At 60.5% G+C, this 55,930-nt stretch carries 56 protein-coding genes and 1 tRNA gene (2 of these 57 cut by a window edge); 28 read left to right on the forward strand and 29 right to left on the reverse strand.

Going from position 1 to position 55,930, the window contains the following annotated elements; translation table 11 throughout:
• A protein-coding gene (locus N2601_RS14540) for a M23 family metallopeptidase (RefSeq protein ID WP_104824469.1) crosses the window boundary here: on the forward strand, positions 1–720 show its 3' end. The gene continues 1,230 nt to the left of window position 1, outside the view; only the last 720 of its 1,950 coding nucleotides appear in the window; its start codon lies beyond the left edge, outside the window; it ends in the stop codon at positions 718–720.
• A gap of 164 nt (positions 721–884) precedes the next feature.
• Here N2601_RS14540 and clpB read toward each other — a convergent pair whose 3' ends face one another.
• Complete coding sequence (gene clpB, locus N2601_RS14545) at positions 885–3,485, reverse strand: ATP-dependent chaperone ClpB (protein ID WP_260303170.1); 2,601 nt, start codon at positions 3,483–3,485, stop codon at positions 885–887.
• Positions 3,486–3,769: 284 nt separating this feature from the next.
• On the opposite strand from clpB, the gene N2601_RS14550 reads away from it, so the two are divergent.
• Positions 3,770–4,270 carry a GNAT family N-acetyltransferase gene (locus tag N2601_RS14550; protein ID WP_104824471.1) on the forward strand — a complete coding sequence of 167 codons (501 nt, stop codon included), beginning with the start codon at positions 3,770–3,772 and terminating at the stop codon, positions 4,268–4,270.
• 166 nt (positions 4,271–4,436) lie between these two features.
• Here N2601_RS14550 and N2601_RS14555 read toward each other — a convergent pair whose 3' ends face one another.
• The 5 genes from N2601_RS14555 to N2601_RS14575 form a co-directional block, all read right to left on the reverse strand.
• Positions 4,437–5,120, reverse strand: coding sequence for a DUF4167 domain-containing protein (locus N2601_RS14555; protein WP_104824472.1), 684 nt, complete (start codon positions 5,118–5,120; stop codon positions 4,437–4,439).
• 346 nt (positions 5,121–5,466) lie between these two features.
• Positions 5,467–6,342 (reverse strand): peptide chain release factor N(5)-glutamine methyltransferase, encoded by an 876-nt coding sequence (gene prmC, locus N2601_RS14560; protein WP_104824473.1) that lies wholly within the window; start codon positions 6,340–6,342, stop codon positions 5,467–5,469.
• Entirely contained in the window at positions 6,339–7,418 is a 1,080-nt protein-coding gene (gene prfA / locus N2601_RS14565; RefSeq protein WP_104824474.1) for a peptide chain release factor 1, read from the reverse strand. Before prfA ends, prmC begins: the two co-directional genes overlap by 4 nt.
• 32 nt (positions 7,419–7,450) lie before the next feature.
• Positions 7,451–9,718: a phosphoenolpyruvate--protein phosphotransferase gene (gene ptsP, locus N2601_RS14570; protein WP_104824475.1), complete on the reverse strand. Its 2,268-nt coding sequence runs from the start codon at positions 9,716–9,718 to the stop codon at positions 7,451–7,453.
• A gap of 98 nt (positions 9,719–9,816) precedes the next feature.
• Positions 9,817–11,091: an aspartate kinase gene (locus tag N2601_RS14575; RefSeq protein WP_104824476.1), complete on the reverse strand. Its 1,275-nt coding sequence runs from the start codon at positions 11,089–11,091 to the stop codon at positions 9,817–9,819.
• Between the two features lie 335 nt (positions 11,092–11,426).
• On the opposite strand from N2601_RS14575, the gene N2601_RS14580 reads away from it, so the two are divergent.
• The 4 genes from N2601_RS14580 (at position 11,427) to ubiG (ending at position 14,837) form a co-directional block, all read left to right on the forward strand.
• Positions 11,427–12,044: a TetR/AcrR family transcriptional regulator gene (locus N2601_RS14580; protein ID WP_104824477.1), complete on the forward strand. Its 618-nt coding sequence runs from the start codon at positions 11,427–11,429 to the stop codon at positions 12,042–12,044.
• 82 nt (positions 12,045–12,126) lie between these two features.
• Complete coding sequence (locus N2601_RS14585) at positions 12,127–13,371, forward strand: YbfB/YjiJ family MFS transporter (RefSeq protein WP_104824478.1); 1,245 nt, start codon at positions 12,127–12,129, stop codon at positions 13,369–13,371.
• A gap of 87 nt (positions 13,372–13,458) precedes the next feature.
• Positions 13,459–13,956 (forward strand): cytochrome b, encoded by a 498-nt coding sequence (locus tag N2601_RS14590; RefSeq protein WP_104824479.1) that lies wholly within the window; start codon positions 13,459–13,461, stop codon positions 13,954–13,956.
• 134 nt (positions 13,957–14,090) lie between these two features.
• Positions 14,091–14,837: a bifunctional 2-polyprenyl-6-hydroxyphenol methylase/3-demethylubiquinol 3-O-methyltransferase UbiG gene (ubiG, locus tag N2601_RS14595; RefSeq protein WP_104824480.1), complete on the forward strand. Its 747-nt coding sequence runs from the start codon at positions 14,091–14,093 to the stop codon at positions 14,835–14,837.
• Between the two features lie 34 nt (positions 14,838–14,871).
• Here ubiG and N2601_RS14600 read toward each other — a convergent pair whose 3' ends face one another.
• Genes N2601_RS14600 through N2601_RS14620 form a run of 5 tightly spaced genes read right to left on the reverse strand, consistent with a single transcriptional unit; the run spans position 14,872 to position 17,827 of the window.
• Positions 14,872–15,456 (reverse strand): DUF3291 domain-containing protein, encoded by a 585-nt coding sequence (locus tag N2601_RS14600; RefSeq protein WP_104824481.1) that lies wholly within the window; start codon positions 15,454–15,456, stop codon positions 14,872–14,874.
• A complete protein-coding gene (locus tag N2601_RS14605) occupies positions 15,456–15,884 on the reverse strand; it encodes a DUF1178 family protein (RefSeq protein WP_104824482.1) in 429 nt (142 codons plus the stop codon). The genes N2601_RS14600 and N2601_RS14605 overlap by 1 nt, the downstream gene beginning before the upstream one ends.
• Positions 15,881–16,738, reverse strand: coding sequence for a carbon-nitrogen hydrolase family protein (locus tag N2601_RS14610; RefSeq protein ID WP_104824483.1), 858 nt, complete (start codon positions 16,736–16,738; stop codon positions 15,881–15,883). The genes N2601_RS14605 and N2601_RS14610 overlap by 4 nt, the downstream gene beginning before the upstream one ends.
• 23 nt (positions 16,739–16,761) lie before the next feature.
• Entirely contained in the window at positions 16,762–17,019 is a 258-nt protein-coding gene (gene grxC / locus N2601_RS14615) for a glutaredoxin 3 (RefSeq protein WP_104824484.1), read from the reverse strand.
• Positions 17,020–17,050: 31 nt separating this feature from the next.
• Positions 17,051–17,827 carry a ComF family protein gene (locus N2601_RS14620; RefSeq protein WP_104824485.1) on the reverse strand — a complete coding sequence of 259 codons (777 nt, stop codon included), beginning with the start codon at positions 17,825–17,827 and terminating at the stop codon, positions 17,051–17,053.
• Between the two features lie 96 nt (positions 17,828–17,923).
• On the opposite strand from N2601_RS14620, the gene N2601_RS14625 reads away from it, so the two are divergent.
• Complete coding sequence (locus tag N2601_RS14625; protein WP_104824486.1) at positions 17,924–18,808, forward strand: class I SAM-dependent methyltransferase; 885 nt, start codon at positions 17,924–17,926, stop codon at positions 18,806–18,808.
• A 37-nt stretch (positions 18,809–18,845) separates the two neighbouring features.
• On the opposite strand, the gene N2601_RS14630 is transcribed toward N2601_RS14625, so the two are convergent.
• The 6 genes from N2601_RS14630 to N2601_RS14655 form a co-directional block, all read right to left on the reverse strand.
• A complete protein-coding gene (locus N2601_RS14630) occupies positions 18,846–19,022 on the reverse strand; it encodes a Flp family type IVb pilin (protein ID WP_104824487.1) in 177 nt (58 codons plus the stop codon).
• A gap of 77 nt (positions 19,023–19,099) precedes the next feature.
• The gene (locus N2601_RS14635; protein WP_028754944.1) at positions 19,100–19,414 is read right to left on the reverse strand and encodes a hypothetical protein; all 315 of its coding nucleotides are present in this window, start codon (positions 19,412–19,414) and stop codon (positions 19,100–19,102) included.
• Between the two features lie 396 nt (positions 19,415–19,810).
• Positions 19,811–20,224 (reverse strand): 8-oxo-dGTP diphosphatase MutT, encoded by a 414-nt coding sequence (gene mutT / locus N2601_RS14640; protein WP_260303171.1) that lies wholly within the window; start codon positions 20,222–20,224, stop codon positions 19,811–19,813.
• Positions 20,221–21,030 (reverse strand): GNAT family N-acetyltransferase, encoded by an 810-nt coding sequence (locus tag N2601_RS14645; RefSeq protein ID WP_104824489.1) that lies wholly within the window; start codon positions 21,028–21,030, stop codon positions 20,221–20,223. Before N2601_RS14645 ends, mutT begins: the two co-directional genes overlap by 4 nt.
• Complete coding sequence (argJ, locus tag N2601_RS14650) at positions 21,011–22,252, reverse strand: bifunctional glutamate N-acetyltransferase/amino-acid acetyltransferase ArgJ (RefSeq protein ID WP_104824490.1); 1,242 nt, start codon at positions 22,250–22,252, stop codon at positions 21,011–21,013. Before argJ ends, N2601_RS14645 begins: the two co-directional genes overlap by 20 nt.
• 163 nt (positions 22,253–22,415) lie before the next feature.
• Positions 22,416–23,318 (reverse strand): peptidylprolyl isomerase, encoded by a 903-nt coding sequence (locus N2601_RS14655; protein WP_104824491.1) that lies wholly within the window; start codon positions 23,316–23,318, stop codon positions 22,416–22,418.
• A 244-nt stretch (positions 23,319–23,562) separates the two neighbouring features.
• Here N2601_RS14655 and secA point away from each other — a divergent pair, with 244 nt between their 5' ends.
• Positions 23,563–26,283, forward strand: a complete 2,721-nt coding sequence (gene secA, locus N2601_RS14660) for a preprotein translocase subunit SecA (protein WP_104824492.1) — start codon at positions 23,563–23,565, stop codon at positions 26,281–26,283.
• An 86-nt stretch (positions 26,284–26,369) separates the two neighbouring features.
• Here secA and N2601_RS14665 read toward each other — a convergent pair whose 3' ends face one another.
• Positions 26,370–27,263, reverse strand: a complete 894-nt coding sequence (locus N2601_RS14665) for a LysR family transcriptional regulator (protein ID WP_104824493.1) — start codon at positions 27,261–27,263, stop codon at positions 26,370–26,372.
• Positions 27,264–27,387: 124 nt separating this feature from the next.
• Between N2601_RS14665 and N2601_RS14670 the strand changes: the two genes are divergently transcribed.
• The 3 genes from N2601_RS14670 (at position 27,388) to N2601_RS14680 (ending at position 30,471) form a co-directional block, all read left to right on the forward strand.
• Positions 27,388–27,597, forward strand: coding sequence for a 4-oxalocrotonate tautomerase (locus N2601_RS14670; protein ID WP_104824494.1), 210 nt, complete (start codon positions 27,388–27,390; stop codon positions 27,595–27,597).
• Between the two features lie 184 nt (positions 27,598–27,781).
• Positions 27,782–29,197, forward strand: a complete 1,416-nt coding sequence (locus N2601_RS14675) for a lipopolysaccharide biosynthesis protein (protein WP_260303172.1) — start codon at positions 27,782–27,784, stop codon at positions 29,195–29,197.
• 2 nt (positions 29,198–29,199) lie between these two features.
• Positions 29,200–30,471 (forward strand): GNAT family N-acetyltransferase, encoded by a 1,272-nt coding sequence (locus N2601_RS14680; RefSeq protein ID WP_104824496.1) that lies wholly within the window; start codon positions 29,200–29,202, stop codon positions 30,469–30,471.
• Between the two features lie 29 nt (positions 30,472–30,500).
• On the opposite strand, the gene N2601_RS14685 is transcribed toward N2601_RS14680, so the two are convergent.
• Complete coding sequence (locus tag N2601_RS14685) at positions 30,501–32,147, reverse strand: AMP-binding protein (RefSeq protein WP_104824497.1); 1,647 nt, start codon at positions 32,145–32,147, stop codon at positions 30,501–30,503.
• A gap of 105 nt (positions 32,148–32,252) precedes the next feature.
• A complete protein-coding gene (gene lepB, locus N2601_RS14690) occupies positions 32,253–33,116 on the reverse strand; it encodes a signal peptidase I (protein WP_260303173.1) in 864 nt (287 codons plus the stop codon).
• A 321-nt stretch (positions 33,117–33,437) separates the two neighbouring features.
• Between lepB and N2601_RS14695 the strand changes: the two genes are divergently transcribed.
• Positions 33,438–34,418, forward strand: coding sequence for an aldo/keto reductase (locus N2601_RS14695; protein ID WP_104824499.1), 981 nt, complete (start codon positions 33,438–33,440; stop codon positions 34,416–34,418).
• Between the two features lie 77 nt (positions 34,419–34,495).
• Here N2601_RS14695 and N2601_RS14700 read toward each other — a convergent pair whose 3' ends face one another.
• A complete protein-coding gene (locus N2601_RS14700; protein WP_104824500.1) occupies positions 34,496–36,169 on the reverse strand; it encodes an arylsulfatase in 1,674 nt (557 codons plus the stop codon).
• 334 nt (positions 36,170–36,503) lie between these two features.
• Between N2601_RS14700 and N2601_RS14705 the strand changes: the two genes are divergently transcribed.
• Positions 36,504–37,298 (forward strand): class I SAM-dependent methyltransferase, encoded by a 795-nt coding sequence (locus N2601_RS14705; RefSeq protein ID WP_104824501.1) that lies wholly within the window; start codon positions 36,504–36,506, stop codon positions 37,296–37,298.
• Positions 37,299–37,312: 14 nt separating this feature from the next.
• Here the strand turns inward: N2601_RS14705 and N2601_RS14710 are convergent, their stop codons facing one another.
• Positions 37,313–37,882, reverse strand: coding sequence for a TetR/AcrR family transcriptional regulator (locus tag N2601_RS14710; RefSeq protein WP_104824502.1), 570 nt, complete (start codon positions 37,880–37,882; stop codon positions 37,313–37,315).
• A gap of 235 nt (positions 37,883–38,117) precedes the next feature.
• Between N2601_RS14710 and N2601_RS14715 the strand changes: the two genes are divergently transcribed.
• Both N2601_RS14715 and N2601_RS14720 read left to right on the forward strand, forming a co-directional pair.
• Entirely contained in the window at positions 38,118–39,416 is a 1,299-nt protein-coding gene (locus N2601_RS14715) for an MFS transporter (RefSeq protein ID WP_104824503.1), read from the forward strand.
• Positions 39,417–39,576: 160 nt separating this feature from the next.
• Positions 39,577–39,661, forward strand: a tRNA-Leu gene (locus tag N2601_RS14720).
• A gap of 64 nt (positions 39,662–39,725) precedes the next feature.
• Here the strand turns inward: N2601_RS14720 and N2601_RS14725 are convergent.
• Complete coding sequence (locus N2601_RS14725) at positions 39,726–40,169, reverse strand: YbjQ family protein (protein ID WP_245463902.1); 444 nt, start codon at positions 40,167–40,169, stop codon at positions 39,726–39,728.
• Positions 40,170–40,398: 229 nt separating this feature from the next.
• Here N2601_RS14725 and N2601_RS14730 point away from each other — a divergent pair, with 229 nt between their 5' ends.
• Positions 40,399–40,992 (forward strand): YqaA family protein, encoded by a 594-nt coding sequence (locus N2601_RS14730; protein ID WP_104824505.1) that lies wholly within the window; start codon positions 40,399–40,401, stop codon positions 40,990–40,992.
• Positions 40,993–41,007: 15 nt separating this feature from the next.
• Positions 41,008–41,517, forward strand: coding sequence for a disulfide bond formation protein B (locus tag N2601_RS14735; protein WP_104824506.1), 510 nt, complete (start codon positions 41,008–41,010; stop codon positions 41,515–41,517).
• 103 nt (positions 41,518–41,620) lie between these two features.
• On the opposite strand, the gene N2601_RS14740 is transcribed toward N2601_RS14735, so the two are convergent.
• A complete protein-coding gene (locus tag N2601_RS14740) occupies positions 41,621–42,178 on the reverse strand; it encodes an HNH endonuclease (protein ID WP_104824507.1) in 558 nt (185 codons plus the stop codon).
• A 111-nt stretch (positions 42,179–42,289) separates the two neighbouring features.
• The gene (locus tag N2601_RS14745) at positions 42,290–42,934 is read right to left on the reverse strand and encodes a DNA-3-methyladenine glycosylase family protein (protein WP_104824508.1); all 645 of its coding nucleotides are present in this window, start codon (positions 42,932–42,934) and stop codon (positions 42,290–42,292) included.
• A 43-nt stretch (positions 42,935–42,977) separates the two neighbouring features.
• Between N2601_RS14745 and gluQRS the strand changes: the two genes are divergently transcribed.
• Positions 42,978–43,859, forward strand: a complete 882-nt coding sequence (gluQRS, locus tag N2601_RS14750) for a tRNA glutamyl-Q(34) synthetase GluQRS (protein WP_104824509.1) — start codon at positions 42,978–42,980, stop codon at positions 43,857–43,859.
• Here gluQRS and N2601_RS14755 read toward each other — a convergent pair.
• Complete coding sequence (locus N2601_RS14755) at positions 43,824–44,756, reverse strand: YihY/virulence factor BrkB family protein (RefSeq protein ID WP_104824510.1); 933 nt, start codon at positions 44,754–44,756, stop codon at positions 43,824–43,826. The genes gluQRS and N2601_RS14755 overlap by 36 nt on opposite strands.
• 98 nt (positions 44,757–44,854) lie before the next feature.
• Between N2601_RS14755 and N2601_RS14760 the strand changes: the two genes are divergently transcribed.
• From N2601_RS14760 to N2601_RS14770, 3 genes are read left to right on the forward strand one after another with little or no spacing between them, the layout of a single operon-like run.
• The gene (locus tag N2601_RS14760) at positions 44,855–45,688 is read left to right on the forward strand and encodes an SDR family oxidoreductase (protein ID WP_104824511.1); all 834 of its coding nucleotides are present in this window, start codon (positions 44,855–44,857) and stop codon (positions 45,686–45,688) included.
• A 19-nt stretch (positions 45,689–45,707) separates the two neighbouring features.
• Entirely contained in the window at positions 45,708–45,911 is a 204-nt protein-coding gene (locus tag N2601_RS14765) for a twin transmembrane helix small protein (protein WP_104824512.1), read from the forward strand.
• 13 nt (positions 45,912–45,924) lie between these two features.
• Complete coding sequence (locus tag N2601_RS14770) at positions 45,925–46,503, forward strand: cob(I)yrinic acid a,c-diamide adenosyltransferase (RefSeq protein ID WP_104824513.1); 579 nt, start codon at positions 45,925–45,927, stop codon at positions 46,501–46,503.
• Between the two features lie 64 nt (positions 46,504–46,567).
• Here the strand turns inward: N2601_RS14770 and N2601_RS14775 are convergent, their stop codons facing one another.
• Complete coding sequence (locus N2601_RS14775; RefSeq protein WP_260303174.1) at positions 46,568–46,702, reverse strand: hypothetical protein; 135 nt, start codon at positions 46,700–46,702, stop codon at positions 46,568–46,570.
• On the opposite strand from N2601_RS14775, the gene N2601_RS14780 reads away from it, so the two are divergent.
• The 3 genes from N2601_RS14780 to N2601_RS14790 all read left to right on the forward strand — a co-directional run bounded on the left by N2601_RS14780 (position 46,701) and on the right by N2601_RS14790 (position 49,497).
• Complete coding sequence (locus N2601_RS14780) at positions 46,701–47,450, forward strand: electron transfer flavoprotein subunit beta/FixA family protein (protein WP_104824514.1); 750 nt, start codon at positions 46,701–46,703, stop codon at positions 47,448–47,450. The two genes, N2601_RS14775 and N2601_RS14780, sit on opposite strands and share 2 nt — an antisense overlap.
• Before the next feature lie 78 nt (positions 47,451–47,528).
• Positions 47,529–48,470, forward strand: coding sequence for an electron transfer flavoprotein subunit alpha/FixB family protein (locus tag N2601_RS14785; RefSeq protein ID WP_104824515.1), 942 nt, complete (start codon positions 47,529–47,531; stop codon positions 48,468–48,470).
• A gap of 148 nt (positions 48,471–48,618) precedes the next feature.
• Complete coding sequence (locus N2601_RS14790) at positions 48,619–49,497, forward strand: 3-hydroxybutyryl-CoA dehydrogenase (protein WP_104824516.1); 879 nt, start codon at positions 48,619–48,621, stop codon at positions 49,495–49,497.
• A 175-nt stretch (positions 49,498–49,672) separates the two neighbouring features.
• On the opposite strand, the gene N2601_RS14795 is transcribed toward N2601_RS14790, so the two are convergent.
• Complete coding sequence (locus tag N2601_RS14795; protein ID WP_260303175.1) at positions 49,673–51,526, reverse strand: tetratricopeptide repeat protein; 1,854 nt, start codon at positions 51,524–51,526, stop codon at positions 49,673–49,675.
• A gap of 120 nt (positions 51,527–51,646) precedes the next feature.
• Positions 51,647–52,312, reverse strand: a complete 666-nt coding sequence (gene tlpA / locus N2601_RS14800; RefSeq protein ID WP_104824518.1) for a thiol:disulfide interchange protein TlpA — start codon at positions 52,310–52,312, stop codon at positions 51,647–51,649.
• Between the two features lie 23 nt (positions 52,313–52,335).
• Between tlpA and argH the strand changes: the two genes are divergently transcribed.
• From argH to N2601_RS14820, 4 genes are all read left to right on the forward strand, one after another.
• Positions 52,336–53,736, forward strand: coding sequence for an argininosuccinate lyase (gene argH / locus N2601_RS14805; RefSeq protein WP_104824519.1), 1,401 nt, complete (start codon positions 52,336–52,338; stop codon positions 53,734–53,736).
• Between the two features lie 100 nt (positions 53,737–53,836).
• Entirely contained in the window at positions 53,837–54,031 is a 195-nt protein-coding gene (gene lptM / locus N2601_RS14810; protein ID WP_028754825.1) for an LPS translocon maturation chaperone LptM, read from the forward strand.
• A 13-nt stretch (positions 54,032–54,044) separates the two neighbouring features.
• Entirely contained in the window at positions 54,045–55,316 is a 1,272-nt protein-coding gene (gene lysA / locus N2601_RS14815; protein ID WP_104824520.1) for a diaminopimelate decarboxylase, read from the forward strand.
• A gap of 250 nt (positions 55,317–55,566) precedes the next feature.
• Positions 55,567–55,930, forward strand: the start of a protein-coding gene (locus N2601_RS14820; RefSeq protein WP_260303176.1) for a TIGR02302 family protein. 2,402 nt of this gene lie beyond the right edge of the window; 364 of the gene's 2,766 nt are visible here — the first part of the coding sequence; the start codon lies at positions 55,567–55,569; its stop codon lies off the right edge, out of view.

Here is a 55,930-nt window from a genome sequence, read left to right on the forward strand (position 1 = left end):
AGCAACGTTGATTTCCAGGCACAGTTGAAGCCGACGGATTCACTTGAAGCCTTCTTCTCCGTTGCCGACGAAAACGGCCAGGCAAGCGCTGATTCCGAATTGCTCTACGTCAACGCCAAATTCGGCGACACTGTCACCCGCTTCTATCGTTTCGAAGATCCGGCCGATCACTCGATCGATTATTTCGACGAAAACGGCAAGAGCATCCGTCAATTCCTGCTGCGCAATCCCGTCCCGACCGGCATCTTCAAATCCGGCTTCGGCATGCGCCGCCACCCGATCCTCGGGTTTGCGCGCATGCACACCGGCGCCGATTGGGCCGCACCGCGCGGCACGCCGATCATCGCCGCCGGCAACGGGGTCGTTGAAAAGGCCGGCTGGGATTCCGGCGGCTTCGGCAACCAGACATTGATCCGCCACGCCAACGGCTATGTCTCCTCCTACAACCACCAAAGCGCAATAGCCAAGGGCATCGTACCGGGCGCGAAGGTGGTACAGGGCCAGGTCATCGGCTTCATCGGTTCGACCGGTCTCGCAACCGGGCCGCACCTGCATTACGAGCTGATCGTCAACGGCACCAAGGTCGATCCCTTGCGCGTCCGCCTGCCCGGCGGCAAGTCCTTGGACGGCGAGGCGCTCGCCAAATTCGAGGACGAGCGCAAGCGTATCGACACGCTCCTGAGTGACGAGAAATCGAATCAGGTCGCAAGCAAGGATTGATCCTTAACCGCCCTTCGGCCATCGCGATGGCAACCGGGAATTTCAAGTGACGCTGCGTCTCAGCAGAACAATCAGCTCACCAACGGCATCGTCCGCAGCCTTGCCTCAAAAACGAAATGGCGACCCGAAAGCCGCCATCTGAGTTTATATTCTGAAGCAGCCGCTTACGCCGCTTCGCTGACCGCCTGGCGTGCTCGGAAGAGCAATCGGTCGGAGCCACTGGTGACCTTGACCACCGATCCATCCGGCACTTGACCCGAGAGGATTTGTTCGGCGAGCGGGTCCTGGACATATTTCTGGATCACCCGCTTCAGCGGCCGTGCGCCGTAAACCGGATCGTACCCCTTGTTAGCCAGCCAATTGCGGGCATCGTCGTCGAGCTCGAGCGCGATCTTGCGCTCCGACAACAGCTTCAAGAGCCGCTCCAGTTGGATGTTGACGATCGCCCCCATCTCTTCGCGCTTCAGGCGATGGAACAGGATGATCTCGTCGACTCGGTTCAGGAACTCCGGCCGGAAATGCGACCGCACCACATCCATCACCTGCTCACGCACCAGGTCGCTGTCATCCCCTTCCTTCAATTGCGTCAGGTATTCGGCGCCGAGGTTCGAGGTCATGATGATCATGGTATTGCGGAAATCGACCGTGCGGCCCTGGCCGTCCGTCAAGCGCCCGTCGTCCAGAACCTGCAGCAGGACGTTGAAGACATCGGGATGCGCCTTCTCGATCTCGTCGAACAGCACGACCTGATAGGGCCGGCGGCGGACGGATTCGGTCAGCGCGCCGCCCTCCTCATAGCCCACATAGCCGGGAGGAGCGCCGATCAGCCGAGCAACGGAGTGCTTCTCCATGTACTCGGACATATCCATGCGCACCATCGCCGTCTCGTCGTCGAAGAGGAAGCGGGCAAGCGCCTTGGTGAGCTCCGTCTTGCCGACGCCGGTCGGGCCGAGGAAGATGAACGAGCCGATCGGGCGGTTCGGATCCTGCAGACCCGCACGCGAGCGGCGAACGGCGCGCGATACCGCCTGGACAGCATCACCCTGACCGACGACCCACCTGGCGAGTTCGTCTTCCATCCGAAGCAGCTTGTCGCGTTCGCCTTCCAGCATCTTGTCCACGGGAATCCCGGTCCAGCGGGAGACGACATGGGCGATATTGTCGGCGGTGACGACTTCCTGCACCATGGAATCGCGACCTCCGTCCTGCTCTTCGGCAGCCTGGAGATCCTTCTCCAGGTTCGGGATCACGCCATAGGCAAGCTCGCCGGCGCGCTGGAATTCACCCTTCCGCTGGGCGATTGCCAGTTCGTTGCGGGCTTCGTCGAGCTTTTTCTTCAGATCGGCGGCAAGGCCCAGCTTCTGCTTTTCGGCCTGCCAGCGTGCGGTCAGCGCATCGGCCTCCTCTTCAAGCGTAGCCAGGTCGGTCTCCAGCCGCTTCAGCCGGTCGGCCGAGGACTGGTCGGTCTCCTTCTTCAGCGCTTCGCGCTCGATCTTGAGCTGGATGATGCGGCGATCGAGTTCGTCGAGTTCTTCGGGCTTCGAATCCACCTGCATGCGCAGGCGCGCGGCGGCTTCGTCCATCAGGTCGATGGCCTTGTCCGGCAGGAAGCGGTCGGTGATATAGCGGTTCGACAAGGTTGCGGCGGCCACCAGGGCGGCATCGGCGATGCGGACCTTGTGGTGCTGCTCGTATTTTTCCTTGAGGCCACGCAGGATCGAGATCGTGTCCTCGACCGTCGGCTCCTCGACCATGACCGGCTGGAAACGACGAGCGAGCGCCGGATCCTTCTCGACATGCTTGCGGTATTCATCGAGCGTGGTCGCGCCGACGCAATGCAGCTCGCCGCGGGCAAGCGCGGGCTTCAAGAGGTTCGACGCATCCATGGCACCATCGGCCTTGCCGGCACCGACCAAGGTATGCATCTCGTCGATGAAGAGGATGATCTCGCCGTTTTCCGACTGCACCTCGTTGAGCACGGCCTTCAGCCGCTCTTCGAATTCACCACGGAACTTCGCACCGGCAATCAACGCGCCCATGTCGAGCGCCATCAGCTTCTTGTCCTTCAGCGATTCAGGCACATCGCCGTTGACGATGCGCAACGCCAGGCCTTCGACGATCGCCGTCTTGCCGACGCCGGGTTCGCCGATCAGAACCGGATTATTCTTTGTGCGGCGAGAGAGGACCTGGATGGTGCGGCGGATTTCGTCGTCGCGGCCGATCACCGGATCGAGCTTGCCCTCGCGAGCCTCGCCAGTGAGGTCGCGGGCATATTTCTTCAAGGAGTCGAAGCCCTGTTCCGCATTGGCGGAATCAGCGGTGCGGCCCTTGCGAATGTCATTGATGACCTGATTGAGCCCGAGGGGTGTAACGCCGGCCTTCTTCAAAGCGGCTGACGTCGATGCCGAAGGCTCCATCGCCAAGGCCTGCAACAGGCGTTCGACGGTGACGAAACTATCGCCGGCCTTCTTTGCGGCATCTTCGGCCGTGGTGAACACCTTGGCGAGCGGCTGGGAAAGGTAAACCTGGCCATCGCCACCGGACACTTTCGGCAATTTGGCAAGTGCGGCGTCATTGGCAAGACGCGCGGCCTTGGCATCGCCTCCGGCACGTTCGATCAACGACGCAGCCATGCCCTGATCGTCGTCCAGAAGCACCTTCAGCACATGTTCGGGAGTGAATTGCTGGTGACCCTGCGCCAGCGCACTGGTCTGCGCGGATTGCAAAAAGCCACGCACCCGCTCGGAGTATTTTTCAATATTCATATCGGACCTCCATGAATCGCCCTGCCCTTAATGGCACAGACCGATGACTGAGATTGAGCCCCCTGAAAAGGCAGACCCCGCCCGCCGCTTATTGGGATTTGCGGCGAAGCAACTGGGAAGAATATGGGAGGAGCTTTGAAAAGTTTAAAGAGCAGCAGAAATGAAAAACCCGCAGTCATCCCCGCTGCTAACCCTGCCAACTTGCCTTTTGGAAAAGCCTGAGTGAGTTTCTCATGCCGAGCATTTTTCAGAAGAGGTACGTCTAACACCTGGGGGACAAGTTGATGGAAATCCGCACGATAAATTCCTTGGCCGATTTCGAAGAAGCACACGCGCTTATCGATGCCATGAGCAAATGGGACGCGGAACAGTCTCGTAAGTTCGGGGTGCCAGATTCCGAGCTGATCGAATATATCTATGGGCACACACCCGAAACCCTGATGAAAAAGTTCAACGACCGCGATGCGGGTTTCTTTCTGGCGCGCATGGGCGAAAGCATTGCAGGGTGTGCCGGCTACTCGAAATCAGATGACGGCATTGCAGAACTGCAGAAAATGTATGTTCGCCCGGAGGCACGCGGCAAAGGCGTTGCAAGGAGCCTGATGACGGCCTGCTTGGCCGCGATCCGCAATGATGGATACACGACTGTGCGTCTGGAGACGGTGACGTTTATGAGCGAGGCCATAGCCCTGTACGATGCCTTTGGCTTTAAAAGAAGCGGCCACTTCCGCTCGGTTCCACCGAGCCTGCAGCCCATTACCATCTTCATGGAAAGACAAATCTAACGGATAGCGTCCTCACAGAGGATGCGAGGCAAGGCCGACCGGTAGCGCAAAACAAAAAACAGTCGCAAAGTCGAGGTTCTGCGACCGACTTTGCGACTGTTGGTATTCCACATTTTGATTAGGGGCTGGGACTGATGTCGCAGCCACCTGTTCACTCAAGCGGTTCTTATTCCGAGGCAGCGTCTGCCAAAGCCGGCGCATCGCTCGGAGCGGCTTCGCCCTTGCCTTCGCCATCGGCGCTGCGGCGCGGCTGGCGGCGGGGGCGGTTGCCGGCGTTGCGGCGGCGCGGCTGGCGCTCGGTCGCAGCGGCAGGCGTCTCTTCTTCGATCGCCACCTCGGCCGGGATACCCTCGATCACCGGCTGCGGGCCGGTACCATCGATGACTTCCGGCTCGGGAGCCGGAGCCGCGGCAACGGCGGGGGCAGGCTGCTGACGCGCCTGAGGCTGAGCCATCTGCGGCTGGTCGTCCATCTCGTTCGCATCGATGTCATCGATGTCGCGATCGGCGTTGTCACGATCGTTGTAGTTATGATGCTCATCGCGCTGATAGCGCTCCTGCATCTGCGCCTGGGCGCTGGCAATGATCCGATTATAGTGTTCAGCGTGCTGGAGATAGTTTTCCGCCATGACGCGGTCGCCGGAGCTTTGCGCATCGCGGGCGAGAGCTGAATACTTCTCGGCAATATGCTGCGCGGTTCCGCGAATTTTCACATCTGGACCGGAGCTGTCGTAAGTCCTGGTCAGCGGGTTCGAGCCCTTGCGGTTGAAATTATTGTTATTGTTATTTCCGCCGCCGCCGCCGTTGTTGCCACGCCCCCGACCGCGCTTGTTCTGCTGTCCTGGCCTCATAGATCCTTCACCTGAATTCTCTTCGTTGGGATGAAATTATGCACGGCACCTGCCGCCGTGGCCGGAACCTTCCAAGCCAGGGCCTGCGTGCCGCAAGCAAACCGCGCCTTAAGCGCCCGTCTGCCGCTCGACTACGTCAGATTAACTGATCACGCATTGGGTTATCTTCAACCTTTGACACTCTTATCAGAGAGTGGATCCCCGAGGCTGTCCAAGAGAGGCGAATCGTCTCGCCTATTCCCAGCCGCCCAACGCGTGAGCGCAACCTATATTGCTTCCTCAGGAAATCCAAGCCTTTTCTTTGCGATAACAACAAGGTCCCTTGGACCTGCAGCAAATTGTCGCGTCAATCTTGATGTTTAAACACGAGAACTCGGTCGTTATGACCGTAGTCCCGAACTGCGTCGATTAGGAAAAATCCTGCTCCTTCAAAAACCGAAGTCACCGTTTTGCGCTGATCATGACCGATTTCAACTCCGACAATACCATCTCGGTGTAGAAACCGCGCCGCATCCTTTGCGATTGCTCTGTATGCATCGAGCCCATCTAGGCCACCGTCGAGAGCTGCCGGAGGATCGAAATTCTTTACTTCTGGAGCGAGGGTGGAAATGATCCTGGACTCAATATAGGGCGGATTTGAGACAATCACGTGAAATCGACCGTGGATGGCTTCAAACCAACTTCCCTGCACAGTTTCAAACCGTGTTGCCAAGCCATTACGCGCTGCATTCGCCCGCGCCGTTTCCAAAGCTTCGCCAGAAATATCGGAACCTATGCCTGTCGCCTGCGGACATTCGTGGAGCAAAGCGAGGCAGATGGCCCCGGTTCCCGTTCCGATGTCGAGTATATGGATATTCCCGAGCTCTAATGCAAGACGTCGCGCATACGGAAGGACGGTATCGACCAAGATTTCCGTATCGGGCCGCGGCTCGAGCGTTGCCGGCGAGAGCTTCAACGGCAGGCCGTAGAATTCCCGTTCGCCCAGGATACGATGCACCGGCTCGTGATTGAGCCGCCGCACCACCGCCGCCCGCGCCGTTTCCACGCGATCCGGTGCCACCCTCTCGGAACCGCGGGTGACGAGCTCGGTCGACGAAAGATCGAGAAGGCCGCCGACGAGGATGCGCGCCTCGGTGGCGGGATCATCGAGATCGGCCTCGATAAACCGGGCACGCACCTCCTGGAAAAGCTCAGCGATGGTCGGCCCCTGCCCGCTCGTCATGCCTGTTCGCCGAGCTGGGCGAGCTGGCTCGCCTGATAATCCGCCAGAAGCGCGTCGACCACCTCGTCGATCTCGCCCTCCATCATGCGATCGAGCTTATAGAGTGTCAGGTTGATGCGGTGGTCAGTGACGCGGCCCTGCGGGAAATTATAGGTGCGGATGCGCTCGGAGCGGTCACCGGAACCGACCTGGCTCTTGCGGTCGGCGGACCTTTCACTGTCGGCGCGCTGGCGCTCCATGTCGAAGAGGCGCGACCGCAGCACCTGCATCGCCTTGGCGCGGTTTTGATGCTGCGATTTTTCCGAACTTGTCACCACGATCCCGGAGGGAAGATGGGTGATGCGTACCGCCGAGTCCGTTGTGTTGACGTGCTGGCCGCCGGCACCGGAGGAGCGCATGGTATCGATGCGGATATCCTCGGGACGGATTTCAATATCGATTTCCTCGGCCTCAGGCAGCACGGCCACGGTTGCCGCCGATGTATGGATGCGACCGCCCGCCTCGGTTTCCGGAACACGCTGCACGCGATGCACACCGGATTCGAATTTCAGCCGCGAGAATACGCCCTTGCCGCTAATCGTGGCGATGATTTCCTTGTAGCCGCCTGCCTCGCCTTCGCTGGCCGAGAGGATTTCGACCTTCCAGCCATTGTTCGCCGCGAAGCGCTCGTACATCCGGAAAAGATCGCCGGCGAAAAGGGCTGCTTCGGAACCGCCAGTGCCGGCGCGAATTTCCAGGATCGCGCTCTTCTCATCGGCGGCATCCTTCGGCAGCAGCAGGATCTGGATGTCTTTCTCCAGCGTCTCGATCCGCTCCTTGACCTCCGGCAGTTCCATCTCGGCAAGATCCCGCATCTCGCGGTCGACCGACTTGTCGGCAAGCATGGTTTCGAGATCCGAAGCCTCGGCGATCGCCTTCTCGTAGTCGCGGATCTTGGTGACGACCGGCTGCAATTCGGAATATTCGGAAGCAAGCTTCACATAGACGTCCGCTGACGGCCCCGCCGACATACGCGCTTCGATCTCGCCGAAACGGCGCTCCAATTCGCGCATTTTTTCAATGGGAAGATTCGCCACCCCACGCTCCGATTCTTCTTATTCGTTCTGTTCTACAATGGAATATTGTGGCTCTCGGCGAAGCGGGCAAGAATATCGCGCATAGAGGTTGTCGGACGCGTGTCGTTCAGCGCCTCTTCCATCACCTCGGTCAATGCCTGGAGGTCGAGACCCAGCAGCATCGCCTTGACCGGACCGATGGATGCCGGCGACATCGACACCGAGCGGAAACCGACGCCCAGCAGCGCCATGGCCGAAATTGTCTTGCCGGCAAGTTCGCCGCAAAGCGTCACCGGCGTCTTGTTGCGCTCGCCGGCACGCACGATGTCCCGCAAGATGCGCAGGAATGGGCGTCCAAGCGGATCGAAACGGTCCGCGACGCGCGCATTGCCGCGATCGACCGCCATCGAGAACTGGAAGAGATCGTTGGAGCCGACCGAGACGAAGTCGACCGCCGCCATCAGCTCGTCCAACTGCCACAACAGCGCCGGCACTTCCAGCATCGCACCGAACTGCAGCTTCCGCGGCAGGCTATGGCCGAAGCGCGACAGATGCTGCACTTCCTTCTGCACGAGCTCGCGCACCGCTTCGATCTCGGAAACTTCCGTGACCATTGGCACCATCATCTTCAACTCGCTATCAGCGGCCGCCTTCAGCATAGCGCGCAACTGCGTGCGCAGCAGGCCGGGCCGATCGAGCGACAGGCGAATGGCGCGCCAGCCGAGCGCCGGATTCTCTTCCTCATGGGCGCGGAAATAGGGCACGACCTTGTCGCCGCCGATATCGAGCGTCCTGAAGGTAACGACGTGGCCACCCGCCTGCTTCATGACATTGCGGTAGAAAGCTTCCTGCTCCTCCGCTTTCGGCATGGTCGACGCGATCATGAACTGCAATTCGGTACGGAAGAGGCCGATGCCTTCCGCGCCGGATTCGGCAAGCTGCGGCAGGTCGACCAGCAGACCGGCATTCATCAGAAGCGAAATGCGCTGCCCGTCCTTGGTGACCGGTTCGACGGAACGGAGCGCCCGGAACTGTTCCTGCCGGCGGGCGCGGAAGCGCACCTTTTCCTCGTAGGAGCGCTGATGATCGGCCATCGGCCGCAGGTGCACATGGCCGCCATCGCCGTCGATGATGACGGGATCGCCGTTTTCGGCAAGCGCCACCACCCCCGCCGCTTGGCCGACGACCGGGATGCCCATGGCGCGGGCGACGATGACGACATGGCTGGTGACGGCGCCCTCTTCCAGCACCAGACCGCGAATATTGGCGCGGGGATAGTCAAGCAGCTCGGCGGCACCCATGGCGCGCGCAAAGATGATCGCATCGTTCGGGAAACCCTCGGCGGCGGTGCGGCCGGAATAGCCGATCAACTGCCTGAGCAGCCGGTTCGCCAGATCCTCGAAGTCATGCATGCGCTCGCGCAGATAAGGATCGGTCAGGCGCATCATCCGCGCCTTGGTATCGCTCTGCACCTTCTCGACCGCGGCTTCCGCGGTCAGGCCGTTGCGGACGGCCTCTTCCAGCTTGCGCACCCAGCCCTGGTCGTGGGCAAACATGCGGTAGGTTTCCAGCACCTCGCGATGCTCGCCTTCCATCGAAACGTCACGGCGCGACAGCATGTCGTCAATCGAGATGCGCAGGGAGCCAAGCGCATCCGCGAGACGGCGGATTTCTTTCTCGGTATCCTCGTTCAGGAGATTGGTAACGACGATGCGTGGCTCGTGCAGCACGACATAGCCGAGGCCGATGCCTTCATTATAGCTGTCGCCGTCGATGGTGACGGAGCGGGTGAGATCGAGTTCGAGGCCCGGCTTGGTGATCTTCTTCAGCTCGCCGGTGGCGATCATTTCCGCCAGTACCATCGCCGTCGTTTCGAGCGCTTCGAGCTCTTCCTCGCGATAGTTGCGGCTCGCCTTGTTCTGGACGACGAGAACGCCGAGCGAGCGGCCCGTGCGCAGGATCGGCACGCCGAGGAAGGAGTGGTAGACCTCTTCACCGGTTTCCGGCAGGTAGCGGAAGGCGGGATGCGACTGCGCGTCGGAAAGATTGAGCGGTTGAGCGGAAGCGGCGATCGTGCCGACGAGACCTTGGCCCATCTTCAGTTGCGACAGATGGACGGCTTCTTTTTTCAGACCTTCGGTGGCGTAAAGCTCGAGCACACCATCGGCGCGCAACACGTAGACCGAGCAGACTTCCGCGACCATGTTGCTGGCGATCTGGCGGACGATCCGGTCAAGACGCTCTTGCGGCTCCAGCGGCTCCGCCATGAGTTCGCGCAGCCGCTTGAGCAGAACGCGTGGACCGCCGGATAGGTCTCTCATTGCGTCTCTAGCTCCTGAATCAAGATATTGCCAGACTTGCCCACGTCAGGGCCGGCCGAAACTCGCCTCCGTTGCGGTCCGTCGTCAGCAGTCCTGAATCAACTCTTATCCAGACCGTAGCAGGAATGCAAAGTCCTGACTGCCAGTTCTGCATAAGGACCGTCGATTAGGATGGAAATCTTGATTTCCGACGTCGTAATGGCCTTGATGTTGATGCCTTTTTCGGCAAGTGCCCGGAAAGCGGTCGCAGCAACGCCAGCGTGCGAACGCATGCCAATGCCGATGACCGAGACTTTGACGAGACCTGATTCGTTTTGGATAACGTCGTAGCCGATCTTGTCCTTGTTTTCGCCGAGAACGCGCAGCGCCTTTTCGACATCGCCCGAAGGAACCGTGAAGGTCATATCGGTCTTGGAACCGTCCTCGGAGATGTTCTGGACGATCATGTCGACGTTGATGTGGCTTTCGGCCAACGGCCCGAAGATCGCAGCGGAGACGCCCGGCCGGTCGGCAAGACGGCGCAGCGAGATCTGGGCTTCATCCTTGGCATAGGCAATGCCGGTGACTACTTCCTGTTCCACGATTTCTTCCTCGTCACAAATCAGCGTTCCGGGCGGGTTGAGCAGATCGCCCATGCCCGGAGCATCGGGATCTTCAAAAGAGGAGCGCACGAAGGTGCGAACCTTAAAGACCATGGCCAGTTCGACAGAGCGCACCTGCAGCACCTTGGCGCCGAGCGAGGCCATTTCCAGCATTTCTTCGAAGGCGATCTTCTTCAGACGCCGCGCCTTCGGCTCGATGCGCGGGTCGGTCGTGTAGACGCCATCGACATCGGTATAGATATCGCAGCGATCAGCCTTCACGGCCGCGGCGATCGCCACCGCCGATGTATCGGAACCGCCGCGACCGAGCGTCGAAACCCGATTGTCGGGCCCCAGACCCTGGAAGCCGGCGACGACGGCCACCTGGCCCTCTTGCATGCGGCGGACCATTTCGCCGCCATCGATTTCGAGAATGCGCGCCGCGCCATGGGCGTTGTCGGTGCGGATCGGGATCTGCCAGCCCTGCCAGGAGCGGGCATTGATGCCCATCGCCTGCAGCGCGATCGCTAGCAGTCCGGAGGTCACCTGCTCGCCGGAAGCGACGACAGCATCATATTCGCGAGCATCATAGATCGAGTGGTCGGCACCGGCGACCTTGGGCGTATTCTGCACCCAGCCGACCAGTTCGTTGGTCTTGCCGGACATGGCGGAAACGACGACTGCGACCTCGTGGCCCGCATCGACCTCGCGTTTTACATGGCGGGCGACATTCTTGATACGGTCCAGATCCGCGACGGATGTCCCGCCGAATTTCATCACGATACGTGCCATGTGCCTCTACCAGTACCAGCGCCGGGCGGTCGAAATGGTGTAGGCCCGGCATGCAAAATCGCCCTTCCGGTCCATTAGCCGGAAAAGCCTGATCTCAATGGGGGCGTCTCTTAACGAGTTTGGCGGGCGGGTGCAATAGTGCCGACCAGTCGGCTTTCAAGCCTTCGCACTTAATAGTTCACCTTCAGGCTCGACCAGAGCCTGTTGAGGAGCGCACCCTCCTCGGTAATGCAGGATGACTGATCCACTTGTCATTTTAGAGCGTATGCTCTATATCTCGTTATGGAGCAAACGCTCCAGAATTATTCGACTGCGAGCAGATTGCGAGAACTCCCATGGCAAGACCCCGGCAATTTGATGAGGATAACGTTCTGGAAGCAGCCGGCGAAATATTCTGGTCGAAGGGTTACGAGGCAACCTCGACTCGCGATCTGACCGACCGCATGGGGTTGACGCATGCGAGCCTCTACAATGCTTTTGGTGACAAGCGCGGCCTCTATCTGAGGGCACTGAAGCACTATCTCGACCGGAACCTGCATGCCCGCATCGCACGGATGGAGGCAGCCTATTCGCCGGGCTTTAGCATTGTCGGCTACTTCCAGGAAGTGGTCGAGCGTTCCCTTGCCGATACCGAACATCGCGGCTGCATGCTGGTCAACACGACCCTGGAGGCGCGTTCCGACGATCCGGAAATGCGGCGTGTCGTTGCCGACGAGACGGCCGAGATCGAAGCCTTTTTTCTTCGTTCAATCATCGCCGCCCAGAAAAACGGTGAAATTCCCGCAAACCTGCCACCGGAGGACGTCGCCAAACTGCTGCTCTCCGTACAGTTCGGTTTGCGCGCCCTTGTCCGCGTCCGTCCCGAGCGCGAACTGCTGGACGGCATCCTGCGGCCGGCAATGGCCATGCTGACCTTGCCCTGGCCGCTGCCTGGAAGCAATCCGGATGGATAAGCCTCCTCCATAACCCCTCTCTTTAGGAAACATCGAAACCGGAGGCGGCAAAGCCCGCTCCGAACAGGGAAGCTTTTGCGCCATGTCCGCCCCCTTACGTCATTTGAGCCAGTCTCTTTCCACTACCGAGCCAGCGTCCCTTACCGCAGGCGCCTGGTATGCCACCATCGCCGGCCTCTGCGGCAGCCTCGTCGCCATCGGTCTCGCCCGCTTCGCCTATACGCCGCTCATCCCGCCGCTCATTAGCGCGCACTGGTTTTCGGCTGGCGATACGGTGACGCTCGGCGCTGCCAATTTTGCCGGATACCTCGCCGGTGCGTTGCTCGGGCGGCCATTAGCTGCCGGCCTTGGTAATCGTCTGGCGCTACGGCTGCTGATGGTCGCCGCGACCGCCGCCTTTTTCGCCTGCGCCTTCCCAGTTTCCGTCACCTGGTTCTTTGCCTGGCGTTTCCTCTCCGGTCTTGCCGGCGGCGCCATCATGGTGTTGGTCGCGACCAGCATCCTGCCGCACATCCCGGTCGCCCGCCGCGGCTTTGTCAGCGGCATGATTTTCCTCGGCCTCGGTCTCGGCATCGCCGCCTCGGGTACCCTGGTGCCCGCATTGCTGCGTCTCGGTCTTCGCGAAACCTGGATCGGTCTTGGGGTCCTGTCGCTCATCCTGACCGTCGTCAGTTGGTTCGGCTGGCCGGCGACCAATCCGCCGCTACCGGCTGCACACGCGGCAACCCACCATCATCCCGCCGCAAAGACTAAATGGTCGCTGCGCATCCTCTATGGCCAATATGCCGCCAATGCCCTCGGCCTCGTGCCCGTCATGGTGCTGCTGGTCGATTATATCGCCCGCGGTCTCGGCCGCGGCGCCGATATCGGCGCGGCCTGCTGGGTGCTCTATGGCGTTGCCGCCATTACCGGTCCGGTATTGACCGGCTATGCTGCCGACCGCATCGGCTTCGCCTCCGCCTATCGCGGCGCTCTGCTGCTTCAGGCGGTCGGCGATGCCATTTTGGCGGCATCCGGCAATCCCTGGCTGGTCGGCTTTGCCACGGTGCTGCTCGGCGTCTTTACGCCAGGCATCGTACCCTTGGTGCTCGGTCGCATCCACGAAATCCTGCCGCACAGCCATGTCGCCCAACGCGCAGCCTGGAGCCGAGCAACGACGGCTTTCGCTCTTTGCCAGGCGCTCGGCGGCTATGGCTATTCCTATCTCTTCATCCATACCGGCGAAGATTACAGCATCATCTTCCTTTGTGGTGCGGTAGCACTTGTCCTTGCTTTGCTGGCTGACGTCTTGAACGGCGTGAAGCGTCGCAAAAACCGGGCACAATGAAAAATTGAACCTGGCAATGCCTGCTTCAGGCCCATGTCAGACAGGAAAAGGATAGTCCGCGCACGTTAACTTCAGAGAGCAACCCTCATGACTTCAAATCGTGCCCTTGGCTATTCCACTATTCAAATCTCATTGCATTGGATCATTGCCGCATTGGTTCTGTTTCAGCTCCTGTTTGGAGAGAGCATGACCACGGTGGTCGACGCGCAGGCAACGGGTGCCAAAGTTTCGTCGGCGGACGTGTCGATGGGTACGGCGCATTATTGGGTGGGAATCACAGTTCTATTGCTCGTTCTTCTGCGCCTTGTCTTGCGCGTCGCATTCGGAACGCCCAAGCCTGCCGGCGCCTCCACACTGTTGGTAAAGCTTGCCGCTGCGGCGCATTGGCTATTCTACGCGCTTCTGCTGCTCGTTCCCCTGACCGGCCTGCTGGCCTATTATTTCTCCGATCCCTTTGGCGATATTCATGGCCTGGGCAAGCCCGCATTCATCATCCTCATCGGCCTGCATGCCGCCGGCGCCCTCTACCATCAGTTTCTGCTGAAAGATGGAACGCTGCGCCGCATGCTCGTTCCGGCGCGCTGACGATAGCAGCCCATAGCCGCTGAGACAGTCCGACCCTTGACATCGGCTTCCGATCGTCCGACTTCACATCTACCAGGGTGTCACCTGCATAATTGTGCAGGCAGGTGACGCAGCGTAGACCAAGGAGCGAGACCATGACCGAAGCGGCGAAAAGCACGATCGACCAGAGCGAAGTGGATCGCTTTTCCGCAATGGCGGCGGAATGGTGGAGCCCGACTGGCAAGTTCAAGCCGCTGCACAAGTTCAATCCGGTGCGGCTCGTCTATATCCGCGACCATGCCTGCGAGAATTTCGGCCGCGACCCGAAGAGCGCTCGGCCGCTGGAGGGCCTGCGCGTGCTCGATATCGGCTGCGGCGGCGGATTGCTGTCGGAGCCCGTGGCACGCATGGGCGCCTCGGTCGTCGGCGCCGACCCTTCCGAAAAGAACATCGGCATCGCCTCAACACATGCGAAAGCCTCCGGCGTTCCCGTCGACTATCGCGCCGTCACCGCCGAACAACTGGCCGAAGCCGGAGAGACCTTCGATATCGTGCTGAACATGGAAGTGGTCGAGCATGTTGCCGATGTCGAGTTTTTCCTTTCGACCTGCGCCAAGATGGTGCGCCCCGGCGGCCTGATGTTCGTCGCCACCATCAACCGGACCATGAAGGCGGCGGCGCTCGCCATCTTCGCCGCCGAAAACCTCCTGCGCTGGCTGCCGCGCGGCACGCATCAATATGAGAAGCTTGTCCGCCCCGAAGAGATCGAAAAACCGCTCGCCGCAAACGGACTCGACATCATCGCCCGCACCGGCGTCTTCTATTCGCCGCTGCAGGACCGATGGAACCTGTCGAAGGACATGGATGTGAACTATATGCTGCTAGCGAAGCGGGCGGGGTGAAATCGTCTTCTCGCCGGAAGCTGGGAGTTTTGCGTTAGGCTTTCAGCGCCAGGACATACGCCAGCAAATCACCCTGGCGCTCAGCATTTTTCGCCGCGATCTCCTTTACCCTGCCGCGGTCGATCGCCGCCGGCCGACCGTCAGCAACAAAGGGCTGCTTGAACGAAAAGGCGGCCGCACTCGGCCCTTCGTCGTGAAGCCGCTCCAGCCGCTCGACGCCATCCTTCCATTCCGGAACGACATCGGCATCCACCCACCATAGAACCAGCGGCGGCCAATCTTGTTTCACGTTCCAGTACCGCGCATGCTTCAGCGCATCGGCGTGGACGCCGTTATAGCTGAAAGCCATCAGGGATTCGATATCGGTCCAAAGAGACAGGGAAGACGGGGCTGTCGCAAAGCCACTGCCTTCGATGAAGCGTGGGAAAACCTGCCTGCCCCAGCATGCCGGTCCCGGGTCGCCATCGTAACCGGAGCGGCCGATAAAGCCATGGGCGCGGGCGGCAGCCTCAAAGTTTGCCGCTTCCCGCAGGCGAAATCCTTCGACCGCGGGGCTGTTATAGGGCGCGACATGCAGCCCGAAATTATACATTGCGAGATGTTTGCCGTGCTGCGGCATCAGTTGATATCGTCCGGCAATACCGGGATAGCGGCGATCTCGATGCCCTCTTCGACCAGCGACTGCGCCTCGTCCGGCGTCGCCTTGCCGATGATGCCCCTCGCATCCGCCTCGCCGTAGTGGATCTTGCGGGCCTCTTCCGGGAACTTCGTGCCGACGTCCTCGGCATTCGCCTTGATGGCGTCGACGGCCTCCTTGAGTTTGTTCAAGGCTTCCTTGCGCGCAGTGTCCATGGCAAGCGTCTGCAGCTCCTCCTTCTTGCGCGCGGTGGAAACCGACGGCGCCATCAGAAGTTTGGAGATCGCACCTGAATTGCAGACGGGGCAGGTCAGGAAACCGCTTGCAACCTGCCGGTCGAAGTCGGCGCTTTCCGAAAACCAGCCCTCGAACTCATGGGCACTGTCACATCTCAGCGAATAACGGATCAAGCAGCGACGCCTCCAGCCGCCGGCGTCGCGATCTTCTCCAGCGAGAATTCGCGCGCATTCTTAAGATTGGGGATTTTGTCGTGGGCGGATTTGACAGCGGCGACGTCGATCTCGGCGATGACAACTGCCTCGCCCGTGCCTCCAGCCGATGCCAGTATCTTGCCCCAGGGGTCGATGATCATCGAGTGACCAAAGGTCTCGCGGCCATCCTCATGCAATCCCGCCTGGGCGGCGGCAATGACGAACATGCCGTTTTCGATAGCGCGCGCCCTAAGCAGGATTTCCCAATGCGCCTCGCCTGTCTGTCTGGTGAAGGCGGCCGGCACCGTCATCACTTCGGCGCCTGCAACGGCCTGGGCGCGGAAGAGCTGCGGGAAGCGCACGTCGTAGCAGATGGAGAAACCGAGCTCGGCAAAGGGCAGCGACACGATGCGCGCCTCGGAGCCGGGACGATAGACCGCGCTTTCGCGCCAGCTCTCGCCATTGTCGAGATCGACGTCGAACATGTGGATCTTGTCGTAACGGCTGAGCAGCTTGCCATCGGGGCCGAAGAGAAAGCCGCGATTGGCGATCTTGCCATCATCGAGCGCGATCGCGGTCGAGCCGACATGCACGTAGATGCCAAGCTCCTGGGCCAGCTCCGCGGCCGTCTTGACGATAATATCATTGGCTTCGTCACGCAGCACCGCCCGCAGGCCCGGCCGATCCTTCTGCACCGCCCCGGTCATTTCCGGCGTCTGCACATAGACGGCGCCTTTTGCCGCTGCCTCGCGGACCAGCCGCGCCATGTCGGCGGCGTTCCTCACCGGATCGACACCGGAGCACATCTGAATGGCGGCGGCTTTGAAGGTCATCATTTTCTCCCGTTTGACTTGGTTCAGGCAGCGAGCAGCGGATCGAGCTTGCCGGCCCGGTCGAGCGCATGAATATCGTCGCATCCGCCGACATGCTCGCCATTGATGAAGATCTGCGGAAAGGTCGACCGACCCTTGGCCTTCGAAATCATCTCCTGGCGCAGCTCGGGCGAATAGGTGGCATTGTGCTCGACATAATCGACGCCCTTGGAGTCGAGCAGCGATTTTGCCCGGGCGCAATAGCCGCAGAATTCACGCGTATAGATGACAACGGATGCCATGCTTCACTCCAGAAAAAAGACAGGTTTACTGTCATATAAGATCACCGACAGCCCTTGCAAAGGTCAAAACCGTAACGTCAGCCGCACCGGCTTTTTTCAGCACTTTCGTCGCCGCCGCAACCGTTGCGCCGGTCGTATAGACGTCATCGATCAGCACGATGCGACGACCGAAGACATCGCCGGCACGGCCGTCGGGGATGGCGAAAGCGCCACGCACATTGTCCTGGCGCGCCCTCGCCCCGAGGCCGACTTGCTGGGTCGTCCGCTTGATGCGCAACAGCGTCGCGGCAAGGAGCGGCTTGCCGGAAAGCCGCGCCAAGTGGCGGGCAAGTTCCGCCGCCTGATTATATTTGCGCGAGAAGAGCCGTGCCCGATGCAGCGGCACCGCAATGATGGCATCACAGGCGGCGACCGTGCCGTCGCTGGCGCGCAGCATCCAACCGGCCATCATCGGCGCCAGATCGGTGCGGTCGCGATATTTCAATCCGAGCACAAGATCGCGAACCACCCCGTCGTGAATGGCGGCCGAGCGCAACCGATCGAACACCGGCGGATCTGCGATCGCCTCGGCGCTCAGGATTCCCGTACCGAGATCATGGGAAAACGGACTGCCCAGCACTTCGCAATAGGGCCGCTCGATGAAGCGGATGCCGGACCAGCAGGCGGGGCAAAGGCTACGATGTGCGCCCGTCGAAACGCCACAGCCGGCGCAAGCCGGCGGATAGACGAGATCGGCCAGCGCCGACCACGGCTTCATCAAGCCGGCCCGCAACATCGATACCGTGATTTCGCGTCCCATCATCCCCATATGGTTGACACTAGCTTTTTCCTGACGCCTTTGCGAAGGAAAACACGCGTGGCCGCCAGGCTCCATCAAATGAAATAGTGATCGCAGGAAATCGCCATGGAAATCGTGTTCGACCAATCGTTGCTCGCCGCCCGCAGGCGTCGCGCGCTTGCCCAGGGGGACCAGAAGGCGGCTTTCCTGCTGGAGATCGCCGCCCGCGAACTGGCGGAACGGCTTGCCGTCATCGAACGGCATTTCAACGAGGCGGTCGAACTGCACGGCGCAACCGGGATTGCCGCGCGTGAAGCCTTGGCGACCGGCAAGATCGGCCATATCAGGCGCATCGAAAGCGAGACGGGCTTTGCTGCCCATGGCGAAGAGCTGATCCAAGCACCATTGGAGGAAGTGCCGCTGGAGGCGGACTCGGTAAACCTCGTGCTATCGCCGCTCAGCCTGCATATCACCAACGATACGCCGGGCGTCTTCATCCAAATCCGCCGCGCGCTGAAGGCCGACGGCCTGTTTCTGGCCGCGATCCCAGGCTTCGGCACATTGCGGGAACTGCGCGACGTGCTGCTCGCGACCGAGATCGAGCTGACCGGCGGCGCCAGCCCACGCGTCATTCCCTTTGCCGAGGTTCGCGATGTCGGTGGGCTGCTGCAGCGCGCAGGGTTTACCCTGCCTGTGATCGACGCCGAAACCTATACAGTGCGCTACGACAATCTCTTTGCGCTGATGCGCGATTTGCGTGCCATGGGCATGACCAATCCGCTGGCCGACCGCAGCCGCAAGCCGCTGACGCGCGCCTTCTTCCTGCGCGCCGCCGAACTTTATGCCGAACGCTATTCCGATCCCGACGGGAGAATACGGGCGACCTTCTCGATCATCTACGCATCCGGCTGGACGCCGCATGAAAGCCAGCAGAAACCGCTGCAGCCCGGCTCAGCCAAGGCACGGCTTGCCGACGCGCTAAGGGTCGAGGAGCACAAACTGAAACAGTGATCGGATGAGAGCCGGTTCGCTTACCCAGGCGACCCCGTCAATTAGCCGGCGAATTAGTGACCGTGTTGGAGATGTAATTGAACATCGTCGACAGGCTGCCGCCGAAAGCGCCGACGCCGCTGATGATCGCCACCGACATCAGCGCGACGATCAGGCCATATTCGATGACCGTGGCACCGGTCTTGTCACGAAAAAAACGCCGTACGGAACGCATACGCTTCAAACTCCCAACATCTGAAAACGAGCGTATCCGGCGCCTTCATGCACCCAATAGGCTTTACCAGTATAATGTCAGCAACCGCTGTCGGCGCCATAGCCTTGAACGATGCAGACTGAACCGGGCTCCTGCTGCAGCACGCTGCGACGGATCGTGTAACGCTTGCCATTTTCCGTCTGCGGGATGGAGCCGGTAGTAATATTGTCGAAATCGGGCGCACTGGCGAGCACGCTAGACTTGGATTTGTCGGAAAGCATCGGCGTCAGGATAAGCGAAAGCGCGACCGCCGCCGTTCCGAACAGCAAGGCGATATTCAACGCGCCCGTCTTGCGCGACGAGGAATAGGACTGTTCTTTTTCCTGAACAGCTTTCCAGAAATCGTCGTCCATAATGTCAAGCCTTCTTTAACGCACACACCAACCGCTTGATTGAGATCATTCAATGCCAGAAGGTCATAAACGATCCCTTAATATCCACATGTAAATTAGATATGCGTTGAGTCGCAGGGCAAGGCTTGACGGGAACCAACTAATTGATATCGCGAAATTAATTTCAATTAACCACGTTTGGTTGGTTGTGATTTTGCAAACAGCAACTGCGGTAACGATCCCGTTATGGGATGAGATCCGCCACGGCTTCCCCCATACCCGCCTTTAGCGTGCCCATGCGAGGGCTTTCGCTACCCTAGCTCACAAAGCTCTTCACACGCGATTTGCAGTCGCCGGAATACACTGAGACAGGTTTATAGGCAGAGGCGCCAGAGCGCGCCATCGCTCAGGAAGGCTTTAGAGAAGATCCTGCAGGAACGGGATCAATGGCTCGTCGGCCGGCGGCATCGGGTAGTCGCGCAGCGCCTGTGGCCGCACCCATTTGATCGCCTGGCCCTCGCGGCCATTCGCAATGCCCTCATAGCGCCGGCAGATATAAAGAGGCATCAGCAGATGGAAGGTTTCGTAGGTATGGCTGGCAAAGGTCAGCGGCGCCAGGCAGGCGATCTTCGTCTGGATGCCGAGCTCTTCCTCGAGTTCACGCACGAGCGTCTCTTCGGGCGTCTCGCCTGCCTCGACCTTGCCGCCGGGGAACTCCCAAAGGCCTGCGAGCGATTTTCCCTCCGGCCGCTGCGCCAGAAGAATGCGGCCGTCGGTGTCGATCAGCGCGCAGGCAGCGACGAGAATGATCTTGCGGCCCGCCTCGCTCATGCTTCCCCCGGAGAGCGCCAGTAGCAGTAGCGATAGGCCTCGCGGAAACCAAATCGGGCATAAAGCGCCAGCGCCGGTTCGTTGGAGGCGCCGACCTGAAGCCAGGCAGTCCGGGCGCTGCGCATGCGCGCCCAACGAAGCGCCGACGTCAGGATCTCGATCGCCAATCCCTTGCGCCGGTGCTCGGCCGCCACCGACACCGACATGATGCCGGCGAGGTCGTTATCCTGCACGCAAAGCGTCGTCGCCACCGGTCCGGCCTCGTCATTCTCGATGACGAAAAGGCCCGACGGCGGCTTGATCCCGCTGACCACCTCGGCCAAGGCAGGCTTGAGAGCGAGATCGGCTTTATCCACCAAAAGGCTCGCGTCGACATAGCGGCCGACATCATGGCTCGGCAGATGATCCAGCGTATCCGGCAGTTCGAGATCGATGAGATCGGCGGTCATGACAATGGTTTCTTCGAACCGCGTCCAGCCCTGGCGCAGCAACAGCTCGATCAGCATCGGCGAGGCGAGCGGCGTCTCGCGCACCACCATCGGCCGGCCATAGGCTTCGAACTTGCGCTGCGCCTTCGTCAGCCGGATGTCCAGATCGCGGCAGTCGGAGGGATCGAGCGGCACGACGCAGTTCAGCCGCTTCGACGGATGGCCCGCCGTCAACCGCACCTGCCAACTGCCATCATACTGCACGGACGAGGCAGGCCATGCCCGGAAGCCAACGGCTTCGAGCCTGCGCACCAAAGGCAGCTTGTTCATCGTGGACTGCGCATGCATGGGAAGGATATCAGCTCCGGTAGTCGCCATTGATGGCAACATATTCCTTGGTGAGGTCGCAGGTCCAGACCGTCGCCCGGCCATTGCCAAGCCCAAGGTCGACTTTCACAGGAATATCCTGCTGCTTCATCACGTTGGAGGCTGCTTCCTCGGAATAGGAGGCATCGCGTTCGCCATTGACGGCAACACGGACATCGCCAAACCAGATGGCGAGCCTGTCGCGGTCGGCCAATTCGCCGGCCTTGCCGACGGCCATGACGACACGGCCCCAATTGGCGTCCTCGCCGGCAGCCGCGGTCTTGACCAGCGGCGAATTGGCAATCGAGAGCGCAATGCGCTTGGCGGCGGCGTCATTCTCGGCGCCGGTCACGGTGATCTCGAGCATCTTGGTGGCGCCTTCACCGTCGCGAACGACCTGGATGGCGAGATCCTTCAAAAGCTCGTTCAGTGCCGTGCGGAAAGCGGCAAGCTTGGGATCGTCGGCGCGCTCGATCCGTGCTTGGCCGTCAGCGGCGGCAGCACCGGTGGCGAACAGCATCAGCGTGTCCGATGTCGAGGTGTCGCTGTCCACCGTCATCGAATTGAAGCTCGGATCAACACCTTCGGAAAGCAGCGTCTGCAGCGCGGCGGAGGAAATATCGGCGTCGGTGACGACGAAGGAGAGCATCGTCGCCATGTCGGGCGCGATCATGCCGGCACCCTTGGCGATACCGTTGATGGTGACCTTGACGCCGCCGATCTCGGCACTGCGGGTTGCGACCTTCGGATAGGTATCCGTCGTCATGATCGCTTTTGCGGCCTCGAACCAGAAATCGCTGGTCGCATCCTTCGCCATGGTGTCGAGCACGCCGGCAAATTTGGTCGCGTCCAACGGCTCGCCGATCACGCCCGTCGAGGCAAGGTAAACTTCGTTTTCGCCGCAACCGACGGCAGCGGCCGCCGACTTGGCGGTGAGTTCGGTCGCCTGACGACCCTTGAGGCCGGTGAAAGCATTGGCATTGCCGGAATTGACGACGACGGCGCGGGCGCTGCCGTGCGGCAGGTTCGAGCGGCAGAAATCGACGGGGGCCGAAGGGCACTTAGAGCGGGTGAAGACACCCGCGACGGCAGCCGGCTTGTCGAAAACCATGAGAAGGACGTCTGTCCGGTTCTTGTATTTGATACCGGCGGATGCCGTGGTCATGCGCACGCCACGCAAGGCCGGCATGGACACGAAGGATTTGGGAGCGAGCGGAGAGACGGAACCGGACATGAGACCACCTGAACGAGCATGATGCCGAAAAGTAGGCGGTTTTCGGATGACATCATGTTTGATTCTGGAGCGGATTCAGATTTTGGGTCGATACGACCTAAAATCATCCGGCTCCAGTGAAAGGCCCGGAAAAACCGGGCCTTGATGATTTGACTGCTGCGACTTACTGCTGCGGCTGAGCGTCAGGGGCGACTGCGTCGTCTGCCGGCGCCTGGTCCTGCTGCTTCTGCGCATCATCATAGGCCTTGCTCAGCGCCGGGTCATTGATGACGACCTTCGATTCCTGCTTGGCCTTGTTCAGGAGCTCAAGATACTTGTCGCGCATGACGAGCTGACGAACCTGATCCTTCACTTGGTCGAACGGCGGCGGCGGAGCGACGCGCTTGTCTTCGACCTTGATGACGTGCCAGCCGAAATCGGACTTCACCGGGGTCTTGGTGTAGGTGCCGACCGGCAGCGCGAAGGCTGCGTCTTCGAATTCCTTGACCATGCGGCCACGGGCGAAATAGCCGAGATCGCCGCCGTCGGCCTTGTTCGGGTCGGTCGACTTTTCCTTGGCAAGTTCGGCAAAATCCTTGCCGGCGTCGAGTTCCTTGATGATTGCCTTGGCTTCATCTTCGGTCTTCACCAGGATGTGGCGTGCGTGGACCTCTTCCTGCTTCGGCAGGGCGGCGACTTCCTTGTCGTAGCGAGCCTTGACCTCATCGTCCTTGATCGCGTCGGCGACATGGGCCTTAAAATAGGCGTTGTGCAGCTCGCGATCGCGCAGATAGGCCATGTGCGACTGGAAGTCCGGCGTCTGGTCGAGTTTTTCGGCAGCCGCGTCCTTGGCGAGCAGCTTGACATCGATCGAAGCCGAAAGTGCCGCGACCTTCTTCTGCTCGTCGGGAAGCTGGCCAAGCTGCGGGTCGAGATTGGCGATCGCCAGATCAAGCTCGGATTGATGGATTTCAACATCGCCGACCTTGGCGACAACTGGGTCCTTGGCATCCGCCGCAAAGACCGGCGCCTGGAAGGTAACGATTGTTGCAAAGGCAACCGCAGCAAGTTTGTTGTAACTCAGCATAAAATAACCTTTCGGTGGTCTTGACCGGCTCACAGTAATGAATCCGGTAGGAAAAGCCTTCAGCAGGAGAATGTGGCCTTTCTGTATCGGCCAATTCCCGTTGACATCAATCGACCCCCCTCTTATCTGTCACGCAACCTCGCGTCCAGAACAGTTTCCGGGCGTTTTGTGCTATACTCCCGATTTTTTCAGGGACGGATGAAGCAGAAAACGACAGGATGAAATCTCAGAAAGGACCAGTCATATGGTCAGCATAGGTGGAATTGCCCGCAAGTTGTTTGGCTCGTCCAACGACCGCCGCGTTAAGTCATTCCAGCCGAATGTCGTTGCGATCAACGCGCTCGAAGAAAAGATGCGCGCCTTGTCTGACGAAGCTTTGGCCGCCAAGACGGTAGAGTTCCGCCAGCAGCTTGCCGACGGCAAGACGCTGGACGACCTTCTCGTACCCGCATTTGCCGTCGTGCGCGAGGCTTCGCGGCGCGTTCTCGGTATGCGACCTTTTGACGTACAGCTCATCGGCGGCATGATCCTGCATTCGAATGCGATCGCCGAGATGAAGACGGGCGAAGGCAAGACGCTGGTCGCGACCCTGCCTGTCTACTTGAATGCGCTTGCCGGCAAGGGCGTTCATGTCGTCACCGTCAACGACTACCTGGCACAGCGCGACAGCGGCAATATGGGCCGCATCTATGGCTTTCTCGGCCTGACCACTGGCGTCATCATTCACGGCCTGTCGGATGAGGAGCGCCGTGACGCTTATGCCTGCGACATTACCTACGGCACCAACAACGAACTCGGCTTCGACTATCTGCGCGACAATATGAAATACGATCGTGGCCAGATGGTGCAGCGCGGTCATAATTTCGCGATCGTCGACGAAGTGGACTCGATCCTCGTCGATGAGGCGCGCACGCCGCTCATCATTTCCGGCCCGCTCGACGACCGCTCCGATCTCTATACGACGATCGACGCCTTCATTCCGCGCCTGTCGAAGGACGATTACGAGATCGACGAAAAGCAGCGCTCGGCCAACTTCTCCGAAGACGGCACCGAAAAGCTGGAAAACATGCTGCGTGACGCCGGCTTGCTGAAGGCTGAATCGCTCTACGACGTCGAAAACGTCGCGATCGTCCACCACGTCAACAACGCGCTCAAGGCCCACAAGCTCTTCCAGCGCGACAAGGACTATATCGTCCGCAACGGCGAAGTCGTCATCATCGACGAATTCACCGGCCGCATGATGCCGGGCCGCCGCTATTCGGACGGCCAGCACCAGGCATTGGAAGCCAAGGAACGGGTACAGATCCAGCCGGAAAACCAGACCTTGGCGCAGATCACCTTCCAGAATTATTTCCGCATGTACGGCAAGCTCGCCGGCATGACCGGCACGGCATCGACGGAAGCGGAAGAATTCGGCAACATCTATGGCCTCGACGTAGTCGAAGTGCCGACCAACCTGCCGATCCAGCGTCTCGACGAGGACGACGAGGTCTATCGTACGCACGACGAGAAGTATAAGGCGATCATCACCGAGATTTTGGACGCCCACAAGCGCGGCCAGCCGGTGCTCGTCGGTACCACCTCGATCGAAAAGTCCGAGCTTCTTGCCGACCGCATGCGCAAGCAGGGCTTCAGCAACTTCCAGGTTCTGAACGCCCGCTACCATGAGCAGGAAGCTTATATCGTCGCGCAGGCCGGCGTTCCCGGCGCCGTGACGATCGCTACCAACATGGCTGGCCGCGGTACCGACATTCAGCTCGGCGGCAACCTCGAAATGCGCGTCGAACGCGATTTGGACGAGATGGAGCCCGGTCCGGAGCGCGATGCGGCTGTCGCCAAGATCGCCGAAGAGATCAAGGAGCTCAAGCAGCAGGCTTTGACCGCCGGCGGTCTCTACGTCATCGCCACCGAACGCCATGAAAGCCGCCGCATCGACAATCAGTTGCGCGGTCGTTCCGGCCGTCAGGGCGACCCCGGCCGTTCGAAATTCTACCTGTCGCTTCAGGACGACCTGATGCGTATCTTCGGCTCCGACCGCATGGACGGCATGCTGCAGAAGCTCGGCCTCAAGGAAGGCGAAGCGATCGTCCATCCCTGGATCAACAAGGCCCTCGAACGCGCCCAGAAGAAGGTCGAAGCCCGCAACTTCGATATCCGCAAGAACGTTCTGAAGTACGACGACGTGCTGAACGATCAGCGCAAGGTCATCTTCGAACAGCGTGTCGAGCTCATGGATGCAACGGATCTTTCCGAAACCGTCGGCGATATGCGCCACGAGGTCATCGAAGATCTGGTTTCCAAGCACATCCCCGAGCGCGCCTATGCCGAGCAGTGGGATGCCGACGGCCTGAAGGCCGGCGTCGCCAACTTCTTCGACATGGACATGCCGGTGCATGACTGGGTCAAGGAAGAAGGTATCGGCGAAGACGATATCCGCGCCCGTCTGACGGAAGCCGCCGACAAGGCCGCTGCGGAAAAGGCCGAGCGCTTCGGTCCGGAAATCATGACCTATGTCGAGCGCTCCATTGTGCTGCAGACGCTGGACAATCTCTGGCGCGAGCACATCGTCAACCTCGACCATCTGCGCTCCGTCATTGGCTTCCGCGGTTATGCCCAGCGCGATCCGCTGCAGGAATACAAGGCCGAGGCCTTCGAACTCTTCCAGTCGCTTCTGAACAACCTGCGCCAGGCCGTCACCGGTCAGTTGTCGCGCGTCGAACTGGTGCAGCAGCCGGCCGAGCCGCAGACGCTGCCTATGCAGGCGCGCCATATCGATGCCACGACCGGCGAAGACGAATTCGCGCCGCTCAGCCTCGTCAACGAAAACGTCGTCGCCCCGGAAAACCGCGATCCGCAAAATCCGGCAACCTGGGGCCGCGTCGGCCGCAACGAAACCTGCCCCTGCGGTTCCGGCAAGAAATACAAGCATTGCCACGGGGCGTTCGAGAGCAGCGAAGTGGTTTGAGATTTCGCAATCTCTCGGCAATGATCAAAATGCCGCCTTCGGGCGGCATTTTTTATGCGCGATTTTTGCCTGATGCGCAGAGATCGCTATTTTGCAGATGCGCCAAAGCGTTTCAGCAGGAAATCGATCATGCTGCGCAGTTTCGCGGTGGGCCGACGGTCCAGCGCATAGAGCATGTACATCGGCGAAGCGATGGGCGTCCATTCGGGCAGAACCTGCACAAGGCGACCTCTAGCAAGATCATCGGCGAGCATGACTTCCGGCTGCAGGACGATACCCGCGCCATTCAAGGCCGCGACTCGCAGCGCATCGCCATTGTCGGCGGATAATCGTCCTCTCACATCCGGCCGCCATTCGCCATCCGGACCGAACAAATACCATTGGTCGCGCCGGCGCCAATAGGAGAGGCCGAGGCAGTCATGCGAGGATAGATCCCTGGGGTGCATCGGCCTCCCCCGCCGCTCCAGATAGGCGGCAGATGCAGCCATTATTCTTCGATAGGGCTGCAGAGGGCGCGCCACCAGATCAGCCTCGGCGACCTCGCCGATCCGAATTCCGAGTTCGCACCCTTCTCGCGACAGGTCCGGCACCCCATTGTCCAGCACGACGTCCACGCTCACTGCCGGATACATGGCGAGATAATCGGAAAGTGCCGGCATCAGGCGATGACTTCCGAATGTGACGGGAGAGACGATGCGCAGGAGGCCACGAGGCTCGGCCTGCAGCTCGCTCGCGCTTGCGTCAGCCAGTTGCACATCGGCCAACACCTGCTTGCAGCGTTCGTAATAGAGACGGCCGATTTCGGTTAGCTGCTGGCGGCGGGTGGTTCGATGCAGTAGGCGGGCTCCCAGGCGCTCCTCTATGGCCCGCACCTGCTTGCCCGCCATGGTGGGGGTCACTCCGGCAGCGTCGGCGGCGGCGCTAAAGCTGCCGTGTTCGACCACCCGCACAAACATCGTCATGGCGGATAATTTGTCCATATTATAAACCTGCCGGTTCTAAATGAATGAACGTAGAGCATGTTTATCCGGGCGAAGCTAGCGGCCATAGTTCCTTTGCCTCAGCCATCTCAATTCGAGAGGGCAGCGAAACAGGAGCTTTCCAATGCCAACAATTCACCTCGAAATGCATCCAGGTCGAACCCTCGAACAAAAGCGCGATTTCGTCCGCAAGGTCACTCAGGTTACCGCTGAGACGCTTGCCTGCCCGACGGATAGCGTGGACGTGTTGATCAGCGAGATTTCTCGCGAACACTGGGCCAAGGGCGGCCAACTCGTATCGGATAAGGGCGCGCCTCAGACAGTCGCACGATGACGCGGCTCCAAGGCTTCGCATTCCTTCCTATCGATCCACAAGATGCCGCCTTCGGGCGGCATTTTTGTTGATCAGCCGTCCCTGCCACTGGCCATTTTTCGTTTACGCGGGGAACCGATTTTTAACCCCCCTCTGCGAAAACTATCGCTAGGTTAGTTGATGTTTTAAGTATTGCGTATCGATCATGGCGGTGTTTCAAACAGCAGAAAAAATGCTGCCGTCCGGGCTGCGGACCGTGCTGTCGCCATATCTGCGCAAACTCGCCTCCCTCTTCACCGGTAAGGACGAAAAGGCCGTCTCGCAGCGCATGGCGCTGGTCGCTTTCGCCATCCGCATCGCCGGCGCCGGCCTTGCCTTCGTTTCACAGATTGCTCTGGCCCGGATGATGGGCCGCTTCGAATATGGCGTCTTCGTCTTCGTCTGGGTGCTGATGATCCTGTTTGGCAATCTCGCCTGCCTCGGTTTCCCGACCGCCATCATCCGCTTCCTGCCGCAATATGATGCGAGCGGCGATCACGATGCCATTCGCGGTGTGACCGCCACGGCGCGCCGTTTCGTCTTGGGGGTTGCCGGCGGCTTGGCGCTGATCGGCATGGCGGCGCTCTATGCCTTCAGCGGCTTGGTCGAAAACTATTACGTCATGCCGATCTTTCTCGGACTGATCGCCGTGCCGATGATCGCGCTTGGCGATGTGCTGGACGGAACGGCGCGCGCCAACCACTGGCCGGTCATGGCGCTGAGCCCGACCTTCCTCATCCGCCCGACGCTGATCCTGCTGTTCATGTTGGCCCCCATCCTTTCCGGCGCGGCCCATAGTGCAGTGACGGCGATGGCGGCTGCCCTTGCCGCCGCTTTCGTCACCGTCTGCTGCCAATATCTCGCCGTCACCTTCCGGCTGCGCCGCCACTATCCCGACGGTCCGAAAAAGGTCGAATTCCACACCTGGCTTGCCGTCGCTTTTCCGGTCTTTCTGGTTGAGGGTGTCGGCTATCTCCTGACCAATTCCGATGTCGTCGTAGTCGGCATTTTCCTCGACCCCGCCGAGGTCGCCGTCTATTTCGCCGCTGCCAAGATCATGGCGCTGGTGCATTTCGTCTATTTCGCCGTCAAAGCCGCCATCGGCCCGCGTTTTGCCGCCATCATTGCCGAAAACGACCCGGCAAAACTCGCAGCCTTCGCCACGGAGGCCGCGCGCTGGACCTTCTTCCCGGCCCTTGCCGTCGGTCTTGGCGTATTCGCGGCCGGGCAATTTTTGCTCTCGCTCTTTGGCGCGTCCTTTACCGAAGGCCAGGTGGTCATCGCTATCCTGCTTGCCGGCGTTCTCGCCAAGGCGCTCGTCGGCCCGGCCGAGGTGCTGCTGCTGATGGCGGATCGGCAAATGCTCTGCGTCTATCTCTATGCCGCTGCGCTGATCGCCAATATCGGCCTCAACGTCGCGCTCATTCCGTATTTCGGCATCGAAGGCGCGGCCATTGCTGCGGCAAGCGCCATGACGATCGAGGCCGCGTTGCTGCATATCGCCGTCCGCCGCGCGTTCGGCATCGTGCTCTTCGCCCTTGTCCGTCGGCCGACGACGACAGCAACGAGGGGGGCACTCTGACCATGGCGCGCCCTCCTTTTACCGAAAGCACCGACAGCCAAGTGAACGCTCTGACGCACACGCTCGCAGCGCTGCATTTCGATCCACCCAAGGCCGAGGCGCGCGTCGAGGTCGGCCGGCCTGGCCGCGATCTCAGCCTTTATCCAGGCAAGCTCGGCTACGAGCTGCAGGACGAACTGGACTTTCTCTCCAATCGCGCTATGGAGCCGAATGTCTTCTTCTCCGGTCGCTTCCTGGCGCCTGCCATGCCGCGCCTGGAGGACCGGCAGATCCGCCTCGCCCTGATGCGTGACGACAACGGCTCCCGCAGCCGCATGCGCCTCTTGATGCCCTTTACCGTCGACAAGCCGGGTTTTGCGATCGGTCCTTCGATCATCCGCGTCTGGTCGAATTCCTTCGGTCCGCTCGGCACGCCGCTGGTGGACGCCGAAGAGGCCGGCGAGACGCTCGACAATCTCTTCGAGGCGCTGACCCGGCGCGAACTGCACCTGCCGACCACGCTGGTGCTGCCGGATATCCGATTGAACGGCCGTTTCGCCCAGATGGCAAAGGCAGTCGCCATCGGCCGCAACCTGCCCCTCACCGTCGCCAATCCCTATCAGCGGCCAATGCTTGACAGCAGCGAGGATGCGCTCGCCTATCTGAAGCGAACGATCTCGAACTCGCATCTGCGCGAAATGCGCCGCCAATGGCGCCTTTTGGAAAATCAGGGCGATGTCGTCTATAGCGTTGCCCGCCAGCCTCGCGACATTCATGTGCGCATGGAAGAATTTCTGGCCTTGGAAGCGAGCGGCTGGAAGGGCAAGAAGCGCAGCGCCTTGGTCACGGACCGTCACCATGCTGCCTTCGCCCGCGAAGCCATCTCCAATCTCGCTGCCGTTGACGCCGTGCGCATACACACCATCGACCTCAACGGCCGGGCAATCGCCTCGATGATCGTGCTGATAATGGGCGGCGAGGCCTATACCTGGAAGACCGCCTATAACGAGGATTACGCCCGCTATTCGCCTGGCAAATTGCTGATGGGCGAGCTGACCGAATGGCATCTCGACGACGCCAATATTGTCCGCTCCGATTCCTGCGCCGTGCCGGATCATCCGATCATGAGCCGCTTCTGGCAGGAGCGCGAAGACATGGGCACGCTGATCATCGGCCTGACGCAGAACGGCGACCGCGACGTCCGGCAGGTGGCAGCGCAACTGCATATGTACCGCAGCACCCGCAACATGGCGAAACTGCTGCGCGAGAAGATATTGTCGCTGACGAAGCGCTAGAGCCCTTATAGTCTCCGTAGCGCGGCGCTCTATTCTTTCGAGTCCAGAGTCTCGGCCACCGCGCGGTCGCGCAGCAATCTGCGGATGACCTTGCCCGATGTCGTCAGCGGCAGGGCGTCGACAAACTCGATCTCGCGTGGATATTCATGCATGGAAAGCCGCGTTTTCACCCAATCGCGGATTTCAGCCGCCAGCGCCTCGCTCGGCTCGAAGCCGGGCACAAGAACCACATAGGCCTTGACGATCTCCGTGCGCACCGCATCCGGCTTGCCGACGGCGGCGGCGAGTTGCACGGCCAGATGACCGCCGAGACAGTCCTCGATTTCGCTCGGGCCGATGCGATAGCCCGAGGAGGTGATGACATCGTCATCGCGGCCGATAAAGGAAATATAGCCATCCGCATTCTGCCGGCCGAGATCGCCGGTCAGCAGCCAGTCGCCGGCGAATTTCGCCTCCGTCGCCTTTTCGTCCTGCCAATAGCCGAGAAACATCACCGGATCGGGCCGTCGAATGGCGATCTGCCCGCTCTCGCCGACCGGCATCTCCCTGCCATCCGCATCGACGATCGCTACGCGATGGCCGGGCACCGGCTTACCGGTCGACCCGCCACGGCTCACGCCGAAGGCAGCGCTGGAGGACAGAACGAAATTGCACTCGGTCTGGCCGAAGAATTCGTTGACGGTGACCCCGAGGGCGGACCGCGCCCATTCATAGGTCTCCCGCCCGAGCGCCTCGCCGGCCGAGCCGATGGTGCGCAGCTTGAGATCATAAAGCGCCCGGGGATTGCTGACCGATTTCAGCAGCCGCAGTGCCGTCGGCGGAATGAAGGCATTGCGCACGCCCATCTCGGCCATGATGCGGAAAGCCATATGCGCGTCGAACTTCTGCGCAGGCGAGGAGACGACGGGCACGCCGAGCATCAGGCTCGGCAGCAGCGCGTTCAGCAGCCCGCCCGCCCAGGCCCAATCCGACGGCGTCCAGAGCTTGTCGCCCGCCTGTGGAAAACCTTCATGGGCGAACTGCATGCCGGGAATATGCCCCGGCAAAACGCGATGGCCGTGCAGCGCCCCCTTCGGCGGCCCGGTGGTACCCGAGGTGAAAATCATCAGCGCCGGATCGTCCGGCCCGGTATCGGCCACTTCGAAAAGCGGCGGATGGGCGGCGACCAGCTCGGCAAAACCGGCGACACCCTCCTCGCCGCCATCGATGCTGATCACATGCGCGAGATCCGGCAGGCGATCCCGGATCGGCCGCAGCCGTGAAAGACCGAACTGATTGGTAACGATCGCCGAGGTGCCCGAAATCGCCAGCCGGTATTCCAATGCCTCAGCGCCGAACAGCAGCGCCAGCGGCAGGGCAATCGCTCCCATCTTGTAGATAGCGACATGCGCGATGACGGTCTCGAAACTCTGCGGCAAAAGCAGCGCCACCCGATCGCCCGGCCGCACGCCGAGCGCCGTCAACGCATTGGCAAAAGCGGCGGAACGATCCCGCAGCGCACCATAGGTCATCGCCAGATGATTTCCGTCCGGGCTGAAATGCTCAAGGCAGACCCGGTCCGGCTCCCGCTCGGCCCAATCGTCGCAGACCGCGCGTCCGATGTTGAATTTCGCCGGAATCTCCCAGAGAAAATCGCGATAAAGGACTTCATAAGTGTCGCGCGGGGGCAGTTTCATACTAAAAATCCAGGAAAAATGCTGCGGTGCAGCTAACACCTGTCGCCCCCGGGATTCAAGGAAACATTTAAGTTGCGGCTACTCGCCCTCTCTGGCCGCAAGTATCTAGTGCACGAAGGACCATCCTCCTTCGGGGCGAAACACTAGCCAGAACTTACCGTATATATTCGCCTCCGGCACAAAGCCGACATCGAAACGGCTATCATTGGAATTGTCGCGATTGTCACCCAAGACGAAGTAGTAACCCTCGGGCACCGAGTACTCGCGCGTGTTGTCGCCTCGCGAGTTTGGCAATTCGTCCAAGGTCTGGTAGCGAACCCCATTGTCCAATACTTCGCCGAAAACGGGGAATTCGCCAGGGTCTAAACTATAGTGTGACACGATAGTACCTTCGGCATCGCGCGGTACGGACTGTCCATTGATGAAAACAATGCCGTTTTTCATCTGGACGCGGTCACCGGGTAACCCGATGACACGCTTCGCGTAGTCCACATTTGGCGTTGTGGGAGGCACCAGCATGACAACATCTCCGCGCTGCGGCTTGGACCCGAACAATTTCGGCGGCACCCAATTGGGCCGAAACGAGAAGGAGTAGCGACCGTAGCCATAATTAAACTTCGTCACGAAAGCATAGCTGCCGGGCATCAGCGTAGGCATCATCGAGCCGGAGGGGATCGAAAACGGTTGGATAATGAATGTGCGAATGGTGAACGCAACGACGAGGGGTAAAAGCCAGAAAAGCAAGGCTATATTATACCAACGCGAGAACCAGCGATGCTGCCAGGCAACAGCTCCTCGTCGCATCAGCCAATAGCCATGAATGCAGCCGATCAAATTAAAGGGAACCGCTACCAAACCGGCAACCGTAACCAATGCAAGCTGAGGCATGGCAAGCACCGCCAGAGCACCAACAAGATTGGTCAAAAGCAGATAGGATATCGCTATACGCCCCCTGCCGAGATAGGCCATGACAACGGCAGGTCCCAGAAGTAGACCAATGATAATGACGGCAAGCGGACGGCGGTCTCGGAAGAAGCGGAAAAGCGCATGGGAAGCCTCGAACTGATCGGACCGCCATCGTTACACAACCAGTAAATGCATTTGAATTGACAGGATATGACAATCCCCAGCCTGGGCTAGGATCGAGTCTTCCCGTGACTTCTAAATCAATCGCAAATTATTGAATTAATCGGCGACCACTCGCTCTGCTAGTCTGCGTTTTGATGCTCATCCGCTTGCACTCCCATGAGCGGAACCTATCGAATATCCAAAACAGGATGGAGACTATCGATGGATTTCATAAAGCTTGGCAAAACCGGCCTTGAAGTGTCCCGCATCTGTCTGGGCTGCATGACCTATGGCGATCCCGGCAAGGGCACGCATGCCTGGTCGCTGAAGGAAGAGGACAGCCGCCCGCTGCTCAAGCAGGCGATCGAGGCCGGCATCAACTTCCTCGACACGGCGAACACCTATTCCAACGGCTCGTCGGAGGAGATCGTCGGCCGCGCCATCAAGGATTTTGCGCGCCGCGAGGATATCGTTCTGGCAACGAAGGTATTCAACCGCATGCGTCCCGGCCCGAATGGCGCCGGCCTGTCGCGCAAGGCGATTTTCGATGAGATCGACAACAGCCTGCGCCGCCTCGGTACTGACTATGTCGATCTCTACCAGATCCACCGCTGGGACTATACGACGCCGATCGAGGAAACACTGGAAGCGCTGCACGATATCGTCAAGGCCGGCAAGGCCCGCTATATCGGCGCCTCCTCCATGTATTCCTGGCAATTCGCCAAGGCGCTCTACACTTCGCGCCTCAACGGCTGGACCGAATTCGTCAGCATGCAGAACCACGTGAACCTGCTCTATCGCGAGGAAGAGCGCGAAATGCTGCCCTTCTGCGAAGATCAGAAGATCGCGGTCATTCCCTGGAGCCCGCTTGCCCGCGGCCGTCTCACCCGCGACTGGGACGAGGCGACAGCGCGCACGCAAAGCGACGAATTCGGCAAGACGCTCTACACACAGGCGATCGAGGCCGATCGTAAGGTCGTCGAAGCCGTCGGTGCCGTCGCCAAGGCCCGGGGCATCGCCCGCGCCCAGGTCGCCACCGCCTGGATCCTGCAGAAGAGCGCCGTCACCGCCCCGATCATCGGCGCCTCCAAGCCAGGCCATATCGCCGACGCCGTCGCTGCACTGTCGGTCAAGCTGACGCCGGAGGAGATCGAAGCACTGGAATCGCCCTATATCCCGCATGCGGTTGCGGGATTTAAATAAGCATCCCGAATGGGTCAGGCGCGCGTTCCATGACTGCACGCCTGACCCAATGGCGGGACTGGGAATGACAGCCAGCTTTATTGCGGCATCAAGCTTTCCAGTTCACTGAGCCGTTTCATAGCCGCCTGCTGGCGCAACATTGCATAGTTGATCTCTCCCGCATTGAGCGAACTGCCGGATTGAGAGGGGAACTGATCGAAATCGGCGAAGAACTCCTTGATCTTCCCCTGGATCGGCACGAGCAGCCAGATGTTTCGCGCCAGAAATTCGATCGCCCCGCCTCCTTCCTCTAGCCCTCGTTCGTAGGGATCCATCCGCAGATTGGCGATCAGGGCCCAGGCCGGCGTCTCGCGCACGCCGGTTGCAATATTCCCGTGCGCCACCGCAAAACTCAGCTTCCAATCATTCCACCTGATGGCGTTGAGATTTCCGCCCTGGTCGAAATAGTAGACCGTATCCCTCGGCGTTTTTTCCGACTCGCCTTTCAGGAGGGACGTCAGATCGTAGCCGTCGAGATGAACCTTGAAGTTCTTCGCCCCAGCGGAGAATCCGGTCTTCATCTTTTCCTTGATATCGGGAACGCCCGCTGCCGCGGTCAAAGTCGGCATCCAGTCCATCAGCGTGACGATGTCGTTGATCTGCGTCCCAGGCTTCACGACGCCTGGCCAGCGCACCATCATCGGAATGCGGAAACCGCCTTCCCATGTCGTGCCCTTCTCGCCGTGGAACGAGGTCATGGCACCATCCGGCCATAGAGCGATCTCTGCGCCGTTATCGGTCGTGTAGAGCACGATGGTATTGTCGGCGATGCCGAGATCGTCGAGCTGCTTGAGCAGTTCGCCGACCATGCCGTCATGCTCGACCATGCCATCCGCATGGATACCTTTGCCGGTCTTACCCAGCGATTCCTTCTTGAGGTGGGTGAAAACATGCATCCGGGTCGAGTTGAACCAGACGAAGAAGGGTGTATTGGCCTTATGCTGGCGATCGATGAAATCCTTTGCTGCGGAAAGGAACTCTGCGTCGATTGTTTCCATGCGTTTTATCGTGAGCGGACCTGTGTCTTCGATCTTGCCGTCGGCCTTTGAGTGAATGACACCGCGCGGGCCGAATCTCTTCCGAAACTCCGGATCCTTCGGATAGAAGTAACCCTCGGGTTCTTCCTCGGCATTGAGGTGATAAAGGTTTCCGAAAAACTCGTCGAAACCGTGATTGGTCGGCAAATGTTCGTCATGGTCGCCGAGATGGTTCTTGCCAAACTGACCCGTCGCGTAGCCCTGGGTTTTCAAGACATCGGCAATGGTCGGCATCCAATCCTGAATGCCATGCGGATCGCCGGGCATGCCGATTGTCAGCAGGCCGGTGCGGAAAGGTTCCTGGCCAAGAATGAACGATGCCCGTCCGGCGGTGCAACTCTGTTGACCGTAGGAATCCGTAAAAATCGCCCCTTCGGCAGCGATCCGATCGATATTCGGCGTGCGGTAGCCCATAAGCCCCATGGTATAGGCACTGATCTGCGGAACACCGATATCATCGCCAAAGATCACCAGGATGTTCGGCTTCGTGTCGGATGATGCTGCCGTCTGGTTGTTTGAGGGCGTCGTCGTCTGGGCGTTGGCCGTTGTGGAACCGACCATGTTCGCCACCGTGGCTGCACCGGCGGCAAGCGCTGTCGATCCGATCAGCAGATTGCGTCGCGTGATGCTGTTGAGGTCGATGGATGATGATTTCTCGCGGTCGTCGTAAGCCATGTTATGTGTCTCCCGTCGAACGTTGAACCAATATCGCGCGGTGCTGAGATGCACCGCGGAAGCTCGATCGAGGCACAAAGATCGCGAATGTGTAAGTACGTTACTGTAAAACTCGCGGTAAAATCGTAGGCGGCAATTTGCGAGCGCCGCTCTGGCCGCCAAGGGTAGTTTGGGCGGCAGTCGGCACCCTTGTTCCGCCCTTCGCTGTGGCGTTGCGTCGCAGACAATGCCGAAGCTTTCGAGCCTGCGGGAAATCGCGCAAAAGTTACTTCACTAGTCGGTCGCAGTTGAGGCTTAACAGGTCAAGGTTCCTTAGCCCCGAGGATGACAATCCATGATCACAGTCCCTTTCAACGCGCGGCGCTTCCAGTCCACCGCGGCCTATTACCTGCGCTATCGCATCCCCTATCCGGATACGCTTATCGCCCGCGTCGCCGAGCGCAGCGGCCTGAAGGCTGGCGATCATGTGCTGGACCTCGGCTGCGGCCCCGGCCAGCTCGGCATCGCCTTTGCGCGGCTAGAGGGCGCGACCGTGACTGCCATGGACCCGGAACCGGAAATGCTCGCCGCCGCCGAAGAGGGCGCCAGCAGCGCCGGCGTCGAGATCACCGTGCGTCAGGGTTCGTCCTATGATCTCGGGCCGGATATCGGCAAGCTGCATCTCTGCGTCATGGGCCGCTCCTTCCATTGGATGGATCGCCCAGCGACACTCGCTGCCCTCGACAGGCTGATCGAGCCCGGTGGCGCGGTCGTGCTGTTCCACGATCGACAGGTGCTGGCGACCCCGGATTGGCGCAGCATTGTCGACAAGCTGACGGAAACTTTTGCGCCGGAGCGCCATCAAGAGCGTCTATTGCGCAAGGGCAAGGCCTGGGCGCCGCATGAGGCCATGCTGCTTGCCTCGCCCTTTCGCAACCTCGAGCGCATCGGCATCGTCAACCAATATCAGAGGGATATCGACGATATTGTCGGCCGCGTCTTCTCGATGTCGTCCACCTCGCCGCAGGCGCTTGGCGACAAGCTTGCCGATTTCGAGGCGGCGTTGCGCGCCGAGCTGCTGGAAGTGGCTCCCGACGGCAAGATCACGGAGATCGTCGAATCCCAGGGCCTGCTCGCCTTCCGTGGCTGATCGAAGCAGCCGCCTCAGCGCGAAGCGAGCTCCTGCCGGGTTGCGGCCAGAAGCTCCTCGGAAAGCGCAGGCGTATCCATGGCGCGGGCGAGGATGACCGCGCCGACCATGGTGGAGAGATCGGCAAGCGCCTTGCGCCGCCGCTCCTCCTGCGTTCCTCCGGGCGTGATCTCTTCGAGGATTGCCGCCATTCCCATCAGGCCGTTGGTGAAGGTGGACTGCATTTCGGGACCATAGCGGCTGACCTCCTGCGTCAGGGCCGCGAAGACGCAGCCGGTGCCATGCTCAACGACATTGCGATGCGAGAGATAATGCGCGAGCAATGCGTCGCGCGGCGCCTCCGACGCCCCCTCGACCACCCCTTGCCAACGCTCCTGCGCACGCGCCACCAGCGCCTTGCTGGCTTCGCAAGCCAGCTCGTCCTTCGATTCGAAATGGCCGTAAAAGCCGCCATGCGTCAGCCCGGCCGCCTTCATGATGTCGGCGACGCCGATGCCGTCAAAACCCTTCTCGCGGAAAAGCTCCCCTGCGACGGCAAGGATCTTCTCGCGATTCTCCGCGAATTTCTCCCGGCTCACTCTCATCAAAAAACTCCATCAGAGCATCAATAATTCTGTATTGACAATTTATATGACGACCATCATCAATACGCAACAAATATGATCGCAATCATCTAAATGCCTTTACACAAACGTTCAAGCCGGGAGAACGGCAGGGCGCTAAACGTGGCTACGGCACCCTTGGCCGTCCGCGATCGAGCGCCTTTGCAGCCCTCCCGATCCTGATGGCAAGACACGCAACTTTATCGGAACGCTCCTCATGGTCTCCACAGTCCTTGCTTCGACGCTTGCCCGGCGCAACATTCACTATGGATGGGTCGTCGTCGGCGCCACCTTCCTCACCATGCTCGTCACCGCCGGCGCCATGGGCGCGCCCGGCGTGCTCATCAAGCCGCTGGAAGACGAGTTCGGCTGGAGCACCTCGTCCATCTCCTCCGCGCTTGCCGTTCGCCTCGTGCTCTTCGGCCTCATGGGTCCCTTCGCCGCCGCCTTCATGAATCATTTCGGTGTCCGCAAGGTCATCGTCTTCGCGCTGATCACCATCTGCGTCGGCTTCATCGGCTCGCTGTTTATGACGCAGGTCTGGCAGTTGCTGCTCTGCTGGGGCATCATCATCGGCTTCGGCACCGGGCTGACCGCCATGGTGCTCGCCGCCACGGTGTCGACGCGCTGGTTCACCAAGCATCGCGGCCTCGTCGTCGGCATGCTCTCGGCAAGCTCGGCCACCGGCCAGCTCGTTTTCCTGCCGCTGATGGCGGAGCTGACGGAACGCTATGGCTGGCGCACCACCGTGCTCTTCGTCTGCGGCATGATCGTCGTCGCAGCCCTGGTCGTGCTGCTGCTGATGCGAGACCGGCCGGCCGACGTCAATCTGCCGCTCGTCGGTGAAATCCACGTCTCGCCGACGCCGCCCGCCACCAAGAACCTCAAGGCAGCCCTGGCCTCGCCCCTCCTCATCCTGAAGGAAGTGTCCACCAGCTCCACCTTCTGGATCCTCGCCGCCACCTTCTTCATCTGCGGCCTTTCGACCAACGGCCTGATCCAGACGCATTTCGTGACGCTCTGCGGCGATTTCGGCATCGTGCCGGTGGCCGCCGCCAGCGTGCTCGCCGTCATGGGCATCTTCGATTTCTTCGGCACGATCGGCTCCGGCTGGCTCTCCGACCGTTTCGACAATCGCTGGCTGCTCTTCTGGTACTACGGGCTGCGCGGCCTGTCGCTCGTCTATCTGCCCTTCAGCAATTTCACCTTCTACGGCCTGTCGATCTTCGCCGTCTTCTACGGCCTCGATTGGATCGCCACCGTGCCGCCGACCGTCAAGATCGCCGCCGACCGCTTCGGCCGCGAAAAAGCCGGCCTCGTCTTCGGCTGGGTCTTCGCCGCCCACCAGCTCGGCGCCGCCACAGCGGCCTATGGCGCCGGCCTGTCGCGCACCGAACTCAGCACCTACCTGCCCGCCTTCTTCATCGCCGGCGCCTTCTGCGTGCTCGCCGCAATCCTGGCGCTGACGATCAGCCGCTCCACCTCGACGGACAAGGCCCCGGCAATGGCGCACTGAGGCCAGCCCCTTGAAAGACAAACGGCCCATGGCGTCCGCTGCCGCCATGGGCCGCCATGGGTCGAATGACAAGTCCCGGAAAACAAGACGCATTCCTTCGCAACCCGTCTTGCGCGTCCGGCCAATCACATGTTAGACACCCGCCTCGTCAGGATCCGTTGCCCCATTGGCGGAATTGGTAGACGCGCTCGACTCAAAATCGAGTTTCGAAAGAAGTGCTGGTTCGACTCCGGCATGGGGCACCACTCTCGAAACCTAAAGATTTTGATAATGTGACTCTAAGCCCGGGCTACTAACGAAAGCGACAAATTAGCTTTTGAGTTTTACTGCCGTTCCGCTAGCTGTCACAAATAAAATGCCCCCACCGCTTCCTGTGGATGCCTCGTTGTAATCCAGATCCACAGCAATGACCGCATCGGCTCCGAGTTCAAGCGCTTCCTGTCTTAGTTCGGCCAAACAAGAGTTCCGGGCTTGCTTAAGTGTATTCTGTACGTTGCCGCTTCGCCCACCCACAATATCTCTAATACTATTGCCAATATCTTTGAGAAAATTTTGACCTATAGCGGCCTCAGAGGCAACTATTCCAAGAATATTCTCGATATCTCTATTCGGCACGTCTACAGATGTCGTCAATATTATACCTTGAAGCCTCTGCTCCCTCTCCTGCTTCCTGACAATACCTTCACAGTCTCCACAGTATCCATCACGCGAAGCGATGAAAACGTCTTGCCCGCATCTATTACACTTTGGCACGTTCGCCCTCCTAAGCCGCCAACCACCATACGTTGTGGAGACTGACATATAGGGAGAAAACTAAACCATCTTTAAGATGGAGTGCCCTCATCTCAGCAATAAATTCGGCACCCTTCGAAATCCAACCATCACGAAAATTTTTGATTTTGTTCCACTTCCGTCATCCCCCGACCATTTACAGCCATAATCCTCCCCCCTAAAGGTGTGCAACGCAGCAAAAGGGGGCAGAATGCTTCGTAGACTTTACGACTGGACCATGTCGCTCGCCCGTCGCAAATCGGCGGAAGTTTGGTTGGCCATTATCGCCTTCGTTGAAAGCTCGATCTTCCTCGTGCCCGCCGACGTCCTGTTCCTGCCGATGTCGCTTGCCAAGCCCGAACGCGCCTGGCGCTATGCGCTGACGGCGACGGTTGCCTCCGTGCTCGGCGGCATTGCGGGCTGGGCGTTCGGTTATTACGCCTTCGAGACCATCGCCAAGCCGATCCTGATCTTCTACGGCAAGCTCGACGCCTTCAACCAGATGAGCGCCGGCGTCACCTACGGATGGGTCGTTCTGCTGCTCGTCACCTCGGGGCTGGCGCATCTGCCGCCGATCAAGGTGGTGACCATCCTTTCCGGCGTCGCCCATATCGATCTCGGCCTGTTCATCATCTCGGCCATCGTCGCCCGTGGCGCCCGCTTCTTCTTCCTGGCCTTTCTGCTCCGCCGCTATGGCGAATCGATCCGGCATTTCATCGAGAAGCGTCTCGGCCAGATCACCATGGCGGCGGCCGCCGTCCTCATTCTTCTCTACATTCTCTTCCATTATGTCCTGGCGCACTGAGCACGGAGCCCTTGCATGTCTAAGACTTTGACTTCTCGCGCCGGCCTCACCTATTCCGCGCTGCTTGCCATCGGCATGATCATCGTCATCGGCTCGGCGCTCGGCTTCCAATATATCGGCGGCTATATTCCCTGCGCGCTCTGCCTTGAGCAGCGCCAGCCCTATTATTATGGCATTCCCGTCGCGATCGCTGCCGCTCTGACGGCAGCCCTCGGCCTGCCCTCCTGGATCACCCGCGCGCTGCTGGCCATTGCCGGCATCATGATGGTGGTCGGCGGTGGCATCGGCGTCTATCACGCCGGCGTCGAATGGCACTTCTGGGCCGGCCCGACGACCTGCTCTACATCCGCCAGCAGCATGACGCAGAACGCCGGCGACCTGCTGAACGAACTCAGCACCATCAAAGGTCCGTCCTGCACCGAAGCCGCACTCCGCGTCCTCGGCTTGTCGATGGCCGGGTGGAATGTAATCGCCAGCGTCATTCTGGCGGCGATCGCGTTTATGGGCGTGAAGAAGGCCGGTTGATTGAACTGAGATCTGTCAGGCGAGCGAACGGCTGCCGCAGCTACGTGCCGTGCATATAAGCGCGGCAAAGCGGAACTCGCCCGAGCTTCCCAGGCAATCAATTTTACGGCTGCAGTTCCGTATCCCAGTAGAGATAGTCGAGCCAGCTATCGTGCAGATAGTTCGGCGGGAACAGGCGGCCGTTATTGTGCAGGTCCTGCACGGTCGGCTGATAAGGCTTCTGCGCCGGGAACATGCCCGCCTGCTTCGGCAGCTTGCTGCCCTTGCGCAGGTTGCAGGGCGAGCACGCGGCCACCACGTTTTCCCAGGTCGTTTCGCCGCCATGGGCGCGCGGGATGACGTGGTCGAAGGTCAGATCGTCATGAGCGCCGCAATATTGGCATTCGAACCGGTCGCGCAGGAAGACGTTGAACCGGGTGAAAGCAGGGTTGCGGGAGGGCTGGACGTAGGTCTTGAGGCAGACGACGCTTGGCAGCCGCATCGAGAAGCTGGGCGACGATACCGACTGATCGTATTCAGCGATGATGTTTACACGGTCAAGGAAAACCGCCTTGATCGCGTCCTGCCAGGACCAGAGCGACAAGGGGTAATAACTCAGCGGCCGATAGTCAGCGTTCAGCACGAGCGCTGGCAAGGACTGCGGTGAGACTGCAATCGTCAAGGAACCCTCCTGATCGATTCGGCATCTGTATCTGTATATTAGGCCGGTTGTTACAGGATTGTGAAGTCCAATAAATTCAGTGCATAGCGGCCAATCTATGAGGGCAGTCGATCAATCGATGGGCAGCGCGTCGCGGCGGGTTTTGACGGCGTAATAGGCCCAGAAGAGCCGGGCCGCGACCGAGCGCCAGGGCATCCAGACCGCCGCTTCCCGGGCCAAAGCCTTGGGCAGGGGCCTGACATCATGCCCAAACGCCATGCCGACGGCTGCCTGCAAGGCAACGTCGCCGACCGGAAACACATCTGTGTGACCACAGCAGAACATCAGATAGACCTCCGCCGTCCAGGGACCAATTCCCTTGATGGCAGTAAGCTCGGAAAGCGCCTTTTCCGGGCTTTCGGCACTCAGCGAATGAAGATCGAGGCTGCCGCCAGCAACTGCTTCGGCAACGCGGTGAAGCGTCTCGTGCTTGATTCGCGAGAGGCCGAAGGTTCGCCATGCCTCCAGCGCCAGGCCGACATAGCCCTCGGCGGTCACCCGACCCATCCCAGCGATCATCTTCCCCCAGATCGCATCGGCGCTCGCCCGCGACACGACCTGCGACACGATGATATGGGCAAGTCCCTCGAAGCCCGGCTCGCGCAGGCGCAGCGGCACGGGTCCCGCCTCGGAGACAATCTGCCGCAGGCGCGGATCGAGCTCGACCAGCGCCGCCAGCCCCTGCCTGATATCGTCTTCAGCGCGGATGATGTGCATGGCTTCTCGTAGTCCGGGATTAAAATTCGTGGCAGAAGAAAGCATGATCGCGATTCCCCGTCAAAAGCCGATATTCCGTTTCGCGCCGAGCCCGAATGGCCCGCTGCATCTCGGCCATGCGCTGTCGGCGATCCTCAATCACGACATGGCGAGAGAGGTCGGCGGCCGTTTCCTGCTGCGCATCGAAGACATAGATCAGGCCCGTTGCACACCCGAATTCGAAGCGGGCATATTTGCCGATCTCGCCTGGCTCGGCCTCACCTGGGAAGAACCGGTGCGCCGGCAATCCCTGCATTTTCCGGCCTACCAGACCGCCCTGCAGTCGCTCATCGCCCGCGGCCTCGTCTATCCCGCCTTTCAGACGCGCGGCGAGGTGAAGGCACGGGTTGCAGCCGGTGAAGCTCGGGGAGACCCATGGCCACGCGATCCGGACGGCACGCCGCTCTATCCCCCCGACGACCGCCTGCGCAGCGACACAGAGAGAAAGCGCCTGCTCGACGCCGGCCTTAAGCACGCCTGGCGGCTCGACATGGAAAAAGCCATCGCCGCCGTCGGGGCGCCGCTTCATTGGCATGAAAACGGCGATGGCGAGACGGGCGAAATCCCCGCCGATCCCGGCGCCTGGGGCGACGTCGTGCTGTCGCGCTCCGATGCGCCGTCGAGCTATCACTTGTCCGTGGTCGTCGACGATGCCGCGCAGGGCGTCACCCATGTCGTGCGCGGTCTCGACCTTTTTCACGCCACCTCGGTCCACCGCCTGCTGCAGGCTCTGCTCGATCTGCCGCAGCCGCTCTACCATCACCATCGGCTGGTTCTTGGCGAAGACGGCAAGAAGCTCTCCAAGAGCCAGGGCGATACCGGCATTGCCGAATGGCGCCGGCAGGGCTGGTCATCGGCGGAGCTTCGTCGCCGCATCGGCCTCTGATTGTTTGTCTGCCTCTTGTCTAATCGCTTCGGGGGCACCCGCTCCCTTGCCGAAGAGCATGCGCCGCACCTTGAACTTCATCAGCGCCGCATTGAACTCCGCGCCGAGGATGAAGATCACCGCGAGCATGTAGAGGAAGACGAGCACAATCATCACCGAGGCCAGACCGGCATAGGTGGCCGTGTAGTTGGCGAAAGTCGCAAGGTAATAGGCGAAGATTAGCGCGCCGAGCGACCAGAAGAGCAAGGTCAGGAACACGCCGGGGATGACATCGAACAGCCGCCGCCGCCCCGCCGCCAGCCACAGATGCAGGATCAGCAGTCCGGCGAGCAACAGGAAGACGGTGCCGTAGATGCGCCAACTGAAGACCACATCCAGGATATCGGCAAGCCGCGGCACCCACTCGCGCGTATAGTTCAGCACCAGCGGCACGGCGACCAGCATGATGCTGAGCATGGCAAAGATCAAAACCGCCATCAGCACATAGCCGAGGCTTGCGAGACGGTTGAAATACCAGGGCCGGTTTTCCGGCACGCGATAGGCCCGGTTGAGCGAGATGCGCAATGCCTCGACGCCGTTGGAAGCGAAATAGGCCGCCGCCAGCACGGAGATTGTCAGCAGCCCGCCGCGCGGAATAGTCAGAACCTGCACCACCTGATCCGCCACCGGCTTGGCGATCGCCTCCGGCCAGGTATCGAAAATCAGATGCACCGCCGTCGAAGAAAACTGGCTGGCGCCGAGGAAGCTCGCAAGCGCCGTGCCGAAGATCAGAAACGGAAAAACGGCCAGCAGCGTCGAAAGCGCCACATGGCTTGCCATCGCGAAACCGTCATCCTCGACGAAATGGAACACCGCGTCGTAGACGACCCTATAGAGCGTACGAACGAATGTCGGCATTCCATCTCCGCTTGAGCCCGGTTCTCGTCCGCCGGTTGTCGATTGTGTCGGGTCCTTGAATATGGGAAACGTCTCCGCGTTTGTACAGGAATCATTCCATGGCAGATCAACGCACCATCATCGTCACGGGTTGCTCTTCCGGCATCGGCGCTTTCTGCGCCCGGGCGCTGAAGGCCGACGGCTGGCGGGTTTTCGCGACCGTGCGCAAGGAGGCGGACCGCGCCTCACTCGAGGCCGAGGGGATCGAAACGCTGCTGATGGATTATACCCAGCCGGAAACGATCTCGGCTCTGGCCGCAACCGTGCGCGAACGGACCGGCGACCGCATCGACGCTTTGTTCAACAACGGCGCCTATGGCCAGCCGGGCGCGGTCGAGGACCTTTCCACGGATGTGCTTCGCGAACAATTCGAGACGAATTTCTTCGGCTGGCACGAGCTGACGCGGCAGGTAATCCCGCTGATGCGCAGGCGGGGCCACGGCCGCATCGTCAATGTCTCCTCCATTCTCGGCCTGATCCCCTATCGTTTCCGCGGCGCCTACACAGCCTCGAAATTCGCGCTGGAGGGCTTGACGATCACGCTCAGGATGGAGCTGCAGGGCAGTGGCATCCATGTCAGCCTGATCGAGCCCGGCCCGATCGCCACGCGCTTTACCGCCAATGCGCTCGCCAAGATCAAGGAGCATATCGATCTCGAACATTCGGCTCATGCGGTCGAATACCAGCGGCAATTGGCGCGGCTGAATGGCACAGGCCCGGTCAACCGGCACAAATTGGGACCCGAAGCGGTCTATGACGTGTTAAAATCCGCATTGAACGCCAAAAATCCCCGCCCGCATTATCTTGTGACCACGCCTGCAAAACAGGGCGTTCTTCTGAAAAGGCTGTTGCCGGCTAACCTTTTCTATCGTCTGATGCGCCGGTTGGATTGAAAGACGAAGGCCCGAAGCAATGTCTACCATTACCTATATCGCCGCCATCATCGTCATGGGCCTGGTCGCAATCGTCCTCATTCGCGGCCTGCTCAATATGATGAAGGGCGACAATCCGAATCTCTCCAACCGGTTGATGCAGCTTCGCGTGCTGCTGCAGGCGATCGCGGTCATCCTGATCATGCTGACGCTGTGGCTGACCGGCGGCGGCCGTCCGACCTAACGGTGGGATCACAATGGTCAAGCTCAACAAGATCTACACCAAGACCGGCGATGACGGCACGACCGGCCTCGTTGCCGGTCCCCGCCGGCTGAAGCATGATTTGCGCGTCGAGGCCTACGGCACGATCGACGAAACCAACTCCATCATCGGCGTTGCCAGGCTGCACACCGCCGATATGCCTGAACTCGACGCCATGCTGATGCGCATCCAGAACGATCTGTTCGACCTCGGCGCCGATCTCTCGACGCCCGAAACGGACGAACCGCTCTCTTACGAGCCGCTGCGTATCATTGACGGCCAGGTCCAGCGCATCGAACAGGATATAGATGCGCTCAACGCCGGTCTCCAACCGCTGAGTTCCTTCATTCTGCCTGCCGGCAGCCCCGCTTCCGCGCATATCCACCTTGCCCGCACGGTCGCGCGGCGCGCCGAGCGGCTGACGGTGGCGCTTTCACGCAGCGAAGGCGAACGCGTTAGCCCCGCGGCTTTGAAATACATCAACCGCCTCTCGGATTTCCTGTTCGTCGCTGCCCGCCATGCAAATGATCAGGGGCGCGCCGATGTGCTGTGGGTTCCGGGGAAGAATCGATAGTGACTCAAATTATTTTAACAGCATTCAACGATATTGACGTTGACGTAAACGTCATTTATGTCCCTCAGGCAATTTGCCATTCTGCGGCATGGAAGCGTTGAAATTGGGGGAAAAACGCGTATCCATGTCGCCATTCGACAAACGGAGCGGCGCTGAACAGGCCATGTTCTTGAGCGCAGTGTTGAAGGAAGGTTTCCATGAAGATTCTCGTCCCGGTGAAGCGGGTGGTTGATTACAACGTGAAGATCCGTGTGAAGGCGGATGGCACGGGTGTCGAGCTTGCGAATGTGAAGATGTCGATGAACCCGTTCGACGAGATCTCGGTCGAGGAAGCGCTGCGGCTGAAGGAAGCCGGCAAGGCCGAAGAGGTGGTGGTGGTATCGATTGGCCCGGCCAAGGCCGAGGAGACGCTGCGGACGGCGCTCGCCATGGGGGCCGATCGTGCGGTGCTGGTCGAGACCGACGATCAGGTCGAGCCGCTGGCAGTGGCGAAGATCCTGAAAGGGGTCGCCGCGGCCGAACAGCCCGGCCTGATCATCGTCGGCAAGCAGGCGATCGATGATGACTCGAACCAGACCGGCCAGATGCTGGCGGCCCTCTTGGGCTCGGCGCAGGCAACCTTCGCCTCGAAGATCGAGATCGGTGAGGGAAGCGCCAAGGTCACCCGCGAAGTGGATGGCGGCCTGCAGACGATCGAGGTCAAGCTGCCGGCGGTGGTCACGACGGACCTGCGCCTCAACGAGCCGCGTTATGCCTCGCTGCCGAACATCATGAAGGCAAAGAAGAAGCCGCTCGACAAGAAGAGCCCGGCCGACTTCGGCGTCTCCACCGAGCCGCGCCTGAAGGTGCTGAAGACCGAGGAACCGTCGGGCCGCAAGGCGGGCGTCAAGGTCAAGTCGGTGGCCGAGCTCGTCGAAAAACTCAAGACCGAAGCCGGCGTGCTCTGAGGCCGTTCATGCTCCCGAAAAGTGGGTACCGGTTTTCGGTCAAGAGCATGGACTCAGCAAATGTAAAGGATAAGACCCATGGCCATTCTTCTTCTGGCTGATCATGACAGCAACCACCTTTCCGACCAGACCGCCAAGGCGCTGACGGCGGCGACACAGATTGCCCAGGGAACGGGAAGCGACGTGCACATCCTCGTCGCCGGCGCGGGCGCCAACACTGCGGCCGAACAGGCAGCCAAGCTTGCCGGCGTCTCCAAGGTGCTGGTTGCCGACGATGCCAGCCTCGCCAACAATCTCGCCGAACCGCTCGCAGCCCTCATCGTGTCCCTGGCTGGCAGCTATGACACCATCCTGACGGCGGCCACCTCGGTCGGCAAGAATGTGCTGCCGCGGGTTGCCGCTTTGCTCGATGTCGCCCAGGTCTCGGAAATCATCGAAGTCGTCTCCGCCGATACCTTCAAGCGGCCGATCTATGCCGGCAATGCCATTCAGACGGTGCAGTCGACTGATGCCAGACGCGTGATCACCGTGCGCACCGCTTCCTTCGCCTCTGCCGCAGACGGTGGTTCGGCCAGCATCGAAGCAATCCCGGCGGTCGCCAATCCCGGCCTGTCCAGCTTCGTCGCCGATGCATTGTCGACCTCGGACCGTCCGGAACTGACGTCTGCAAAGATCATCATCTCCGGTGGCCGGGCGCTCGGTTCGGCAGAAAAGTTCAAGGAAGTCATCCTTCCCGTCGCCGACAAGCTTGGGGCTGCCGTCGGCGCATCCCGCGCCGCCGTCGATGCCGGCTATGCGCCGAACGACTGGCAGGTCGGCCAGACCGGCAAGGTGGTGGCACCACAGCTCTATATCGCCTGCGGCATCTCCGGTGCCATCCAGCATCTCGCCGGCATGAAGGATAGTAAGGTCATCGTCGCCATCAACAAGGACGAAGAGGCCCCGATCTTCCAGATTGCCGACTATGGCCTCGTCGCCGATCTCTTCGAGGCCCTGCCGGAACTCGAAAAGGCGCTGTGATCGCGCCGATCGGTCTTTTCGCAGTTGCGAAAGACTGGAAAATTGTCCTTTATAGAGCTATCAATCTTGCCGGGCTAGGAATAGTCCGGCAAATTTATGATGAAGAGCATGGCGCGCCACCAAGAACGCGCCGCCGGGGAGTTGGGCAATGAGTTCGCTGAAGACGATCGGTATTATCGGCGCGGGCCAAATGGGCTGCGGTATCGCCCATGTATCCGCCATGGCCGGCTACAAGGTTCACATCTACGATCTGTCGCAGGATCGCATCGAGAGCGGCCTTGCCACCATCAACGGCAACCTCGCCCGCCACGTCGCCTCCGGCAAGATGAGCGACGAGGACCGCAAGGCGGCGCTGTCGCGCATCACCGGTTCCTCCGATCTCAACGACCTCGCCCAGGTCGATCTCGCCATCGAGGCAGCAACCGAGGACGAGACCGTGAAGCGCAAGATCTACGCGCAGGTCTGTCCGATCCTGAAGCCCGAAGCGATCCTCGCCACCAACACATCATCGCTGTCGATCACCCGGCTCGCTTCGGCGACCGATCGGCCGGAGCGCTTCATGGGCATTCACTTCATGAACCCCGTGCCGGTGATGAAGTTGGTCGAGCTGGTGCGCGGCATAGCTACCGAGGAATCGACCTTCTCCGCCGCAAAGGAATTCGTCACCTCGCTGGAAAAGACGATCACCGTGGCCGAAGACTTTCCGGCCTTCATCGTCAACCGCATCCTGCTGCCGATGATCAACGAGGCGATCTATACGCTTTACGAGGGCGTCGGCACCGTCGATGCCATCGACACCGCCATGCGGCTCGGCGCCAACCATCCGATGGGACCGCTGCAGCTCGCCGATTTCATCGGCCTCGACACCTGCCTGTCGATCATGCAGGTGCTGCATGACGGCCTGGCGGATTCGAAATATCGCCCCTGCCCGCTGCTGGTGAAATATGTAGAAGCCGGCTGGCTCGGCCGCAAATCCGGCCGCGGCTTCTATGATTACCGCGGCGAGACGCCCGTTCCGACGCGCTGATCTTTTCGGCAGCCTGGGGGCCGACCTTAATCCTTCGAGGCTTCGGCCTTTGGTCTGCGCACCTCAGAATGAGGTCGGAGTAGGCTATGTCGGGTGAAGATGATCAGTCCTCATGGTGAGGAGGCCCGCAGGGCCGTCTCGAACCACGAGGGCGGGTGGTGAGCCGGTAACTGACTCAGAGATTATTCGATAGCGCGCCGGCTGCGGAAACCGATGCGCGGTACTCGCGCGCTCGCCGCTCCAGAAGCAGCTCAAACGCTTGTTTGATTCTCTTCACATGCGGCGTCTTATACTCAAAGCGCTCATTGTGAAGGTGAATCAGCATCGACGCGTTGACCTCGAAAATTACTACCCTGCCCTCTGAATCGAGTGAACAGTCGATACCAAAATAATCAAGGCCGATCTGGCGGCGGATGGCATCGAGGGCGACCATGCCCTCTGGCCCGAAGACGCTGCCGGGGTCGTTGAGAAAGGCCTCTTCCTCCTTGCGCATCCATTCGACGTCGGCCATGCGCGTCGAGACATGATGCACCTTCCAGCCATCGCCGATGGCCAGGTGATAAGGAAGTATCTCATCTCCCACGAAGACGAAGCGGTACTTGCGGAAAAGCCCGTCGGGTGAACTGTAGTTGACGAAATCCGTCAGATAGAGGGTCTGCTCTCCGGCCGCCTCGGCAAAGCCCAGCAGGGCATCGGCATCCTCCACCAGTTCCATCATATCGCCGCCATGTTTGCCCGTATGGCGCACGATTATTGGAAAGGCGCCGGTATCGCCGTCGCGCACCCGGCGCCGCAGGTCTTTGGCCTCGATACGAAGCGTCGCCGGCATGACCGCGTTCGCGACGGCACTCAGACGCCGCGAGATGGATTCGCGATCCGTCGCCAGCATCAGCCGCGGGTGATTGACGACCGGCCGCTGCAGGGAATCGGCGACATCGATGGCCGATGCCATCACATCAAGCCCAAAGTCGGTTTCCGAAACGAGATTGACGACGACATCTACTTTATCGCTGCGGACCCGCGGGTCATTGCGATAACCACGCAAGACGAAGATCACTTCCGTGTCGAAGCAACTGTCTCTGATCAGATCCTCATAAGGCGTATTGCCAGATTCGGGTGAGAAGAGCAGGAGCACGCGAAACTTTGCAGGCTTCTTCGCCGCCGGATAGTTGCGGACCACGCCCATCTCGGCGACCGCCAGAAAACAAATATGCGCAGCCGCCGGATTTCCGAGCTTGAGCTCAAACTTTCCGCAAAGCATCAGCGCTTCGCGATCGGTCGGATCGACACGCAGCGCCCGTTGAGCCGTGGCCAGGCCCTCACGCCAGCGTCCGGTCGCCTCCAGCGCCTGCGCCTTGTTGCAAAGGCAGCGAAAGTCCTCGGGGAAACGCGCCAATCCTTTGTCATAGGCTGCTATTGCCCGATCGAAATCGCCGGATTTCTGAAGAAGATCTCCAAGCCGTGCCCATGATGTCGGGTCCTCTGGCGACTGATGGCAGTTGCGCAAAGCTTCTTGTATGGCGTCCGGCACATTGCGCAGCGACTCGAGAACCTGGCTGCGCTTGGAAAGAGCCAAACCGTAGTCGCCCTTGAGGGAGATTGCCCGCTCGAGACTTGAAAGCGCTTCGATCGATCGGCCCAGCTCCTGAAGCACGACTCCCTGATGATACCAGGAGACCGCATCGCCCGGCTGCGCGGCAACCACTCGCTCGTAACACGACAGCGCCCGTGCAAAATCGCCGGCGTCCTGACATGCTATGCCAAGGCCGGACATCGCATGCACATAATCGGGTTTGAGGCTGAGTGCTGTTTCGAACCACAAGATGGCATCCTGGGGCCTATCGACTTTCAGCAGCAAAAAACCCAGCGTGTTGCACGCGATCGGTTCACGGCTGACAAGCTCGCCAGCCGATAGGAACACATTGATTGCATCCTCATAACGACCGGCATCCATCAAGGTCGCAGCCTGGACTAGGATGGAGGGCAGCGTTGATGCATCGGACAGGGCGTAGGCTGGAGATTGGGTCATCGGGATCGATTTTCAAACAGAGAATCGGCTGGGCGATTATTCCAGCCTCTCATCTCAGCCTTGCCCGAGGATGACCCCGTATTCGCTCAGTTCCAAATCTCGGGTTTCACGCAAACGGCCTCACAACGCGACCGCAGCCTTCACCAAATTCTTCGCGTCGTCACTGTCCCAGGCCGCCGGGCCATTCATGGCCGAGATGAGACAGCCCTTGCCGTCGATCAGCAGGGTTACCGGCAGGCCGAAGGCGAGACCTTGCTTTTTCAACGCATTGAAGACGCCCATGGTGTTGTCGCGATAATAGCCGAGCTTGTCTATGCCGTAATCGTTGCGGAACGCCTTCGGCTTTTCGTCGTCACCCGTGTCGATATTGACGGCCACGACCTCGAACTTGTCGCTGCCCACGCTCTTCTCCAGCGCGTTCAATGCCGGCATCTCCTCGCGGCAGGGCACGCACCACGTCGCCCAGACATTAAGCAGCAGGGTCTTGCCGGAGAAATTGCCCACCGAGAGCGACTGACCGTCCGGACCCTTGAAGGCTACGTCCTGCAGCGAGATCGGCGTCTGCGGCGCGGCCATGGCGGCGACCTGACCCTTGGCAAAGGGTGTCAAAGCCGCGGCGCGATCCTTCGCCGTTTCGCATTGTCCGGATGAGGCCATTTCAAGGACGCCATTGCCATACCCCATCTCCTTCACGTATACCGCTGCCGCACCGGCGACGACCCCGGCGACGGCGGCAAGCAGAACGAGTTTCACGGACGGCAGACCGAACGGCTTCTTTGCTGTCATTACATTCTCCAGGTAGGCATCTCATGGCTGACGGCAAGGACACCAAATCCTCCAACCAGATGTGGGGCGGACGTTTCGCCTCCGGCCCCGCGGCAATCATGGAGGAGATAAATGCATCGATCGGTTTCGACAAGAAGCTGTTTGCGCAGGATATCCGCGGCTCCATCGCCCATGCCGGCATGCTCGCCCATCAGGGCATCATTTCAACCGAGGATAAAGACAAGATCGTTCACGGGCTGAACACGATTTTGTCAGAGATCGAAGCCGGCAATTTCGAATTTTCCCGCCGCCTCGAAGACATTCACATGAATGTCGAAGCGCGGCTCGCGACCCTGATCGGACCGGCTGCCGGACGCCTGCACACCGCCCGCTCGCGCAACGACCAGGTGGCGCTCGATTTCCGCCTCTGGGTGAAAGAAGAGCTGCAGAAATGCGAGCAGGCGCTGACCGACCTGATATCAGCCTTCCTCGACCGCGCCGAAGAGCACGCTGAAACCGTCATGCCCGGCTTCACCCATCTGCAGACGGCGCAGCCGGTCACCTTCGGCCATCATTGCATGGCCTATGTCGAAATGTTCGGCCGCGACCGTTCGCGCGTGCGCCACGCTATCGAGCACATGGACGAGTCGCCGATCGGGGCCGCGGCGCTTGCCGGCACGGGCTTTCCGATTGATCGTCACATGACGGCCAAGGCGCTCGGTTTCCGCGAGCCGACCCGCAATTCGATCGACACTGTCTCCGACCGCGATTTCGCCATCGAGTTCCTGTCGATCGCCGCCATCGCCGGCATGCACTTGTCGCGGCTCGCCGAGGAAATCGTCATCTGGTCGACGCCTCAGTTCGGCTTCGTGCGCCTCTCGGATGCCTTCTCGACCGGCTCTTCCATCATGCCGCAGAAGAAGAACCCGGATGCCGCCGAGCTGGTGCGCGCCAAGACCGGCCGCATCAACGGCTCGCTGGTCGCGCTGCTGACGATCATGAAGGGTCTGCCGCTCGCCTATTCCAAGGACATGCAGGAAGACAAGGAACAGGTCTTCGACGCCGCCGAAAGCCTGGAGCTGGCCGTCGCCGCCATGACCGGCATGGTGCGCGATATGACGATCAATACCGCTCGCATGAAGGCCGCCGCCGGCTCCGGCTATTCGACCGCGACCGACCTCGCCGACTGGCTGGTGCGCGAAGCGGGCCTGCCCTTCCGTGACGCCCACCATGTCACCGGTCGCGCCGTCGCCCTCGCCGAAAGCAAGTCCTGCGATCTCGCCGAACTGTCGCTCGAAGAGCTGCAGGCGATCCACCCTGACATCACGGCCAAGATCTTCGACGTTCTGACCGTAGAGGCCTCGGTCGCAAGCCGCAAAAGCTATGGTGGCACGGCGCCGTCGGAAGTGCGCAAGCAGATCGCCTTCTGGCGCGCCCGCAACTGAGAAAATCGCCGAAACCACAACCAAACAATCAGGGTGCACAAGCCCCGGAAACTTCGCTATGAAGGACTGCTTTCCGCGTTTGCCGCCCAAGAGGATTTCGATGCAGATCAACATGCCGCATATCATCCGCCTGACCGTCGTGCTTTCGGTCATCGGCCTTGCCGTCGTCGGATGTGGCCGCAAAGGCGATCTCGATCCGCCAAGTGCAGCGGCGACCAAGGGCGGCGACGTCAACAAGCCGACGAAACAGCCGGGCACCGAGGACAAGAAGTTCCTCCTCGATCCCCTCCTCTAAACAGGCATCGACCGTGAACCATTTTCAGTATCGCGACGGCATTCTCTACGCCGAGGACGTTCCCGTTCCCGAGATCGCCAAGGCTGTCGGCACGCCTTTCTACGTCTATTCGACGGCGACGCTCGAGCGTCACTACCGCGTCTTCTCCGAAGCATTCGGCGATGTCGACGCGATGGTCTGCTACGCTATGAAGGCCAATTCCAACCAGGCGGTGCTGAAGACGCTCGGCCGGCTCGGCGCCGGCGTCGACGTCGTCTCCGTCGGCGAATTGCATCGCGCCTTGGCGGCCGGTATTCCGGCAAGCCGCATCATGTTCTCCGGCGTCGGCAAGACCGCTGAGGAGATGGACGTGGCGCTTGAAGCCGGCATCTACTGCTTCAACGTCGAATCCGAGCCGGAACTGGAAGTGCTGAACCAGCGCGCCGTCCGCGCCGGCAAGGTCGCCCCCGTCTCCTTCCGCATCAATCCGGACGTCGATGCTCGCACGCATGCGAAGATTTCGACCGGCAAGAAGGAAAACAAGTTCGGCATTTCCTGGGAACGTGCCCGCGCCGTCTATGGCCGTGCCGCCAGCCTGCCGGGCATCAAGGTCACCGGCATCGACATGCATATCGGCAGCCAGATCACCGAGCTGCAGCCTTTCGAAGACGCCTTCAAGCTGCTGCGTGATCTCGTCGAGACGCTGCGTGGCGATGGCCATGATATTCATCATGTCGATATCGGCGGCGGCCTCGGCATTCCTTACCGCGACGACAACAACCCGCCGCCGGTGCCGGAAGCCTATGCCCACATCGTCAAGAACCAATTGAGCGGTCTGAACTGCAAGATCGTCACCGAGCCCGGCCGCCTGATCGTCGGCAATGCCGGCATCCTGGTGACCGAGGTGATCTACGTGAAGGACGGCGGCAACAAGACCTTCGTTATCGTCGATGGCGCGATGAATGACCTGATCCGCCCGACGCTCTACGAGGCCTATCACGAAATCCGCGCCGTCGAGATCACCGCCGCCAACGCCCCGCGCATCAAGGCCGATGTTGTCGGCCCTGTCTGCGAGACCGGCGACTACCTGGCTCTCGATCGTGAAATGGCGATGCCGAAGCCCGGCGATCTGCTCGCCATCAGCTCCGGCGGCGCTTACGGCGCGGTCCAGGCCGGCACCTATAACAGCCGGCTTCTGGTGCCGGAAGTGTTGGTCAAGGGCGGCGGTTTCCACGTCATTCGCCCACGCAAGACCTATGAAGAGCTGATTGGCCTCGATTCCATCCCGCCCTGGCTCGACGCATAATTCGAAAATCCGAAGCGATTTTCGGATGGAATTCATGCGCCGCGCCCAACCAAGCAGCTTAATCACGTTTCGGCGAAATCCGATGAAAAAGCGGCCTTTACCGCCGCTTGCCCTCGTCTTCGCCACAAAGAATGTTATCTTCCTGTGAAAGGCGTCTCGCCGGACGCCGTAACTGCGGGCGTATGCGACGCCCCGCCGTCTCCATGGGAGAGATAGCCATCAACGTCAGAGCGGGGAGAAAACCGGACCGATGACCAGCCCCAGCAACCTCAAGAAGGGCGCTCTCGCCACCCGTCCGGCGCTGGCGCGGCTGGTTGCGGTCAAGCGTCTCTTTGCTCGGGTGGTACTGATCTCGGAACAGATCCTGCCCCTGCTGCTGGTGCCGCTTTCGATCCTGGCTCTTTTCCTCTCGGCTGCCTGGTTCGGCATTTTCCGCATCGCGCCGGATGCTCTGCGCCTCGTCCTGCTTGCCGTTTTCGCGCTCGCCTTTGCCGTCTCCGTTTTCCCCTTCCGCCGCCTGCGCTGGCCGACGGTCGCCGAAGCCGATCGGATGCTGGAGGAGCGCAACGGCCTTGCCCACCAGCCTGTCACCGTACAGGAGGACGAGCCGGCTT

Origin of the sequence: Rhizobium sp. CB3060 (assembly GCF_025200735.1) — a bacterium.
Lineage (GTDB): Bacteria > Pseudomonadota > Alphaproteobacteria > Rhizobiales > Rhizobiaceae > Rhizobium.

Excerpts from the sequence above, each read along its gene's own strand:
- clpB (WP_260303170.1), bottom strand. The coding sequence starts at position 3,485 with ATGAATATTGAAAAATACTCCGAGCGGGTGCGTGGCTTTTTGCAATCC.
- N2601_RS14550 (WP_104824471.1), top strand. The coding sequence starts at position 3,770 with ATGGAAATCCGCACGATAAATTCCTTGGCCGATTTCGAAGAAGCACAC.
- N2601_RS14555 (WP_104824472.1), bottom strand. The coding sequence starts at position 5,120 with ATGAGGCCAGGACAGCAGAACAAGCGCGGTCGGGGGCGTGGCAACAAC.
- prmC (WP_104824473.1), bottom strand. The coding sequence starts at position 6,342 with ATGACGAGCGGGCAGGGGCCGACCATCGCTGAGCTTTTCCAGGAGGTG.
- ptsP (WP_104824475.1), bottom strand. The coding sequence starts at position 9,718 with ATGAGAGACCTATCCGGCGGTCCACGCGTTCTGCTCAAGCGGCTGCGC.
- N2601_RS14575 (WP_104824476.1), bottom strand. The coding sequence starts at position 11,091 with ATGGCACGTATCGTGATGAAATTCGGCGGGACATCCGTCGCGGATCTG.
- N2601_RS14580 (WP_104824477.1), top strand. The coding sequence starts at position 11,427 with ATGGCAAGACCCCGGCAATTTGATGAGGATAACGTTCTGGAAGCAGCC.
- N2601_RS14585 (WP_104824478.1), top strand. The coding sequence starts at position 12,127 with ATGTCCGCCCCCTTACGTCATTTGAGCCAGTCTCTTTCCACTACCGAG.
- N2601_RS14590 (WP_104824479.1), top strand. The coding sequence starts at position 13,459 with ATGACTTCAAATCGTGCCCTTGGCTATTCCACTATTCAAATCTCATTG.
- ubiG (WP_104824480.1), top strand. The coding sequence starts at position 14,091 with ATGACCGAAGCGGCGAAAAGCACGATCGACCAGAGCGAAGTGGATCGC.
- N2601_RS14600 (WP_104824481.1), bottom strand. The coding sequence starts at position 15,456 with ATGCCGCAGCACGGCAAACATCTCGCAATGTATAATTTCGGGCTGCAT.
- N2601_RS14610 (WP_104824483.1), bottom strand. The coding sequence starts at position 16,738 with ATGACCTTCAAAGCCGCCGCCATTCAGATGTGCTCCGGTGTCGATCCG.
- grxC (WP_104824484.1), bottom strand. The coding sequence starts at position 17,019 with ATGGCATCCGTTGTCATCTATACGCGTGAATTCTGCGGCTATTGCGCC.
- N2601_RS14620 (WP_104824485.1), bottom strand. The coding sequence starts at position 17,827 with ATGGGGATGATGGGACGCGAAATCACGGTATCGATGTTGCGGGCCGGC.
- N2601_RS14625 (WP_104824486.1), top strand. The coding sequence starts at position 17,924 with ATGGAAATCGTGTTCGACCAATCGTTGCTCGCCGCCCGCAGGCGTCGC.
- N2601_RS14630 (WP_104824487.1), bottom strand. The coding sequence starts at position 19,022 with ATGCGTTCCGTACGGCGTTTTTTTCGTGACAAGACCGGTGCCACGGTC.
- N2601_RS14635 (WP_028754944.1), bottom strand. The coding sequence starts at position 19,414 with ATGGACGACGATTTCTGGAAAGCTGTTCAGGAAAAAGAACAGTCCTAT.
- mutT (WP_260303171.1), bottom strand. The coding sequence starts at position 20,224 with ATGAGCGAGGCGGGCCGCAAGATCATTCTCGTCGCTGCCTGCGCGCTG.
- N2601_RS14645 (WP_104824489.1), bottom strand. The coding sequence starts at position 21,030 with ATGGCGACTACCGGAGCTGATATCCTTCCCATGCATGCGCAGTCCACG.
- argJ (WP_104824490.1), bottom strand. The coding sequence starts at position 22,252 with ATGTCCGGTTCCGTCTCTCCGCTCGCTCCCAAATCCTTCGTGTCCATG.
- N2601_RS14655 (WP_104824491.1), bottom strand. The coding sequence starts at position 23,318 with ATGCTGAGTTACAACAAACTTGCTGCGGTTGCCTTTGCAACAATCGTT.
- secA (WP_104824492.1), top strand. The coding sequence starts at position 23,563 with ATGGTCAGCATAGGTGGAATTGCCCGCAAGTTGTTTGGCTCGTCCAAC.
- N2601_RS14665 (WP_104824493.1), bottom strand. The coding sequence starts at position 27,263 with ATGGACAAATTATCCGCCATGACGATGTTTGTGCGGGTGGTCGAACAC.
- N2601_RS14670 (WP_104824494.1), top strand. The coding sequence starts at position 27,388 with ATGCCAACAATTCACCTCGAAATGCATCCAGGTCGAACCCTCGAACAA.
- N2601_RS14675 (WP_260303172.1), top strand. The coding sequence starts at position 27,782 with ATGGCGGTGTTTCAAACAGCAGAAAAAATGCTGCCGTCCGGGCTGCGG.
- N2601_RS14680 (WP_104824496.1), top strand. The coding sequence starts at position 29,200 with ATGGCGCGCCCTCCTTTTACCGAAAGCACCGACAGCCAAGTGAACGCT.
- N2601_RS14685 (WP_104824497.1), bottom strand. The coding sequence starts at position 32,147 with ATGAAACTGCCCCCGCGCGACACTTATGAAGTCCTTTATCGCGATTTT.
- lepB (WP_260303173.1), bottom strand. The coding sequence starts at position 33,116 with ATGGCCTATCTCGGCAGGGGGCGTATAGCGATATCCTATCTGCTTTTG.
- N2601_RS14695 (WP_104824499.1), top strand. The coding sequence starts at position 33,438 with ATGGATTTCATAAAGCTTGGCAAAACCGGCCTTGAAGTGTCCCGCATC.
- N2601_RS14700 (WP_104824500.1), bottom strand. The coding sequence starts at position 36,169 with ATGGCTTACGACGACCGCGAGAAATCATCATCCATCGACCTCAACAGC.
- N2601_RS14705 (WP_104824501.1), top strand. The coding sequence starts at position 36,504 with ATGATCACAGTCCCTTTCAACGCGCGGCGCTTCCAGTCCACCGCGGCC.
- N2601_RS14710 (WP_104824502.1), bottom strand. The coding sequence starts at position 37,882 with ATGAGAGTGAGCCGGGAGAAATTCGCGGAGAATCGCGAGAAGATCCTT.
- N2601_RS14715 (WP_104824503.1), top strand. The coding sequence starts at position 38,118 with ATGGTCTCCACAGTCCTTGCTTCGACGCTTGCCCGGCGCAACATTCAC.
- N2601_RS14730 (WP_104824505.1), top strand. The coding sequence starts at position 40,399 with ATGCTTCGTAGACTTTACGACTGGACCATGTCGCTCGCCCGTCGCAAA.
- N2601_RS14735 (WP_104824506.1), top strand. The coding sequence starts at position 41,008 with ATGTCTAAGACTTTGACTTCTCGCGCCGGCCTCACCTATTCCGCGCTG.
- N2601_RS14745 (WP_104824508.1), bottom strand. The coding sequence starts at position 42,934 with ATGCACATCATCCGCGCTGAAGACGATATCAGGCAGGGGCTGGCGGCG.
- gluQRS (WP_104824509.1), top strand. The coding sequence starts at position 42,978 with ATGATCGCGATTCCCCGTCAAAAGCCGATATTCCGTTTCGCGCCGAGC.
- N2601_RS14755 (WP_104824510.1), bottom strand. The coding sequence starts at position 44,756 with ATGCCGACATTCGTTCGTACGCTCTATAGGGTCGTCTACGACGCGGTG.
- N2601_RS14760 (WP_104824511.1), top strand. The coding sequence starts at position 44,855 with ATGGCAGATCAACGCACCATCATCGTCACGGGTTGCTCTTCCGGCATC.
- N2601_RS14765 (WP_104824512.1), top strand. The coding sequence starts at position 45,708 with ATGTCTACCATTACCTATATCGCCGCCATCATCGTCATGGGCCTGGTC.
- N2601_RS14770 (WP_104824513.1), top strand. The coding sequence starts at position 45,925 with ATGGTCAAGCTCAACAAGATCTACACCAAGACCGGCGATGACGGCACG.
- N2601_RS14780 (WP_104824514.1), top strand. The coding sequence starts at position 46,701 with ATGAAGATTCTCGTCCCGGTGAAGCGGGTGGTTGATTACAACGTGAAG.
- N2601_RS14775 (WP_260303174.1), bottom strand. The coding sequence starts at position 46,702 with ATGGAAACCTTCCTTCAACACTGCGCTCAAGAACATGGCCTGTTCAGC.
- N2601_RS14785 (WP_104824515.1), top strand. The coding sequence starts at position 47,529 with ATGGCCATTCTTCTTCTGGCTGATCATGACAGCAACCACCTTTCCGAC.
- N2601_RS14790 (WP_104824516.1), top strand. The coding sequence starts at position 48,619 with ATGAGTTCGCTGAAGACGATCGGTATTATCGGCGCGGGCCAAATGGGC.
- N2601_RS14795 (WP_260303175.1), bottom strand. The coding sequence starts at position 51,526 with ATGACCCAATCTCCAGCCTACGCCCTGTCCGATGCATCAACGCTGCCC.
- tlpA (WP_104824518.1), bottom strand. The coding sequence starts at position 52,312 with ATGACAGCAAAGAAGCCGTTCGGTCTGCCGTCCGTGAAACTCGTTCTG.
- argH (WP_104824519.1), top strand. The coding sequence starts at position 52,336 with ATGGCTGACGGCAAGGACACCAAATCCTCCAACCAGATGTGGGGCGGA.
- lptM (WP_028754825.1), top strand. The coding sequence starts at position 53,837 with ATGCAGATCAACATGCCGCATATCATCCGCCTGACCGTCGTGCTTTCG.